This window comes from Lentilactobacillus fungorum (genome assembly GCF_016860605.1).
GTDB lineage: Bacteria > Bacillota > Bacilli > Lactobacillales > Lactobacillaceae > Lentilactobacillus > Lentilactobacillus fungorum.
Map to the genome: position 1 here is coordinate 1 of NZ_BNJR01000004.1, position 57,671 is coordinate 57,671.

Genomic DNA, 57,671 nt, shown 5'->3' on the forward strand with positions numbered 1-57,671 from the left:
AAAGCGTCTTGCCAGGGCAAAACGCTTTTTAAGTAATGAATTAACCCAATTTGTTGTAATATTCAACGATGAGTGATTCATCAATATCAGCATCAAGTTCTTCACGTTGTGGTAAGCGAACCAATGAACCTTCAAGCTTGTCAGCATCGAAGTTAACATATTGTGGACGACCCACAACGGCTTCAACGGCATCTTTAATGACTTGAAGATCTTTGGACTTTTCACGAACGGAGATTACTTGACCAGGTTTAACTTCGTATGATGGAATATCAACTCGCTTGCCATCAACAGTAATATGACCGTGATTAACTAATTGGCGTGCTTGACGACGAGTCGTAGCCAAGCCTAAACGATAAACCATGTTATCTAAACGTTCTTCAAGCAAGATCATAAAGTTAACACCATGCTTACCTTCACGAATCTTACCTGCACGAATGAATAAGTTACTGAATTGGCGTTCAGTCAATCCGTACATATAACGCAATTTTTGCTTTTCATGTAATTGTAACCCATATTCTGAAAGCTTTGAGCGACGGCCTTGACCGTGATCACCAGGGGCATATGGACGACGATCAAGTTCTTTACCAGTACCTGATAGTGAAACACCCAATCGACGTGAAATTCTCCAGCTTGGACCTGTATATCTAGACATAAGTAATCCTCCAATAATTTTTTGGAGTAAAATAAGCCATTGTAAGCTTAGTATTCGTGCATGTTGCTTTGCTCTTTCGCTCAAGCAGCCGATTGAGTTACTTGCAGAACCAATCAAATGGCAACAACATGTTGACGAGCTTACCGCTCACTGCTGCATTATTTTACACAACCGCCATTGTACAAGGAATCCTAGTCTAAGTCAATATGTTTAATGAAAATGTCGCCAAAGGTTTTAAGACTTTCTTCGTCGGCTTCGGAAAACCGATCAAAAATCGGGGAGTCAATATCTAACACCCCAATCGGAAGATGGTTTTTAAACAAGGGGATCACAATTTCTGAACGCGAATTAGCGTCACAAGCAATATGGCCAGCAAATTGATGAACGTCAGCGACGCGCAGTGGCCGTTTTTGGGTAAGGGCGGTGCCACAAACTCCTTGACCGTTTTTAATGTGCATGCACGCTACGTTGCCTTGAAAAGGACCTAAAATCAGTTCATCGTTTTCTTGATCGTAGCGGTAAAATCCGACCCAGTTAATATTTTCAAGGGATTGGTTCAATAAGGCAGCCGCGTTTGCCATGTTGGCAATGATATCTTCCTCACCGCTCAGCAGTGCGTCAAGCTGTTGATTAACTAAAGTAGTTGTTTTTGGCATAATATCTATCCTCGCTTTAAAAAAATCTGGTGAAACGACCCTACTATGATATAATTCAGTTTAGAGTACTTTCGTTAATTATTAATACATAATAAATTGTTTTGTGGTTTTTTTCCACACTAATGTTCATTTAATATCTTTATTTCTGAAGGATGGGATCAAATGCTTACTTTGCTGATTGGAATTATTGTGGTGGTTGGGGCTTGTTATCTGGGGTTTGTGTTTTACCAGCGGCGGACCATTAAGATGGCAACAAATGTGTACGAAAACAAGCGGGACCTGAACAAAATTCCTTTAGACGATGAATTTGCCCTTGCCAAAAAGCTGAACTTAACGGGTGAATCACAAAAAAAGTATGATCAATTATATAATAAGTACCAACATTATAAAAATCAGATGTTGCCAAATATTGATGAAGGCATTGCGGCTGTCAAAGAAGATGGCAAGGGAATTAACTTCATTAAAACGAAGAATGATTGGCAAAACGCTAACCAAGCAATTGAAACCGCCAACTCGGAGTTAAAGGAAATTCAAGCCGGCCTTGCCCAACTTTATGATTTGAATAAGCAACATCATTTAGCCCTTGAAGAACTCGAAAAAAAGTATAAACGGCTTCGAGAAGATATGCTCAACCAAAACGAGTCGTTTGGACCAAGTATCGATAATTTGGAAAAGATGCTGGCAGAAATCGAAGGTACCTTTGATGAATTTACGCAGCTAACTAAGAGTGGCGATCCCAACAGTGCCGAAGACGTGTTAACAGATTTGAATGCTTCGACATCTAAACTAGAAGATTATATGCAGCGAATTCCAAAGCTGTACGCAATGCTTGCCCAAGAATTTGTTGACCAATTGAGTGAAATTCAGTCTGGTTATCAACAGCTCAAAGCCAAGCACTATAATTTTCCGCATGATCAATTTGAACAAAGAATGACGAGTTTGCAGAACCAAATTAAAGCCAGTTTAAAGCAGCTTGAAAATCTGGATGTTGACGTGGTCGATAAAGCCACTGCAGATATTGCCGGATCAATTGATCACTTGTATGATGCCCTTGATTTGGAATTGAAGTCGAGGCCGCACGTTGAAAAGAATACTAAGGTAATTGGTGACTACATCGCCCATGTCAGGCGACAAAATCGCGATTTAGCTGTTCGCCTTGAAAGTTTAAACAAGAGTTATCTCTTAACCCACCAGGAAATTGAGAATCACCATCAATATGACCAACAAATTACAACGATTGAACATGCGTACAATCAACAAATCCAAGCAATCAAAGCCGGCACTGCAGTGTTTTCCAGCATTGATCAAGCCCAGACTAAGATGACAAAAGACTTAGGCCAGATTGAATCGTTACAAAAGGATTTATTTCAATCAACGGTTCAACTTCCCCAAAGAGAAAAACAGGCGCGCAATGCCCTGGCCAAATTCGATTTGGAAATGCGTAATAAGAAACGCCGGATCGATAATCGCAACCTTCCCGGATTACCAGAAGATTATCAAGATACTTTTGCGGCCGTTGTGAGAGAAATCAATCACCTGAGTCATGCCATGAACCAGCCCCAAATTGATATGGACGATATTTCCAAGCAGGTGATTATCATTCAGTCCGATATGGATACTTTAGATGATCAAACCAATAAATTAATCGATGACGCAACATTGGCTGAACAAACGATTCAGTACGCAAACCGTTACGTTGGTTCAAATAGTGAGATGGCAACTGCTAGTAAACAAGCTCAGGTCTATTTTGATCAGAAGTATGATTATCAAAAAAGCCTGGCGACAATTTCTGAAGCACTTGAGAAACAGTCAGCGGGGATGTTCACCAAAATTCGCGACGATTATTTTGCGGCTAAGAAAAGCGCACAGCCAACGGAGGATAAACAGGATCCGGATCAGAAACGTTGATCCAGTCATTAATCGCCTTTGAAATTCGTTAAGCAAGATAGGTGGTAGACAAGCAGTTGTTTTGTCTGCCACTTATTTTTTAACAGTAATTTAATTAGTGGCACACCTGGCTTGTTACTGGTTAGCTTTGGGTGTATCATCATGGGAGTTATATTTGTTGGAGTCGAACCAATAAATTTAGAGAAGAAGGTTTCAAATGATTTATTTTGACAATAGTGCAACGACACAAGCACTGCCAGAAGTACTTGACACATACAATAAAGTTAGCGAGAAGATTTGGGGTAACCCATCCAGTCTTCATAACTTTGGTGAGCAAGCTTTTCACTTACTTGAACAATCTCGAAAGCAAATCGCTGATTTATTGCATGTCCATTCAGATGAAATCTATTTCACGAGTGGTGGAACCGAAGGCGATAACTGGGTTATTAAGGGCACGGCTTTGGCTAAGCGGGAATTTGGCAAGCACATTATTACGACTTCCGTGGAGCATGCAGCTGTTCATAACTCGATGGAGCAATTACGTCAACTCGGTTATGAGATTACTTATTTACCAGTAGACAATGAAGGCCGAATCTCGGTTGCTGATTTGAAAGCGGCAATCCGTCCGGACACAATTTTGGTTTCAATTATGGCAGTTAATAATGAGATTGGCACAATTGAACCAATTAAAGAAGCTGCCGAGTTGCTGAAGGACTATCCGAAGATTCATTTTCACGTTGACGCAGTCCAAGGATTAGGCAAAGGGATTGAAGATCTCATTTTTAACGATCGGGTAGACTTTGTTGCCTTTTCCGGTCATAAATTTCATGCGCCGAGAGGGACCGGCTTTATTTATGGTCGCCGAGGGCGGCGGATTGCGCCGTTAATGAACGGTGGTGGTCAAGAGAAGAATCAACGCTCAGGAACTGAAAATTTACCAGGAATTGCTGCAATGGCTAAAGCAATTCGACTGGTTTTGGAAAAAGCACCTACAGCGATTGAGACAGAACGTAAGATTAAGCAGCTAATTATTGATCACATCAGCAAGTTTGACAAAGTAGTGATTTTTTCGAAAAATGATAAAACGTTTGCCCCACATATTCTTTGCTTTGCCATCAAGGGCGTCCGGGGTGAAACCATTGTTCATGCCTTTGAAAAATATCAAATCTTTATTTCAACAACTAGTGCCTGCTCATCTAAGAGTCATGATGAATCTGGCACTTTAAACGCAATGAAGGTGCCAGAAGATGTTGCGACCAGTGCGGTTAGAATCTCATTGGGCGATCAAAATACGGTTGAGCAAGCTGAACAATTCGTTCAGGTATTTGATAAGTTATATCAAGAGTTTGATAAACTAAGTTAGGAGCAGTTATGCACTATACAGAAATTATGGTTCGCTATGGTGAACTGTCCACAAAAGGGAAAAATCGAAAAGACTTTATTAAGCAACTTGGAAGAAACGTGCGGGCCGTGTTACATCGCTTTGAAAAAGTCGAGGTCAAAGCACAACGAGACCGGCTGCACGTGGCTTTGAACGGTGAAGATGACGATCAAGTGATTGCTGCATTGCAGGGCGTCTTTGGAATTGAGAATCTTTATCCAACAATTCGAATTGAAAAAGACTTGGAAACAATTAAGCGGGTCGTCTTACAAATGGCCCAAGCACAATTTACACCAGGCGCCACCTTTAAGATTAATACCCGCCGCCAAGATAAGCATTTCGCGTATGATACCAATCAGCTTAATAACCTCTTAGGGGCTTACGTGTTAGAAAATGTTGACGGGATCAAAGTTGACGTGAAGCATCCGGATATCGCTATTCGAGTTGAGATTCGGATGAATGGTGCGTTTATTTCGGCCGAAACCATCCATGGGGCCGGCGGCTTGCCGGTCGGGACTGGTGGCCGGGCAACGATGATGCTTTCTGGTGGGATTGATTCACCGGTTGCCACTTATCTCGCAATGAAACGCGGTGTTAAAATTGACATGATTCATTTTTATAGCCCGCCTTATACCAGTGAACAAGCCTTAAACAAGGCTAAACAGTTAACGTCTGTTTTGGCTAAATATTCAGGTAATATTCAATTTATTCAAGTACCTTTTACTGAAGTTCAAGAGACTATCAAAGAAAAGGTGCCAGAAGGGTATTTGATGACGATTCAGCGGCGAATGATGCTGCGGATTGCAGCTGAAATCACCAAGCAGCGTCATTGCAGCGGCGTTTTCACTGGTGAAGCTTTAGGGCAAGTTGCTTCGCAGACATTGGAAAGCATGCTGGCCATCAATGATGTGACCACAATGCCGGTACTGCGGCCGCTGGTTTCAATGGACAAAGAAGACATCATCAAGATCTCAAAGCAAATTAAGACTTTTGATTTGTCAATTTTACCCTTTGAGGACTGTTGCACGATCTTCACGCCGCCTTCACCAAAGACGCGGCCGGATCTGGAAAAGTCTAGAAAATTTGAAAATTATATCGACGTTGCTGGTTTGATGAAACGGGCAATTGATGGCATTAAAATTACCGATATCAAAGCTGGCGAAGAATTTTTAAATCAGGATCAAGATGTTTTCGCCGAACTGTTATAATTATTTTAGGGTCTTGCGTATTAGTCAGGATTGGGATAAATTAGTCAGTAAGCTAGGTAACCATCAAAGGAGTGTTCTTGATGCAAGTCACGATTAATGGAAAAGATGAAGAATTATTTGGCAACCCACCGGAAGTCGGCGACCAGCTGCCAAAGTTTAAGTTAGAAGATGCTAATGGCGGTAAAGTTAAAACGGCGGACATTATTGGTAGAATAACGCTGCTTTCAACGGTTCCAGACATTGATACGCCAGTTTGCTCAATTGAGACGCGTCGGTTTAATCAAGAGGCTGACAAATATCCGGATGTGAACTTTTTAACGGTTTCCAATAACACCATTGAACAGCAAAAGGATTGGTGCGCAGCTCAAGGCGTTGAAAACTTGAAGCTATTATCGGACGAAAGTTTATCATTGGGCTATGCCATGAAGCTTTATTTGCCAAACTTTGGTGCGTTGGCTCGAACTATTTTCATTATGGATGCGACTGGCAAAATTATTTATCGCCAAATTGTACCTGAAATAACGGATGAGCCCGATTATGAGGATGTATTAACGGCATTAGGAAAAGTTGCTAAACGTGTTGACGATTAGCAAATAGTTGGTTAAGATTGAAATTAAATCAAAGCATTGAGCAAGAGAGTAGCCAATCAGTCAGGTTCAGAAAGAAAATCAATGATGAGAGATTTTTACTGGCGGTTGTGTGAACGTAGCTTGCGAGCTATTCGTTCGAGTTTTTGAGAGCGAATCGGTAATCGACCGTTATACTGATCATTAAGTGGGGCATTTTGCCCAATTTAGGTGGTACCGCGAACGCTTCGTCCTAATTGTTTGGACGGAGTGTTTTTTGTTACATAAGGTGTCAATCAAGTAAGAGAAAGGGGTATTAGTATGGCAGATAAGAATAATGCCGTTTCGGATAAGCAAACCGAAATGTCGACCAAATATAATCCAACCGCCATTGAAAAGGGTCGGTATAATCAATGGCTTGATGAGGGGGTCTTTAGCCCAAGTGGTGATCAAAAAGCCAAACCGTTTTCAATTGTGTTGCCGCCGCCAAATGTCACTGGCAAGTTGCATTTAGGCCATGCATGGGATACAACGCTACAGGATATGATTATCCGTCGAAAACGAATGCAAGGGTATGACACGCTCTGGCTGCCAGGAATGGATCACGCTGGGATTGCGACCCAAGCCAAAGTGGAGGCCAAACTGCGAGAACAGGGAATTTCCCGTTATGATTTGGGCCGGGAAAAGTTCGTTCAAAAAGTTTGGGAATGGAAGGATGATTTCGCTGCTACTATTAAGGAACAGTGGGCGAAGTTAGGACTGTCACTGGACTATGAACGAGAACGGTTTACCTTGGATAAGGGACTATCAAAAGCAGTTCGTAAGGTATTTGTCGAGCTCTATAAGAAGGGGCTTATTTATCGCGGTGAATACATCATTAACTGGGATCCTCAAGCTAGAACTGCCTTGTCAGATATTGAAGTTATTCATAAGGATGATCAAGGGGCTTTTTATCACGTTAAATACCCATTTGTTGGTGACACGACCTTTAATGGGAAACCTTACATTGAAATTGCAACGACTCGACCAGAGACGATGATGGGCGATACTGCAGTTGCTGTTAACCCTAGCGATGAGCGGTACAAACAGCTTGTCGGCAAAAAAGTTATTGTGCCATTGGTTAATCGCGAAGTGCCTATTATTGCCGATCAATACGTTGATCCGGATTTTGGAACTGGGATGGTGAAAATTACCCCAGCCCATGACCCTAATGACTTTAAAGTAGGGAATCGCCATGATTTGCCTCGAATCAACACGATGAATGAAGATGCTACCATGAACGAAAATGCTGGTAAGTATCAGGGAATGGATCGTTTTGAAGCTAGAAAAGCAATGGTAGCTGACCTGAAGGCCCAAGACCTCGTGCTTTCAATTGACCCGATCGTCCATTCGGTTGGCCATTCGGAACGAACGGGAGTCCAAGTTGAAGCTCGGCTTTCAACGCAGTGGTTTGTCAAGATGAAGCCTTTAGCTGAACAGGCTATTCAAAATCAAAGTACGGATGACAAGGTCAACTTCTTCCCCGAGCGATTTGAAGGAACATTTACTAATTGGATGGAAAACGTTCATGATTGGGTGATTTCCCGTCAATTGTGGTGGGGCCATCGAATTCCAGCTTGGTATAACAAACAGACCGGTGAAACCTACGTTGGGATGCAAGCACCTAAAGATGCTGAGAACTGGCAACAAGATCCCGATGTTTTGGATACTTGGTTCTCGTCGGCTTTGTGGCCATTTTCGACGATGGGCTGGCCTGACGATACCAACGATATGAAGCGCTATTTCCCGACTGACACGTTGGTAACTGGCTATGATATTATCTTTTTCTGGGTTTCTCGGATGATCTTCCAAAGTTTGGAATTTACGCATCGCCGGCCATTTAAAGATGTCTTGCTTCACGGCTTGATTCGTGATTCTCAAGGCCGAAAGATGTCGAAGTCACTCGGTAATGGGATTGATCCAATGGATGTCATTGATAAGTATGGGGCCGATGCTTTACGCTGGTTCTTATCAAACGGTGGCACCCCCGGACAAGACTTAAAGTTCACTTACGACAAAATGGATGCTGCCTGGAACTTCATCAACAAAATTTGGAATGCCAGCCGATACGTCATTATGAACTTGGATGGTATTAGCGAACCAAAACTGCCAGCTCAATCAGAATGGCAATTGTCTGATCGTTGGATTTTAAGCCGATTAAATGCAACGGTTAACAAGGTGAACGACCAATTTGAAAAATACAACTTTGGTGAAGCCGATCGTGCGCTTTATGATTTTATTTGGTTTGATTTTTGTGACTGGTATATTGAAATGAGTAAGGAAGCATTAACCAGTGACGACACGCAATTAAAACAAAATACGCAAAATATTTTGGCGTATGTTTTGGACCAAATTTTACGGCTATTGCAACCGATTATGCCGTTTGTGACCGAGTATATTTGGCAAAAAATGCCACATACGGGTAAATCTTTGGTAACCGCCAGTTATCCAGAAGATCACCCAGCGTTTAATGACGAAAAATCAGAGCACGAAATGCAATCCTTAATTGATTTAATTAAGGCCGTTAGAAATATTCGAAGTGAAGCAAATGCACCACTATCTTCACCTATCGACATGTTGATTCAAACGGATGATCCAAATTTAAAGACGATTTTTGAAACAAATCGGGATTACATTGATCGCTTCTGTCACTGCAAGGCGCTTAAAATCGATCGTACAATTGAAGCACCTAAGCTCTCAATGTCGGCGGTCATTACTGATGCGACTGTCTTTGTTCCGTTAGCTGAATTAGTTGATCTTAATGAGGAAAAGGCCCGGGTTCAAAAGGATGTCGATAAGTTTGAGTCAGAGGTCGCACGCTCAGATAAGAAATTGGCTAATAAAAAATTTGTTGAAAACGCCCCAGAAGCGGTTGTCAACGAAGAAAAGCAAAAACAAGCGGATTATCAATCTAAGCTGAATGCAGCTAAGGACCGTTTGCAGCAAATTACGAATGAACTATAATATAGAAGGTTGTTTAATAATTAAGCAACTAAAGTAACATCGAGGCTGGAAGCAAAACAATGTGTTTTGTCCCAGCCTCGTTTTGAGGAGAAATTAATGATTAATTCGTATGAAGAGGCACTAAACTTTATCCATGGTCGAAGCCAATTTAAAAAAATTCCAACTTTGAAGCGGATGCGACGATTTTTGGATGAACTAGGAGCACCTGACAAACAAGTGAACGCGATCCACGTTGCGGGTACTAACGGCAAAGGATCAACTGTTGCGTTTTTAAGAAATATACTGCAACAAGATGGAAACACGGTTGGCACCTTCACCTCACCATTTTTAATTAAGTTCAATGAACGAATTAGTGTCAATGGCGTGCCAATCTCGGATAAGGAAGTTCTCCGTTTAACGCAAAAGCTCTATCCGGTCGTCAAAAAACTTGATCAGCTCTTGCCTGAGGGTGGGCCAACGGAATTTGAGATCGTGACGGCAATGATGTTTACCTATTTCGCGGAAGGCCATGCCGATGTCGTGATCATTGAAGTTGGGCTCGGCGGCCTGTTTGATTCAACAAACGTCATTGTCCCTAAAGTCTCTGTTATCGTCACAATTGGTTGGGATCATATGCATATCTTAGGCAATACGCTACCTAAAATTGCTTACCAAAAAGCGGGAATTATTAAGCCTGGCGTTCCCGTTGTGGTGGGGCGAATCGATTCGGAACCACTTGAAGTGATTAAACGAGTGGCTGAAGAAAAGCAAAGTCTCATTTCAATCTTAAATCGCGATTTTCGAGCGACTTCAACGGGTGAAAATAACTGGCAACAACAGTTTAACTTTGCTGTTAAAAGCCACCAAATTAATGGTTTAACGACGCACCTGCTTGGTGATTATCAAGTCGATAACGCCGCTGTCGCAATTGCAGCATACCGGATGTATTGTCAGCGATTAGGAAAGCCGGTTAATCTGCAAAGTATTCGAAATGGGGTAAAGGCAACTCAGTGGGCGGGCCGATTTGAACGTCTGTCGATTAAGCCAACAATTGTTTTGGATGGCGCTCACAACATTTCGGCTGTCGATGAATTGGTTGAGTTACTGCGGACTGACTTTTCGGATCGGCGACTGTTCATTTTGATGGGAATCTTGGCGGATAAACAAGCAGACAAAATGGTTACGAAAATGGCAACCCTCCCAAATACCGAGATTGTTCTAACGCATTTTGCCGGCCCAAATAAACGCCAGGCAGCTGATCCAGAAAAATTGGAACATCAAGTCGGTCAAACTGCCGATCCAATTTTGACAATTACCGATTGGCACCAAGCAATCAACACGCTCAAAGACAAGCTTACTGGTAACGATATGTTACTGATTACCGGCTCTCTTTATTTTATTTCTGATGCGCGCAAATATTTGCTGAGTAATTTCAAATAATATCTTAAATAAGTCTTTGATTAAATGGATTTCATTTATTTTTTGATACGGTATGATATACTTGTTTCGTTAAACAATAATAATTCAATAAATCTATAATAACTAAACTAAAAATTGTGAAAGATAGACAACGAAGGGATGGATAACGTGTTTGGATTTGGGGAAAAAAACATAGGAATTGATCTTGGAACCGCCAATACAATTGTGTATGTCGAAGGAAAGGGAATTGTTCTTCGCGAACCGTCGGTGGTTGCTAAGAGTACCAAAAACGGTGAGATTATCGCCGTGGGAGAAGAAGCCCGGGCGATGATCGGACGGACCCCTGCAAGTATACAAGCGGTCAGACCCATGAAGGATGGCGTTATTGCAGACTATGATACAACGGTTGCAATGATGAAGTATTTTATTGAAAAGGCCCTAGGACATTCATCAGGCAAGCCTTACGTGATGGTTTGTGTGCCAACGGGCATTACAGCCGTTGAAAAACGGGCGGTCATTGATGCGACCCGTGTTGCGGGTGCCCGGGATGCTTATGTGATTGAAGAGCCATTTGCTGCTGCTATTGGCGCTGGTTTGCCGGTAATGGATCCAACTGGCAGTATGGTAGTCGATATTGGTGGTGGCACCACTGACGTTGCCACTATTTCACTTGGTGGCATTGTGTCTAGTCGCTCTGTTAGAATGGCTGGCGATAAATTGAACGAAGCAATCTCTCAGTATGTTCGTCAAAAATATAATCTGTTGATTGGTGAGCGAACGGCTGAACAGCTTAAAATTGACATCGGCTCAGCATCGCCAAAAGCTGCCAAAGAAATCAAGGCGGTGCCAATTCGGGGTCGTGATTTGGTAACTGGACTACCAACAACCGTTGAGATTAGCGGCGTAGATGTCAATAACGCGATCAATGAATCAGTTGCCGCCATTATTGCAACTATCAAGGAAACTTTGGAAGAAACCTCGCCAGAAATTGCTGCCGATGTCATTGATCATGGGATCGTCTTAACTGGTGGCGGTGCCTTACTGCGAAACATTACTGACGTAATTGCCGAAGCAACACAAGTGCCTGTGTCAATTGCGTCGGATCCACTTGATTGTGTGGCAATTGGGACTGGAGAGTCACTCAAGAGCATTAACGTGATGAAGAAAAAGCAATAATCACGAAGCCTAAATATCTCTAGGCTTATTTGTTAATGAATAACGAATGGAGGCAATTATGCAAAAGTTTTTCTCCAGTCGAAAGCTTGTCATTGTCATTGTATGTTTAATCATTAGTTTTGGTCTGATGACCGTGTCGGTTGCGATTCGAAATAAGCGGAGTACGCCAACGCTCATTCAACAATTTGGCAATGACATTGTGGGATTCGCAGATCGAATCGTTGCTGTGCCAATGAATGGGGTTCAACATGGGTTTGTATCAGTTAAAAACTTGTTGAACACGTACCAAGAAAATCAACAACTCAAGTCAAAAGTTGATCAGCTCGCTCAGACCCAGGTGAAAGATCAAGCACTGCAAAGAGAAAATAAGCAATTAAAGCGGCAGTTGAATGTCGGCAACACGTTAACCGGTTATGAAAAAATTAATGCTGCTGTCATTACCAGAACCCCTTCTTCTTGGGCAAGCCAAATTGTGATTAACAAAGGGCAGGCTGCCGGTGTTAAAAAAGACATGCCAGTCGTTGCTGGACCTGGATTGATTGGAACAGTTGCTGAAGTTAACAAAACGAATAGTAAGGTTGTGTTGATTTCTAATACGGCCGAGAATTCAAACCGATTTGCCATTCAAATTGTCGGCGCAAATTCGAAGGTCGTTAATGGCATTATTACTTCATACGATTCACAAGCTAATCGAATTATTATGGGCAATATTACTTCAACTGCCAAACTAACCAAGGGCGACCGGGTAACAACCAGCGGTCTTGGTGGCGTCATTCCAAAGGGGATTTACGTTGGGACTGTTGCTAAAATTGCTGAAGACGATTACGGCTTGGCTAAGAAGGTTTATATCAAACCGGCTGCTAATCTCAATGACATCGAAATCGTGTCGGTAGCAGTTAGAGAGTGATAGGAGGAAATCAACTAAATGAAACGCAGAATTCCTATCGCGATGATTTTTGTGATTGGCCAATTGATTGCTTTCTTTTTGGATGGGTCAATTAGTCAAATACTTTCGGGAATATTATTTAAGTATCCTAATACAATGGTTCCTTACTTAACGGTTATGTGGCTGGTTTTGGCAGTTTTCTTTGGAAATGCCAAGAAGCTTCATTTAGGTATCTGGGCTGCTGTGATTGGCTTTGTGTTTGATATGTACTACACGGGAATTTTAGGCGTTTATGTCTTTATCTTTCCGTTAGTTGTTTATCTTTGCCAGGTTATCTACCAGATGTTGCCCCCGAGTTTCATGAGTGGCTTTTTGGTGTACTTTTTGGGGATTACGGTACTGGTAACGTTGGGCTTTGTTGCTAATGCCTTTATTGGCCAGGCTCAAGCCTCAGTTTCTGAATTTTTAGTAAATACGTTAGCGCCTACGTTGGCTCTCAATCTTGTCTTGTTAGCGATTTCTTATTTTCCGATTGAGGCTTTGTATAGAAGCCATAGGCGATAGGAGGGATTTTGAGGATGCAGGATGCAGCGGTGTTGAAGGGCACTAAGGATGGTTATGAAATTGTTTTAGATGAAAATGCGGGAATTGAAGCAATCTTTTCTGCATTAAAAAAATTATTGAACGGCTTGCAGGCCCAAACGCTTTCGACCAAGCCACAGATAATTTCGTTTGATATTGATACGGGCAGGCGGCTTTGGTCAGCTGAAAATCGAGCAAGAATTGAAACGATTTTTGCAGACTATGCTGATTTTTCGGTTCACAAAATCACCTCAAATGTCATTACTAAAGAAGAATCCGCCCGTCGATTAGAACAATTGAGCGTCCACGTTATTGACAAAATCATCCGCAACGGTCAAGATGAACGAATCCAAGGTGATGTATTATTTCTTGGAAAGGTTCATGAAGGAGGCAAATTATTAGTCAGTGGCAACATTTATGTCCTTGGTGAAGTTTCCGGCATCATCCAAGCTGGAACGCCGGATTTCGAAGATAAGATGATTATTGGGGACGTACATAATGCGCAACAAGTTCGAATTGGCGAACAATTTGAAATTTTGGATGATACCAGGCACCACATTGATGGCGGAACGGTCATCTACGTAAATGATCTTCATGTGCTTGATTACGGCAAAGTTGAAGATTTAAAGCAAATCAACCCTAAGTTCTTTAATCAGATAGGAGGAGTCATTAATGGGTAAAGCTTATGTGATCACTTCAGGTAAGGGGGGAGTTGGCAAAACAACTTCATCGGCAAATATCGGAACGTCCTTAGCAATGCTTGGCAAAAAGGTGTGCCTCCTAGACCTTGATATTGGATTACGGAACTTAGATGTCGTTCTTGGGTTGGACAACCGAATTATGTATGACATTGTTGACGTGGCGGTGGGCCGGGCCAAGTTGGCGCAAGCGTTAGTCAAAGATAAGCGCTTTGATGATCTGCTTTATTTGTTACCAGCCGCTCAAAACACTGATAAATCGGCCCTTAACCAAGACCAGGTTAAGGAAATTGTCGATGATTTAAAACCTGATTTCGATTATATTTTGATTGATTGTCCCGCCGGCATCGAACAAGGGTTTATGAATGCCATTGCCGGCGCGGATAGCGCAATCATCGTCACAACCCCCGAAATTTCTGCTGTGAGGGATGCTGATCGAGTTGTTGGCCTATTAGAACAACATCCCTTACAGGAGCAACCTCGGTTAATTATTAACCGGATTCGGCAACATATGATGAAGGACGGTTCTGTGATGGATGTCGATGAAATTACCCACCATCTAGGCGTTGAATTGCTGGGAATTGTGTTGGATGATGACGCCGTGATTACCACTTCTAACAAGGGCGAACCAATCGTGCTTCAAGCCGAAAATCCCGCCGGCCAAGGTTATCGAGATATTGCTCGCAGGTTAATCGGCGAATCGGTTCCGCTTATGGAATTAAAGGATGAGGTCAAGCCGACATTTTGGCAAAAGGTGGGCCATTGGTTCAAAAAAAGTTAATACGGCTTGACGATAACTCAAAAAACAGCTATCATGTAGATTAATTAATTTAAAAGTTTGAAAGACTATGATCAGAACCGTTAATCAACCGAATTAACAGAGAGCTCATGAGGGTGGAAAATGAGTAATTTGGTCATTAACGTCACATCTGGGAGTCATTTTTCTGAAAGTCTACGAGTAGGAAAAAGCGGTAAGCACGTTATTGCTGGAGTTTATTAGTTAAACTCACTGAGGTTTTTCGTTTGAGCGAAAAACAAATTTGAGGTGGGACCGCGATTTAATCGTCCTCTTAAGTCACTTTTGGGTGGCTTAAGGGGATTTTTATTTAAAATCGATGAAGTAGTAAACTTCGTGAGGCTATGAATGCGAATTTATGGCAAATTGAGGTGGCACCGCGAACCCTATCGTCCTCTTGAGATCAATTTCTCAAGGGGACTTTTTTAATTGGAGGAATGTGAAATGATTCAATACATTGAACAAATTTTACCAGCACTGTTATCTGGTACCAAAATGACGTTGTCGATCTTCTTTTGGACGCTGATTATATCGATTCCATTAGGGGCATTAGTTGGCTTGGGACTCATTCAAAAGTTTAAGCCACTGGTTTGGCTATTAAATATCTATGTTTGGTTGATGCGAGGAACCCCCCTGTTATTGCAATTAATTTTTGTCTTTTATGGCTTACCAATCTTAGGGATTATTTTTCAACGATATGACGCTGCCTTATTTGCATTTATTTTAAATTACACGGCTTATTTTGGCGAAATTTTCCGTGGTGGTTTCCAATCTGTGCCAAAAGGACAGTTTGAAAGTGCCAAGGTCTTGCGACTAAGTTATGGTCAAACGATTCGAAAAATTGTGATTCCTCAAGTGTTTAAAATTGTGTTACCCTCCATTGGGAACGAAGTGATTAATTTGGTTAAGGATTCTTCACTGGTTTACGTCATTGGCTTGGGCGACTTATTGCGGGCCGGTAACGTAGCAACTGCGCGGGACGTCACCCTGGTACCGTTAATTTTAGTTGGGATTATCTACCTTGCCCTAACGGCGATTTGTACGATTGTATTAAAGCTGATTGAAAAACGGGAAAATGTTTGGCAATGATGTTGAGGAGGGGATTGAATGTTAGAAATTAAGAATTTAACCAAAAAATTTGATAACAGAACCATCATTGATAACCTCTCAATGACGGTTAACGATAATGAAATTATGGCAATTGTTGGCCCTTCCGGCGCTGGAAAAACAACGCTTCTACGCTGCATTACCGGCTTAGAGACCGTTAACCAAGGTCAATTCTTTTGGAATGGTCAGCAGTTTGACCCAGCGAATACGGATCAAAAAGATACAATTATTGGCGTTGTGTTCCAGGATTATCAGTTATTCCCGAATCTAACGGTAATGGGGAATATTACGCTGGCACCAACAATGGTCAAAAAGTTGCCGCTCGACCAGGTTAAAGCCTCAGCCCGGCATTTATTGAGTCGCTTAGGATTAGAGGGCAAGGAAGACCTTTATCCGTTTCAACTATCCGGTGGCCAAAAGCAACGGGTGGCAATCGTCCGGGCATTGGCGATGAACCCTAAAATTTTGTGTTATGATGAACCGACTTCCGCGTTGGACCCGGCTTTAAGGGATGAAGTTGCTGAGATTATTTTGGATTTGAAAAAGCAACAAATGACCCAAATTGTGGTTACCCATGATATGGATTTCGCGCAAAACGTTGCTGATGAAATCAAGCGGGTTGCCCAGCTGAGTTAGAAAGAAGGAGTCGTCCATGAGAAAGTTTTTAAAACGAAGTCCGTTAATCATCATGCTCATGCTTGTGATGCTCGGGTTGTCGGGTTGTCGCTATGAAAATCGTCAAAAAATGAACACCAATCCAGATACATGGTCAATCGTTAATAAACAAAAAAAGATTGTCGTTGGCCTCGATGATAGTTTTGTCCCAATGGGGTTTCAAACCAAGAGTGGACGAATTGTTGGCTACGATGTTGATTTGGCCCGAGCTGTTTTTAAACTGTATGGCATCAAGGTAGATTTTCAACCAATTGATTGGTCGATGAATGTGACCGAGCTTCGAAACGGCACCATTGACTTAATTTGGAATGGGTTTTCAATTAATCCACAGCGAGCTAAAAAAATAACCTTTAGCCAACCTTATCTTAAGAATGAACAGGTGTTGGTTTCTAAAAAGCAACAACAGATCAAAAGCTTTTCAGATATGAAGGGAAAGGTCGCTGGCGTTCAAGCAGGGTCGGCAGGGGCGATGGATATTGATAACCAACCCCAATTACTTAAGAATAAGATCAAGGATCACAGTCCCATCTTGTATGATTCATTTACCGAGGCTTTCATCGACCTAAACGCCAATCGAATCCAAGGGTTGCTGATCGATAGCATTTACGCTGGCTATTACATTGGCCACCAAGCAAACCAGGCAAGTTATCGGAGTATTCCCAGTGAGTTTCCGTCTGAATATTATGGCGTCGGAATGCGAAAGGGCGATCGAAAGCTGAAACAAAAGATTGACAGTGGCTTACACAAGTTAGCCCAAAACGGACAGTTACACAAGATTGACATGAAGTGGTTTGGCACAGATCGTGATAGTACGCTAATCCATCAATAGTTATGAAAAGTCGGTTTAATGGCCGGCTTTTTTTGTGGCAGATACGATAAAACGAGAGATTGGTGGTTTGGCGGTGCCCCCTTAGTTGATACTGACTGGATAGACCTCTTGTTTTTTTATTACAATTATCAATTTAAGTTGAGATTTTAAGTCATTTATTTTACTATGAATTCTGTGATTAATTGAGGAGGAAGTTAGGTGGAATATCGCGTTGCTAATGGAGTTTTACTCCAAGTTGTCCCCACGGATAAGTTTAAGAATATGAAGATTATGATTAATTTAACGTCACCGATTGACCATCGAAATTTTGCGAAGTTGGCATTATTAGCTGAATTATTAGAAAATGCTTCAGCTAAGTATCGTAGCGAAATGGCCGTATCACGCAAATTATCGGCCATGTATGGCGCAAGTTATGGTGTTTCGGTTCTTCGCTATGGGAATCAACATACCCTACAGATTAAAATGACTTACCCAAACGATCAATATTTACCAGATGACCATGACCTAACGGCTGAGGTCTTTGCTTTTTTAAAAGAGATGATTGAAAGGCCGCTGGTAGTTGCTGGCCAATTTGAGCAAGCCTATTTTAAGATTCATCAAACTAATATGATTAATTATTTAGAGTCAATTGTAGATAACAAGGAATATGAAGGGACACTGCAGCTACAAAAGTTGTATTATCCAAATGACCGTGATCATGGCGACTTCTTGTTAGGAAGTGCTTCGGAAATTCGCAAAATTACTTCCGAGGAATTGTTGCGATATTATCGGCAGGTGTTGGCTCAAGCTGAAGTAACTGTTTTGGTGGGTGGCCATGTTGATTCTGGAAAGATCCTAGCCGAGGTTCGCCGCTTTAAAACGTTCAAAGACCGGCCAATAACTAGTTACCCCCTACTTGTTGTTCCAGATCCAGTTCAACAGGTAGCGATTAAAAGGCAAGTGATCACAGGTTCGCAGAGTGTGTTGAGCCTCGGTTATCAATTACCAATCTATTTTGGGAGTCAAGATTACTTTGCTGCGATGATTTTTAACCAATTATTTGGTGGTTCAACAAGATCGTTGCTATTTACAAATGTCCGCGAAAAGGCTAGTTTAGCTTACGACATTCACAGTAATTATAGTTCGCTTTTTGGGATGGTTACGGTTCAAGCGGGCATTGATGGTCAAAATGAAAAGCGGGTCACGCAGTTAATTCATGAACAACTTGATCACCTTGCACAAGGTGATTTTACCGACGAGCTATTAATGGGAATTAAGCGGTCGCTCATTAATCAACATCGTTCAGAAAGTGATCATCTCGGCGCGTTAATGGACAACGAGTATCTTCAACATATTACAAAGTTTTCGATTAGTGATAATGATTGGGAAAACCAGGTTCGCTTGGTTAACCGCTCGCAACTCAAAGCAGTTGCCACCCAACTTAAACTCAGGGCGATCGTTGCACTTAATAGTGGGGAGGTTTCTCATGCAAACCATTAATTATCCAATTTATGGTGAAAAGTTACTTGTGAGCCAATTAAATAATGGCCTCATGGTTTATATTCAGCCGAAGCCAGGGTTTAACAAAACAACAGCTGTTTTAGGTGTTAATTACGGTTCAATTGACCGATCTTTCCAACTGGGTAACCAAACGATTATTCAACCGGCTGGGATTGCCCATTTTCTAGAGCACAAGATGTTTGATAAGAAAGATTATGATGTTTTTGAATTGTTTAATCAAACTGGCGCGGCTTCCAATGCTTATACCAGTTTTACAAATACAAATTATCTTTTTTCAACCACCGAGGCTTTTAAAGAAAATTTAATGATTTTACTCGACTTTGTTCAAACACCTTACTTTACAGCGGCAAAGGTTGAACGAGAAAAGGGGATCATTGACCAAGAGATTAATATGTATCAAAATAATCCGGATAACCAAGCCTATTTCAAAACGGTTAACGCGTTATATCCTGCGTCGCCACTCTCAAGCGATATTGCGGGAACCATTTCAACAGTAAACCAGATTCGGCTTAAAGACATTGAATTGGCCTACCAGACCTTTTATCGGCCAGATAACATGTCACTTTTTATTACAGGAAAAGTGGATCCACAAGAAACCCTTGACTGGATCAGCGAGAACCAGCAAGCCAAGTCTTGGGGTTCCCAGCCATCGGTTAGCCGGCAATTGGATTTGTCTCAGGATCAACCTGAAAACCGTCATTTTGTTAACATGACGGTTTCTAGGCCCAAAACCATGATTGGCATTCGGGGGAATGATTCGGTACCAACTGGCCGCCTTGGTTTGAAGTATGAAATTGCCTTATCACTGATGTTTGACCTTTTTTTCAGTGAAAATGCTGATGAATATGATAAACTATATCATGATGAAATTATTGATGATTCATTTTCATGGGAATTTGAAAACGAACGTGGGTTCCATTTTGCGCTTCTTGGTGGTGATACGGATCACCCTGATGAATTTATCAATCGAATCCGAACAATTATTGAGCAAATTCCAGAGATAGTGAAGCGCAAATCAACTGATTTTGCGCTGCAAAAAAAGGAACAGTTGGGTAACTACATTCAAATGATGGATTCACAAGAAGCAATCAGCAGCCAATTCGATGGCTTTTTGGGGTCACCCTTGACCATTTACGATGAAGTTGCAATTTTAAACGAATTAACGTTTCAAGATGTCGTCCAAATTACCCAGTCGTTTTTGAACAAAGCCAGTTTTCAAGAAGTGATTATTGGAAATACAAAATCGCGCGGGTGAGCCCGCAAACGACTGTGATATACTTTAGGTAAACGAAATTAATTTAATGGAGAAGACGTATGAGTGACGAAAAAGATAATTTAACAATTGGAAAAAAATTGCATGACGCGCGGGTGGCTAAAGGTTATACCCTCGATGACCTGCAAAAAAACACCAAGATTCAAAAGCGGTATTTAATCGCCATTGAAGACAATGATTTTGATGCGCTACCAGGCGAGTTTTATGTTCGGGCTTTTGTGAAGCAATATGCCGACTCGGTAGGCTTGGATGGTGCGGAATTGTTAAGTCAGTATGAAGAAAAGTTACCAGATACCGAGGCCCCAGAATATGTTGACCGAGTAAACGATGACAATCCGGAAACAAGATCTGCTCAGCGTAAAGTTGACCAACGAAACGAAAAAATCCGCCGATATATTCCGATCGCATCAGTTTCTGTGATTGTTTTGATTATTCTGATTGTCATTTGGGTTGCGGCGGCCAGAAGTACCCGTGATACATCCAAGACACAGATTGAAACGTCCAAGGTTTCTGTTTCTGGCAATAAGGATAACAAGGCCAGTTCAAGCAGCTCAACCAAGCCCAAGGCAAAAACAACTAAAAAGAAGTCAATTGCTTTTAAAAAAGTCACCGCTTCTGGCAGTGATATTACGTACCGTGTAAGTGGGACCAAGGGAAAGGTTGCCTTGAAAATTGCAGCTGTTAGTCAAGCAACTAGCGCTTGGACGTCTGTTTCTGCTGATGGCTCGACGTTATGGCAGGCAGCTTTAACTGGCGGCAAGTCCCATATTGTAACGCTGCCAAGTGGAACAAGTACGGCCACCATCAACGCTGGTAACGCTGCTCAAACGGCTATTTATGTTGGTGGTAAAAAGCTTAAGCTGGCTGATCCAATTGATAATGGCTCAAGCCAAGTTAGGGTGATTACACTGCAATTTGGTAAATCAAGCACGGCGCAATCGTCTAGTACTAGTAGTTCGCAGGCAACCAGTTCATCAACTACCGGAACAACCGGGACGGCAGGCACCAGTTCAACAACTGGTACTTCAACAAATGGCACCGCAACGACTGGTACCACAGGTACAACCGGGACAACTGGCAATACGAATAATACAACAACCGGCAGTGGGACTACTACTGGCACAACGGGTAACGGTTACTAAATTGGAATTGGTGGAGGAAACGGATGAATTTACCAAATAAATTAACGATCTTTCGAATTATTTTAATTCCATTTTTTATCTTGGTATTAGCGGTTCCTGGATTTTCTGGCAGCTTCTTGATTGCTGGAACCCAAGTGGGAGATGCCCGCTTGATTGCAACGTTAATTTTTATCGTTGCATCGTTAACCGACTTTTTAGATGGCCAAATTGCCCGGCGGCAGCACTTAGTAACTAATTTTGGGAAGTTTGCTGACCCGCTTGCTGATAAAATGCTTGTCATGACGGCGTTTATTTTCTTAGTTCAACTTGGCGAGACCCCCGCTTGGGTAATTGCGATTATCGTGTGCCGTGAACTTGCTGTTACTGGATTACGGCTCATTATCGTTGAAAACAATGGTGAGGTGATCGCTGCGGCATGGCCCGGAAAAATTAAAACAACCACGCAGATGTTGGCCATTATTTTATTATTCTTGAATAATGTCTTTTTTGCAGCGATCAATTTACCACTTGATCAGATTATGCTGTACATTTGTTTGTTCTTCACCATTTATTCGGGAATTGATTATTTTGTCAAAAATCGATCAGTATTTGCAGATTCGTTTTAATCAAGATTAATAATGAAATTTAAAACGGGGCCAATGATTGTCACAATCTTGTCCTCGTTTGTTGTCTGGTTAAGATAAAAGCAAAATCTTGGCTTACATGACGTAATTAATCATTGAAAGGGGTAATTGGATGTCACTTGAACAAAAGTTGATTCATGAGTTGATAAAGCAACACATTACGATCACAGCAGCAGAAAGTTTGACTGCAGGTCAATTTCAAAGTACGCTTGGGAATGTTGCCGGAGTTTCAGAGGTATTTGAAGGTGGCTTTGTGACTTATTCGAATCAAATAAAAGAGAAATTATTAAATATTCCCAAGGACGTCATTGAGCAAAATGGGGTCGTTAGTGAGCCCACAGCGATTTGGATGGCTAATCAAGCCCGAGCGATTATGGATAAGGATTTAGGGGTTTCGTTTACGGGGGTGGCTGGGCCAGACTCTCTTGAAGGTAATCCAGTGGGCACCGTTTGGATTGGAATTGCTTATGGTTCCCAAAAAACGATTGCTAAGAAGTTTCAGTTTGATGGCGAACGAAACGCCATCAGAGCGGCGTCCGTCCAAGCAGGGTTACAAATGGCTTTGGAGATGATTAACCATTAATCGAACTTTTGTTCGCATTTTGATTGCTTTTTCCGAAAATCATTAGTATAGTTAGTTGGTAGACTTTTCCACTAGGAAAATCGGGAGGAATTCAATGGCTGACCAAAGAAAAGTAGCTTTAGATAAAGCCTTAAAAAATATTGAAAAAGAATTTGGCAAGGGTTCCATTATGCGGATGGGAGATAAGGCTGATACCCAAATCTCTACTGTCCCGACAGGATCGCTTGCTTTGGACGAAGCACTTGGTGTGGGGGGCTACCCACGAGGAAGAATTGTTGAAGTATATGGTCCAGAAAGTTCTGGTAAAACAACCGTTGCATTGCATGCGGTTGCCGAGGTTCAAAAGCGCGGTGGTACAGCAGCTTATATTGATGCTGAAAATGCCTTGGATCCAGTTTATGCAACGCATTTAGGGGTCAATATCGACGATTTATTGCTTTCCCAGCCTGATACTGGCGAGCAAGGCTTACAGATTGCCGATGCCTTAGTAACGAGTGGCGCAATCGACATGGTTGTTATCGACTCGGTAGCTGCCTTGGTACCACGAGCAGAAATTGAAGGTGAAATGGGCGACCAGCACGTGGGATTACAAGCCCGTTTGATGTCGCAAGCGCTTCGGAAGTTATCTGGGACAATTAATAAGACTAAGACGATTGCGATCTTTATTAATCAGATTCGTGAAAAGGTCGGGGTGATGTTTGGTAATCCAGAAACGACCCCAGGTGGCCGAGCATTAAAGTTTTACGCAACCATTCGACTAGAGGTACGACGAGCCGAGCAGATTAAAGATGGCACGAATATCATTGGTAATCGAGTTCGGATTAAAGTTGTGAAGAACAAGGTTGCCCCGCCGTTTAAGCGAGCAGAAGTTGATATTATGTATGGCAAGGGTATTTCTCAATCAGGTGAACTGGTTGATATGGCCGTTGATAAGGATATCATTGACAAGTCGGGTTCATGGTATTCATATGGCGAAGAGCGAATTGGCCAAGGTCGTGAAAATGTCAAATCGTACCTTGAGGATCATCCAGATATGTTTAAAGAAGTTAATAAGAAGGTTCGCGCCGCTTATGGCATTCCTGATGATACGGAGCCTGAAACAGAAAAAGCACAAGACTCGGCAAAATCAGATAGCAAAAAGACGGCTAAAGCACCTAAAAAAGCTGCCGCTGATAATAAGCCAGCAGAAAACATTGATTTAAATATTGGTAAATAAAAACGACGTTAGCGTTGGATAAATATTACAAGAAGCAAAAGTTGCTATGACTGTTATGGCAACTTTTGTTTTTTTGATATGGTTGCTCTAAATTGAACATGCAGTCGTGATAATGAGAATAATCTAATTATTCTTTGGGCTGAATTTCAGGCGTACCAATGAATATATATTTTGTGGTCGATGCATAAGAAATCACAAATGCATTTATTTGAACTAACTAACTTGATGTGGTAATTTTAGGGTGTTGATAGATGTAAGCGGATTCATGAAGGGATGATTATGATGAAGATTGGAATTCCAAAGGAAATTAAGGAACAAGAAAATCGAGTTGGCATGACGCCGAGCGGGGTTGCTAATTTAATTCATGCCGGCCATGATGTCGTTGTTGAACAAGGCGCAGGAACTGGTTCTGGTTTTCCAGACGATCAATACACTGCAGTTGGGGCAAGCATTGGAAGTGTCGATGACGCTTGGGACGTTGATTTAGTTATTAAGGTTAAGGAGCCGCTTCAATCTGAGTATAAGTACTTCCACGAGGGCTTAATTGTTTACACTTACTTCCACTTAGCCGCGGATCCAGATTTAACCAAAGCATTGCTGGACAGTAAAGTAACGGCGGTTGCTTATGAAACAATGGTCGGCCGAAACGGCGGCTTGCCATTACTCTTCCCAATGAGTGAAATTGCTGGTCGAATGTCTATTCAAGTCGGTGCCCACTTCCTAGAAGAACCGCATCAGGGTAAAGGCATTTTGTTACCAGGAGTTACTGGTGTTCATCGGGGGAATATTACCATTATCGGTGCCGGAACGGTTGGCTTCAACGCTGCGAAAATTGCCGTCGGATTAGGTGCTAATGTCACAATTTTGGACATCAATGCACAGCGTTTAGCTCAAGTTGATGATATTTTCAACGGTAAAATTCAAACATTGATTTCAAATCCTCATAATATTGCCGAATCAGTTCAGAAATCTGATTTGGTTGTTGGGGCAGTTTTGATTCCAGGGCATACCGCCCCTAAATTGGTAACAACGGAGATGGTTGACAGCATGGAAGATGGGTCGGTTATTGTTGATGTGCCAATCGATCAAGGCGGTATTTTTGAAACCAGTGTTAAGGCAACAACTCATGATGATCCGATCTATATTTCCCACGGAGTTGTTCATTACACGGTTGCCAATATTCCTGGTGCGGTGCCGAAGACTGCTACTGATGCTTTGTCCAGTGCAACCTTGCCATACGCAATTGAAATTGCCAATAAGGGATTAGTCGAGGCTGCCAAAGATAATACGGTATTAACCGGGATTAACACCTTCGAAGGTAAATTGACAAACCAAGCAGTTGCAGAGAGTCTGAATTTACCTTACGAGCAATTTAATTAGACAGTGACAACGATTTAACAGGGGATTTATTATGAAAAATAGTCGAATCAACATTGATTTGGTGTTAAAAAATGCCAAAGATAGTAAACGTGAGCGAACACTCGGGCTATTTGACCTTTCAATCATGGGGATCGGCGCCATTATTGGAACTGGAATTTTGGTCCTGACTGGAATCGTTGCCGCAACAGCTGCCGGTCCGGCTGTTATCATTTCATTTCTGATCGCTGGGTTTGCCAGTGCGGTGGTTGGATTGTGTTATTCAGAATTGACAACTAGTATTCCAAACTCCGGTAGTGCATATGTATATGCTTGGGTGGCAATTGGCCAGCGAATGGCGTTTTTAGCTGGTTGGACCTTGCTGGGTGTATATATTACGACAACCGCAACGGTTGCCAATGGCTGGACGGGCTATGTTAAGGCATCGCTTTCAGAAATTGGAGTTAATTTGCCAGCATCGTTGATGGCTTCCCCTTCTAATGGTGGCATCATTAACTTACCAGCGGTGTTAATGATTTTGCTGATTACCCTGATTTTGACCCGAGGAACGAGCGAAAGTAAAATTTTTAATAATATTTTGGTAATGATCAAGTTGGCGGTTATTCTGCTGTTTATCTTTGTGGCTGTTCAAAACGTTGATTCAAGTAATTGGACGCCCTTTATGCCATTTGGTGTTCAGGGAATCTTCTCTGGGGCTTCGTTAGTATTTTTCACCTTTCTTGGCTTCGATGCATTGGCAACTTCCGCTGAGGAAACCAAAAACGTGCAAAAAACGTTACCCAAAGCCATTATTATTTCACTGCTAGTTGTCACAACGCTTTATATTGTTGTGAGCGTCATTATGACTGGTGTTGTGAGTTATCGACAGCTGAATGTGCCTGAATCAATGGCCTACGTGTTAATGGCTAAAGGGCATAATGTCGCTGCTCAGATTGTTTCCGTAGGGGCGATTATCGGTATTTTGGCGGTTGTCTACGCGTTTGTTTACGCTGCTTCAAATATCGTGATGTCAATGAGTAGAGGTGGCTTTTTACCACGAGGCTTAGCAAAATTAAATCAATCAAGTAAGAGTCCTAATCGGGCCCTTTGGTTGATTGGTTCAATTGGTGCCATTTTAGCGGGGATATCGAACGTTAAACAACTAGCGACGATTTCAAACGTTGGCTCGCTTTGCGTGTTCTTCTTGATTTCGTTGATTGTGATTCTTTTGCGCAGGGAACAACCGGACTTGCAACGACCGTTTAAGTTGCCGTTGGGGTATACGATTCCAATTTTAGCAATGCTGTTTTGTGTTATTTTGCTTATTAGTACAACCCTTGATGCTTGGATAACCTATCTGATCTGGCTCATAATTGGGGGGTTAATCTTCATGTTATATTCTCGTCATCACGTTGATTTTGAACAGGCTTCTACGCAAGATGAGAATCTAGGCGAGCAGGATGGTGAAGCAGCACCAGAGCAGTCCGTTGGATCTCACAGTTAAGTCAACCAGCCCTAAATGGTTGTTAGGATTATGAATGGTCAGCTATTACAATTGCGTTTAGTGAGGGTAATGGCTGGCTTTTTGTGATCAGTTTTGGTCGAAGCAAGTTGCCAATCTTGAGATGATTGATAAGAAGAATATGGTTGCTATATACAATTAATTAACAACTCCTTAATAAGATGATTGACACTGATGCCAACAAACATTAAAATGAGGGTTGTGTCAATAATCAAATAACATCTTATAATTGGTTTAGAAATAATCATTTTATGATGATTTGGAGGTGAAGCCATGAGTATGGCTGGAATAATCCTCGCAATCATCGCTATTATTGTTGTTGGTTTTGTTGGTATTGCCAGTTTTCTTGTCGGTAAATCTGTACAAAAAAAGATCCAGGAAAAAGATCTTGACGCGGCAAATGGTTCTGCAAAGAACATTCTGATTGAAGCTAAGAAAAAGGCGGAGACGGTTGTTAAGGAAGCTACTTTGTCGGCTCAAGAAAAGAACCACCGCTATCGATCTTCAGTCGAGAAGGAATTGAAGAATCGACGAGCAGAGATTCAAAAGCAAGAGGATCGGCTTCTCCAGCGTGAAGAAGCACTTGATCGAAAGGACAGTGCTTTTGAACGACGGGAAAGTAGCTTAAACCGTAAGGAACAAAAGATTAATCGGGAACAGCAAAATTTAACTACACAACAAGAAGAAGCAAACTCACTTATTCAAAAGCGTCAGGCTGAAGTTGAACGGGTATCCGCCCTTACTCAAACAGAAGCGCGGAACTTGATTATCAAGGAAACTAGTGAACAGCTAGCAGATGAAAAAGCCCGGATGGTAAAAGAAAGTTATTACCAAGCTCAAACCGAAGCCGATGAAAACGCCAAGAATTTGATCATTGAAGCAATTCAACAAAGTTCAGCGGACGTGGTTTCCGAAACTACAGTTTCCGTTGTCAGTTTACCAAATGAAGATATGAAGGGGCGGATTATTGGCCGAGAAGGTCGAAACATTCGCACATTTGAGACGCTGACGGGTATCGATTTAATCATTGATGATACTCCCCAAGCGGTCGTTTTGAGCGGCTTTGATCCAATTAGGCGCGAAGTTGCTAAAATGACGTTGGAGAAGCTTATTAAAGACGGCCGAATTCATCCGGCCAGGATTGAAGAAATGGTTGATAAGAGCCGAAAAGAACTTGATGAACGAATCCAAGATATTGGCGAAGAAACCTTGTTTGATCTCGGAATTCATTCAATGAGTCCTGAAATGATTAAGCTCGTTGGTCAAATGAACTTCAAGATTTTTCATGGTCAGAATTTACTTGGTCATTCAGTTGAGGTTGCTAAATTGGCTGGTGCTTTTGCATCGGAATTAGGTGAGGATGTTACTTTAGCTAAACGCGCAGGATTATTACACGATATCGGAAAAGCTGCCAGCAATGGCGTCGAGGGCTCACACGTTCAAGTAGGGGTTGACTTAGCTAAGAAGTATCACGAAAGCCCGGTCGTAATTGATGCAATTAAAGGGTATGAAGAAAATCATCAGCCCGAATCGATTATTGCTGAACTGGTTGCCGTGGCCGGAAAGATTGCTATTTCAAGGCCAGGTGCCCATAGTGATTCGCTCGAGAGTTTTGTTCATCGACTTGATAGTCTCGAAAAAATTACTGACAGTTTTGATGAAGTTCAAAAAAGCTATGCAATTCAAGCTGGTCGAGAGATTAGAGTAATTGCCAAGCCAGAAGAAATTACGGATACGCAAGCGATTGTACTTGCCCGTAAGATTAAACAAAAGATCGAAACTGAAATGAAGTATCCGGGTCACATTAAGGTTACCGTGATTCGGGAAGTTCGTTCAGTCGAATATGCAAGATGAAAGATCAGTTATTCTGGTCTTTTTTCTTTTATGAATGTTAAAATTATTTTAAATTAATTTAGAAAGTCTCGAGGAATGATTAATGCGAATTCTTTTTATCGGTGATGTGGTTGGCAATATGGGTGTCCAAATGATTGAAAACAACTTACCCAAACTTAAACAAGAAATAAAGCCCCAAGTAACAATTGTAAATGGTGAAAACGCGACTCCAATGGGCAGGGGCATTACTCAAAGTATTTATAAGCGCTTAATGGGAGCTGGGGTCGATGTTGTGACGTTGGGAAATCACGCTTGGAGTAATAATGAAATTTTAGACTTTATTGACGATGCTAAGCGCTTGATCCGCCCATACAATTTCCCAAAACAGACGACGCCAGGAAAAGGGTATACAATGGTTAACGTTAATGGTAGCCAACTGGCTGTTCTTAATTTTCAAGGACGGGTATTTATGGATAATTTAGATGACCCGTTTACGTTAGCCGATGATTTGATCGCTCAAATTCGCCAGACCACGCCCTGCATTTTTATGGATTTCCATGCGGAAGCGACTAGTGAAAAATTAGCAATTGCCCGCTATTTGGATGGCAAGGTTTCAGCGGTTGTTGGGACGCATACTCACGTTCAGACTAATGACGCTAGGATTTTGCCTAAAAAAACTGGTTTCTTAACCGACGCCGGCATGACCGGACCGGCCGATGGGATGCTGGGCATGCAACCTAAGAGCGTTATTAATCGCTTCCTTAACCAACGACCAGCTCGCTTTGAAGTTTTAGAAACGGGACGTGGCGTGATTGCTGGTTGCTATTTGGACATTGATGATCAAACGGGTCATACAACGAGCATTAAAACAGTTAAATTCTTAGATGGCCAGATAAGTTAAGCTAGTATGTGATAATTAAAATTACTGGAAAATGAATTTGATTTAAGGGGACTTATAGTTGGCAAAGCAAGCACAAACACCAATGATGGTACAATATCAAAAAATCAAGGATCAGTACCCGGATGCGTTCTTGTTTTATCGTCTTGGCGATTTTTATGAAATGTTCAATGACGATGCAATCAAGGGTTCACAGCTCCTAGAATTGACCTTAACGAATCGAAGTCGAAACGCTGAGCATCCAATTCCGATGTGTGGGGTGCCTCATAAGGCAGTTCAGAACTATATTGATATCTTGGTCGACCAAGGTTATAAAGTGGCCATTTGTGAGCAAATGCAAGATCCTCGCTTAACCAAGGGCATGGTCAAACGTGAAGTGATTCAGCTGGTGACTCCTGGAACCCAAGTGGATGTTGGTAGTGAAAATGCCAAGACTAATAATTATCTAACGGCTGTGGTTGCCAATAAGACTGGTGAACAATTTGCGTTTGCCTATGTTGATTTGTCCACGGGTGAGTTAAAGGTTGCCAAACTTGCCACCAAAGCAGAATTAGTCAATGAATTGGTATCGCTGGCGACTAAGGAAACGGTGATTGAGTCGGATTTGCCGGCATCGATTCAAGAAACAATCAAGAAATTGGGGATTCTTCGATCAACTCAATCCCAATTACCAGTTAATTCATCGGTAAGTTACTTAAGTCAAGGGGTCAACGATCCGTTGATGAAGCGGGTTTTAAAGATGCTGTTAGATTATATTCAAACGACCCAAAAACGTAGCCTTAGTCATTTAAAACGGGCGGTTGTGTATGAGCCATCCGACTTTTTGGAAATGGATCATAATTCTCAATATAACTTGGAATTAATTAAAAACATTCGAACCGGCAAAAAGGCTGGTACCCTACTGTGGTTGTTGGATCAAACCAAAACCGCAATGGGTGGCCGAAAGTTAAAGCAGTGGATTGAACGGCCGCTTGTCAATGCCAATAGAATTAACGAGCGCCATGACGCGGTTGCCGTTTTACTCGATCACTATTACGAACGCAATCAGTTACAAGATGAACTGATTAAAGTTTATGACTTGGAACGATTGGCGGGGCGAATTGCGTTTGGCAGTGTCAATGGCCGCGATTTGATTCAATTAAAGACATCGTTAAAACAGGTTCCCAAAATTAAATATATTTTGGAACAAGTTGCCGACAAAAGCTTTCAAGAAATGTTAACCAAATTAGTGCCGTTAGATGATATTGTCAACGAGATTGAAGCGGCGATCGTCGAGGAGCCACCAATTTCCGTAACGGACGGCGGGGTGATCAAAGATGGCTACAACGAACAATTAGACAAATATCGCGATGCAACAAATAACGGTCAAAAGTGGTTGGCTGAACTTGAGGCCAAGGAACGCAAAATTACTGGGATTAATAATCTAAAAGTCGGCTTTAACCACGTCTTTGGTTATTATATTGAAGTCACAAAGGTTAATTTGAATAAGATCCCGGAAAATCGTTATCAGCGTAAACAAACGTTGGCCAACGCTGAGCGATTTTCGACACCGGAATTAAAGGAAAAAGAAGCTTTGATTCTAGAAGCTCAAGAACAAAGCAAAACTCTGGAATATAAGCTGTTTGTGACGATCCGGGATCGGATTAAGCAGTCAATTAAACGAATTCAGGATTTGGCTGATGCAATTGCGTCAGTTGATGTGCTGCAAAGTTTTGCCGCGGTCAGTGAGGAATATCGATTTGTTCGCCCAACCCTAACGGCAAAGCATGAAGTTGCGATTAAAGATGGCCGCCACCCGGTTGTTGAAAAGGTGTTAGGCCACCAACAATACGTGCCTAATGATGTTGACATGGGCAGCAATACCAATGTTTTACTAATTACAGGCCCTAACATGTCTGGTAAGAGTACCTATATGCGTCAGCTGGCTTTATCGGTTATAATGAATCAAATTGGCTGCTTTGTCCCGGCAAAAAAGGCTGAGATGCCGGTCTTTGACAAAATATTTACCCGAATTGGGGCGGCCGATGACCTGATTTCCGGTCAAAGCACGTTTATGGTGGAGATGAAAGAAGCCAATGATGCCATCGAAAACGCAACGCCTAATAGTTTAATTTTATTCGATGAAATTGGGCGAGGAACTGCCACCTATGATGGCATGGCACTGGCTGAAGCCATTATTGAGTATGTTCATAATCATATTGGTGCCAAAACGCTTTTTTCCACTCATTACCACGAATTGACAGCCTTAGACGAAAGCCTCAAGCAGCTTCAAAACGTTCATGTTGGCGCAACTGAATCAAATGGTGAGCTGGTCTTTTTACACAAGATCCAGCCCGGGCCTGCCGATAAGTCCTACGGGATTCACGTTGCTAAATTAGCTGGTTTGCCAAATAATTTATTAAAACGGGCCAATGACATTTTGACACGATTAGAAAAGCAAGCCGACGAAAAACAAGCTGAGCCAAAGGCGCCAAGGGTCAGCCAGTCTCAGCCCAGTCATCAGACCGAAGCGACTCAAGAAGAACAAATTTCATTATTTCCCCTTGAAACAGTTAATGATAATCAAGTGGAAGTCGTTTCAGAAATCAAAAAACTTGATTTAATGTCAAAAACGCCCATGCAGGTCATGAACCAAGTCTATAAATGGCAGCAGAAGATAAACAGGGAATAAGGTGATTGGTTTGAATAAAATTCATGAATTACCCCCGATCTTAGCCGATCAAATTGCAGCTGGTGAAGTTGTTGAACGACCGGCATCGGTGGTCAAAGAATTAGTCGAAAACGCAATCGATGCTGACAGTACGGAAATAGACGTCACCATAGAAGACGCTGGTCTAAAATTAATTCGGGTCGTTGATGACGGAAATGGCATTGACCCGTCGCAAGTTCAAACGGCTTTTTTGCGTCATGCAACAAGTAAAATTGCTGAGCAAAGGGACCTCTTTCGAGTTCGGACGCTTGGCTTTCGGGGCGAGGCGCTTCCTAGTATTAGTTCGGTTTCAAATGTTGTCATGAAGACTTCAACGGGAAAGACTGGCGTTGAGGTCAGCTATAAGGGCGGCAAGCTCGTCGATCAAAAGGCGGCTGAGGCTCGTAAGGGAACGACCGTTGAGGTTCGGTCACTGTTTTACAATACCCCGGCCCGATTAAAATATTTAAGTTCACCAAATACTGAACTATCAAAGATTTCAGATATGGTGAACCGATTAGCTTTGAGCCATCCAGAAATCGCTTTTTCACTGGTTAGCAATGGCCGTGAATTGTTACGCACTTCTGGGCGGGGAGACTTGCTTCAAGTATTGGGCGCAATCTATGGGGTCAAGACCGTTTCAAAACTAGCTTTGGTTAAAGCCAGCGAATTGGACCTTAAAATCAAGGGTTATGTTAGTCTACCCGAATTAACCAGATCCAGTCGTAACTATATCTCACTCATTCTAAATGGTCGCTTTATTCGCAACTATCCACTCACAAGGGCTGTGATTGAAGGGTATGGCTCTAAGTTGATGATCGGTCGGTTTCCAATTGCCGTCATTCAAATTGATGTTGACCCGGCGTTAATTGACGTCAACGTCCACCCAACCAAACAAGAAGTTCGAATTAGTGATGAGCCGGCGATTGGTAAATTGATTGCCGAGGCCATTCGGGAGATGTTAGCGCAAAAGCAACTGATTCCAGATGCTACTCGGGATTTTAAAAAGCCGTTTGAAGCGACCACTAGGCAATTTGACGCTGCCAAAGAAAGTCCGAAGCATTCGATGCCGCCTTTATTTGCCGCTGACAGCCAGCTTAGTGACTCAAGTAGTGACAGCGAGGTGGTTCCGGTAGTCGTTAAAACTAAGGATGATCTAAACAGCCCGCAAGTGGCTCAATTTGATCAGCTGCTTAAAAATGAACCCAGTTCAGTGCCAATATTTGATGATGAACAAAAACGGACCATGCCACCCGTTAGCCTGTTGAGTCGACAATCTCAACCAAAGCAAGCTGAATTAGTTGATAATGCCGGTTTCCCGGATTTGAGGTATATTGGTCAAATTCACGGCACCTACTTAGTTGCCGAAACGCCAGAAAACATGTATCTTGTTGACCAACACGCTGCCCAAGAACGAATCAATTATGAACATTACCGAAAGGCCATTGGGGAAGTTTCTGACGATCAGCAAAAACTCTTAGTCCCAATTGTGCTGGACTATTCAACAGCTGACTTTTTGCTGATTACGGAACACAAGGCACTTTTAGAAAAACTGGGGATTCACTTAGAGGCGTTTGGCCAGAACAGTTTCATCGTTCGCGAACACCCCATGTGGTTTAAAGCTGGCCAAGAAGAGGACACAATCAAAGAAATGATTGACTGGATTTTGTCCGATCATAAAATTTCAGTTGCTGCGTTTCGGGAAAAAACGGCAATCATGATGAGTTGTAAACGCGCGATTAAGGCAAATCATCATTTGGATGAAAGACAGGCCACTGCATTATTAAAGCGATTGCCAACTTGTGAAAATCCATATAATTGTCCCCATGGCCGGCCAACGCTGGTTAAATTTACGAACGAAGATATCGAAAAAATGTTTAAACGTATTCAAGATCCTCACCGCACGGATCAAGAAATCATGTAATTTGTTGTCGTGGCCGCTTAAAAGATGTGATACAATTTAACAAGCAAACATACGTTTTACTTAGAGAGGCGTTTTTTAATGTTCGAATTTTTAGAAGGTTTCGTAGTTGATATCCAGCCGACCCATATCGTTTTGCTTGTTGGCGGCGTGGGTTACCTCATTTATGCGGCTGATCCGTACAAATTTACAGTAGACGGCCAAGCGACTGTTCGGGTTTACGTTTATCAGTCTGTAAGTGACTCAGCTATTTTACTTTATGGCTTTAAAGATAGTGAAGACAAACAAATTTTTCAAAAATTAATTGCGGTGTCTGGTATTGGCCCTAAAAGTGCTTTGGCGATCTTAGCCGGCAACGACCGCGATGGATTAATTACAGCAGTTCAAAACAAAGACGCTAAATTTTTGACGAAGTTTCCGGGTGTTGGGAAGAAGACCGCTCAACAAATTATCTTGGATCTTCAAGGTAAATTGGGAGACATTGCGCCAAGTGCGGTCAAAGCTCAGCAAAGTTCATTATCAACAACCGAAACTAAGGAACTCCAAGATGCGTTGTCGGCGCTGTTGGCGCTTGGATATAGCCAAAAACAAATTGATCGCATTCAAGCAGAGCTTGCAGAAAAGCAGGGGTTATCGACTGATGAATATCTCAGCCTGGGCCTTAAGTTACTAGTGCGTTAAAGGAGGCTGATTAATTGACCAATCAAAAAGATGATCGACTTATTTCGCCAGCAACCGCTAATGCGGAAGAAACGACAATTGAAAAATCAATTCGGCCGCAGACACTTAATGAGTATATTGGTCAAGATGACGTCAAAAACAAACTGGCGGTTTATATTAAGGCCGCTAAACAACGTGAGGAATCCTTGGATCACGTGTTGTTATATGGACCACCCGGATTGGGGAAAACCACCTTGGCGATGGTGATTGCCAACGAAATGGGGGTTAATATTCGAACCACCAGCGGGCCGGCGATTGATAAGCCTGGGGATTTGTTGTCGTTGCTAAATGAACTGCAGCCGGGCGATATCTTGTTTATTGATGAAATTCACCGGCTGCCAAAAGTTGTCGAAGAAATGCTTTATTCAGCAATGGAGGATTTCTATGTTGACATCATTGTTGGTCAAGGATCGTCTGCTCACCCAATTCATTTTCCACTACCGCCGTTTACTTTAATTGGCGCAACGACGCAGGCTGGAACCCTAGTGGCGCCGCTGCGGGATCGTTTTGGCATTGTCGAACATATGAATTACTATCGACCCGCTGACCTTGAAGCAATTGTTAAGCGAACGGCATCGATTTTCCAAATTCCAATTTTGGAGGCTGGCGCTCACGAAATTGCGCTGAGATCGCGGGGAACCCCGCGAGTCGCAAATCGGCTGCTCAAACGAGTTCGTGACTTTGCTCAAGTTTCTGATAAGGAGCAAATTGACTTAGAAATTGTGCGTTATGCGTTAACCAAACTAAAAGTTGACGCGTTAGGGTTGGACGATACCGACATTAAACTACTTAAAACAATGATCAATTATTATGATGGTGGCCCAGTTGGGTTAAACACCTTGGCGGCCAATATCGGCGAAGAAACGGAGACAATTGCCGAAATGTATGAACCGTATCTTCTCCAAATTGGGTTATTAAAGCGGACGGCCCGAGGAAGAATGGTTACCAGAAAAGGCTATGAGCATTTGCACTGTCCGCTGCCAACTAAGCATGAAGGGAATTAGAATTTTGAAAACACACTATACGCTTGAAGATTTTGATTATGACTTACCACATGAACTAATTGCTCAAACCCCCATTAAGGATCGGGATGAATCACGGTTATTAGTTTTAAATAAGGACACCGGTGAGATGCAGGACCGGCATTTTTATAATATTATCGATTATTTAAATCCTGGGGATGCGCTCGTTATGAATGACTCAAAGGTCATGCCCGCTCGAATTTATGGTATTAAGCAAGAGACGGGCGGCCATATGGAAGTCCTTTTGCTGCACAATATCGAAGGTGATCGCTGGGAAACCCTCATGAAGCCCGCTAAACGAGCCAAGGTTGGGACAGTGATCGATTTTGGTGATGGGCAGCTAAAAGCCGTGGTCACCAAAGAATTGGATCATGGTGGCCGAGAAATTGAATTTAAGTATGACGGTATTTTCATCGAGATTTTGGAGAGGCTGGGAGAAACCCCCTTGCCGCCATACATTAAAGAAAAGCTAGACGATCCCAATCGTTATCAAACGGTTTATGCCAAGGAAATGGGATCCGCTGCTGCGCCAACGGCTGGGCTGCATTGGACGAAAGCATTGCTGCAAAAGGTTGCCGATAAGGGCGTTCATCTGGTATATTTAACACTTCACGTTGGCTTAGGGACATTCAGGCCGGTTGATGAAGAAAACATCGACGAACATAAGATGCACAGTGAATTTTATCGGCTATCTCAAGAATCTGCCGATACATTAAATGCTGTTCGAAAAAACGGCGGTAAGATTGTGGCAACCGGAACGACGTCAATTCGGACGTTGGAAACGGTCGGAACTAAATTTAATGGTGACATTCGCCCGGATTCTGGCTGGACAGACATTTTTATTAAGCCCGGTTATGAGTGGAAGGTCGTTGATTCATTTATTACGAATTTCCATTTGCCCAAATCAACGCTTGTGATGCTGGTTGCGTCATTTACTGGTCGAGAAAATATTTTGAATGCTTATCAGCACGCCATTCAAGAAAAATACCGTTTCTTCAGTTTTGGCGATGCCATGTACATTCATTAAATAGCTTTTTAGACAGCTTCTAATTGCTTTATTTTGCTTACTTTACAAGGAGGATTATTCATGCAGCCAGCGATCACCTATCGCTTGATCAAAAAAGAAAAACACACGGGCGCTCGATTAGGCGAGATTACCACGCCCCACGGAACTTTTCGCACCCCAATTTTCATGCCGGTTGGGACTCAAGCAACCGTTAAGACGCTTGCCCCCGAAGAACTAGACAAAATGGGGGCAACGATTGTTTTAGCCAATACTTATCACTTGTGGCTAAGGCCTGGTGAAGACATTGTCAAAGAAGCTGGCGGCCTTCATCAATTTATGAACTGGCATAAGGGTATTTTAACCGACTCGGGCGGCTTTCAGGTTTTTTCACTGGCTAAGAATCGAGACATTACCGAAGAAGGGGTCACCTTCAAAAATGAAATTAACGGTGCCAAAATGTTTTTATCCCCAGAAAAGGCGATTCAAATTGAAAATGACCTTGGCCCCGATATCATGATGAGCTTAGATGAGTGTCCACCATTTTTCGAATCTTATGATTATGTTAAAAAATCAGTTGAGCGAACGTCTCGGTGGGCTGAGCGGGGCTTAAAAGCCCATCGAAATCCCGACTGGCAAGGATTGTTCGGAATTGTTCAGGGAGCTGGTTTTGAGGATTTGAGAAAACAATCTGCTCAAGATTTAACCAGTCTGGACTTTCCGGGCTATTCAATTGGCGGGTTATCCGTTGGAGAATCTAAGTCAGAAATGAATCGCATTCTCGAATCAACAACGCCACTGTTACCTGAGAACAAGCCGCGTTATTTGATGGGGGTTGGCGTTACCGATTCTTTGATCGACGGGGTGATTCGCGGGATTGATATGTTTGATTGTGTCTTACCAACTCGGATCGCCAGAAATGGGACAGTAATGACGTCTCATGGCCGCCTGGTTGTTAAAAACGCCCGTTACGCCAGAGATTTCACGCCACTAGACGATCAATGCGACTGTTATACCTGCCGAAACTACACCCGCGCCTATATCCGTCATTTGCTAAAGACAGATGAAACTTTTGGACTTAGGCTCTGCAGTTATCATAATTTGTATTATCTGATTCACTTAATGAAACGCGTCCAACAAGCGATTATTGACGATAATTTATTAGATTTACGTCAAGAAGTTTTTGAACAGTATGGGTATAACAAAGCGAATGCTAAAAACTTTTAGCTATGGACGGTGGCACAGTTATTTGGTAAAGTAGTCTTATGGAAAGTGTGGGTGAATAATATTGAATGGTTCTAGTTCTTATCTGTCAATTTTAATGATTGTTGCATTGTTTGCTTTGATGTACTTTATGATGATCAGACCGCAAAGAAAGCAACAACAAAAGCGTCGTGAACAGTTATCAAAGATTAAGCCTGGTGACCAAGTAGTGACAATTGGTCGTTTACACGGTGTGGTTGATGAGATTAACGATGCTGAAAAAACGGTTACTTTAGATTGTGATGGGATTTACTTGGTCTTTGATTTAAGTGCCATTGCCCAAGTTAAACAACCAGCAATTGCGCCAAGCACGACAACTGCTAATCAAACCAGCAATCCAGCAACGAGTGAGTCAGCTGGTTCTACAGCTCCTGCCGAAAAGCAACCAGCATCAGATCAAGCAACTCAAGCCAGTGAATCGGCTTCTGATCAAAGTGATCACAGTAAGTAATTGATAGTAGATAAGGTTGGTAACAGAACATTGAGTTTTGTCCCAACCATTTTTTTAGTCAAATAAGAACATACGTTTGATTGTTGGTGGGGAGGTAATCTCAGTGGCGAGCGTCTCTAGAAAAGTGATTCACGTTGATATGGATGCCTTTTACGCCTCGATTGAGGAGCGAAAAGAACCGGCGTTAAAAACTAAACCGTTAATTGTTGCCCGGGACCCCAGAACAACTGGTGGCCGCGGTGTGGTTTCGACCGCCAACTATCAAGCCCGTAAATTTGGCGTTCATTCAGCTATGAGTGCGCAAAAAGCACTGGAGCTCTGTCCTCAAGCCGTTTTTCGCTTTTCCGGTTTTGACCTCTACCGATCGGTTTCTAATCAAATTCACCAAATCTTCTATGAATTTACGGATGCGGTTGAGTCAGTTGCGTTAGATGAAGCATATCTCGACGTTACGCACAATAAGCGTCATTTGACGGACCCTATTCAAATTGCTAGGATGATTCAGACCAAGATTTGGCAAACAACCCATCTAACTTGTTCGGTTGGCGTTTCTTATAATAAGTTTTTGGCTAAAGAGGCTTCTGATTATGCCAAGCCGGTTGGCATTACCATTATTGATCAGCGAGATGCTGTTGAATTTTTAAAAAAGCTGCCAATTCAAAAATTCCGTGGGGTTGGAAAAAAGACGGCCCCCAAACTGGAGGCTTTGAATATTGAAACAGGCGAGGATTTGCTAAAATGGTCACAGATGGATTTAATGAAGCATTTTGGTAAGTTCGGCTATATTTTGTATGAACGGGCTCGTGGCATCGACCACCGCCCCGTTGAATACCAGCGAATCCGCAAGTCAATTGGCAAGGAGCGGACGTTTGGTCCTGAAATCGACACAGCTGCCGAAGTAGATACTCAGCTACGACGAATTGCCCAGATGGTCGTTAAGACAATGGCGGCAAAAAAGAAGCACGGCAAAACACTGGTGCTCAAAATTAGGTATAAGGATTTTTCAACCTTTACAAAGCGAATAACTTTTGCCGATTACATTAAAAATGACGCGACAGAATATGTGACGTTGGCAAGTGATTTACTCGCGGAGATGCCGGACATTTCTACCGGCGTGAGATTGCTAGGCATCACAATTACTAATTTAGCTGACTTATCTTACGAAAATATTTCGCTTAATTTGTTTAACGGGGAGGCTCGTTCAAACTCCCGGTTTAATTAATTGGGCTTTTAAGGTATACTGAAGTGTTCGACAATAAAGTAATGGAGTTAAAACATGTCAATTAATGAACAAATATTAACGGCAATTAAACAGTATCAAACAATTATTATTCATCGTCACAAACGACCAGATCCAGATGCAATCGGCTCACAACTGGGCCTTGCGCAGATTCTCAAAGCGTCCTTTCCTAAAAAAACGGTGTTGGCCGCTGGCAAGCAGTACGATGGGTTCAATTGGATGGGCAAGACGGATGAAATCGCCGATGATCAGTATGCCCATGCGCTGGTGATCGTTGTTGACACAGCTAATCAGCCACGAGTTGATGACGATCGTTACAACAAAGGCCAAATGATGATCAAAATTGACCATCATCCAAACGATGATGCCTTTGGTGACGTGATGTGGGTAGAACCAGAAGCTTCTAGTACATCTGAATTGATTTATGACTTCTTCGCGGCAAACACGGCTGACTTGGTCATGCCTTCAGAAGCTGCCCGGTTATTATATGCGGGGATTGTTGGCGATACGGGGCGATTCATGTACCCATCAACTTCATCACATACTTTTGAAGTTGCCGCCCGATTGACAACCTATGACTTTTCTGCAAGTGAAGTTAACAAAATCGAAGATGAGATTGATATCCCGCTGGCTCGATTGTCAGCTTATGTCTATGAAAATTTGACGATTCTCGATAGCGGGGCCGCCTACCTAGTCCTCTCAGATAAAGTATTGGCGCCATTTAAGCTTGGCGATGATAGTACGTCTGCGGTTGTACCGCTGCCCGGGAAAATTAAGGACGTCACTTCTTGGGCAATCTTTGTACAGCAAAAAGATAGCAGCTTTCGGATTCGGTTACGTTCTAAAGGACCAGCAATCAATGAACTCGCTAAGAAATATGGCGGCGGCGGCCATCCACTTGCTAGTGGGGCGGTTGTCGAAGATGAAGCCCACATCAAAGCCTTTGTGGCCGACCTCAATCAGGTTGTCACTGATTACAAGAAGTAGGAGATTTTATGAGCAAATTTTCAGAATTCAATTTAAAGCCATTTTTAATGGCCGCATTAAAGGAAATTGGTTTTTCGACGCCAACACCTGTTCAGGAAAAACTGATTCCAAAGATTATGGCAAAACGAGATGTGGTTGGTCAGTCTGCTACAGGTAGTGGTAAGACCCATGCTTTTTTACTGCCAATTTTTAATCAACTTGATCCTAATAAGCATGAAGTTCAAGCTGTTATCACAACCCCAAGCCGTGAGCTGGCTTATCAAATTATCGATGCAGCCAAGCAACTTGCTAAACACAGTGAGCAGCCAATCTCAACTGGCGCATACGTTGGGGGGACTGACAAACTTCGACAAGAAACTAAATTAAAGCATGAGCAGCCTCAACTAGTAATTGGCACCCCAGGCCGAATTTGGGATTTAATCCAAAACGGTGGTTTGGACGTTCATACTGCTTCTCAATTAGTGATTGATGAGGCTGATATGACCCTTGATCTGGGATTCTTAGACGTGGTTGATCATATTGCTGCCAGCTTTGGTAAACATGTTCAAATGATGGTCTTTTCGGCAACGATTCCGCAAAAAATCAATGTTTTTTTGCGGAAGTACATGGATAATCCGGTGATTGAAGAAATCCCGGTGGCGTCAATTATCAGTCCAACGATTGACAATTGGTTAATTTCTACTAAGGGCCACGATAAGAACCAACTCATTTACCAATTATTGACGATTGGGGAACCCTATTTGGTGTTAATTTTTGCCAATACCAGAAAACGGGTAGAGGAACTAACCGACTACCTCAAGGGTCAAGGCTTGAAAGTTGCAATGATTCATGGCGGTGTTAAACCTCGGGAACGAAAACAGATTATGCGTCGAGTCAAGAACCTCGAATTTCAATACGTTGTTGCAACTGATTTAGCAGCTCGGGGAATTGATATTCAGGGTGTTTCAGAAGTCATCAACGATGATATTCCAGTCGAAGATCTTGAATTCTTTATTCATCGAGTAGGCCGAACTGGGCGAAACGGGATGTCCGGGACATCGATTACCCTTTACTCACCAGATGAAGAAAAGGATGTTGAAGAACTCGAAAATATGGGGATTCACTTTAAACCCAAAACTTTGAAAAACCATGAAATCGTCGACTCTTATGATCGCCATCGTCGTAAGACACATCGTAAGAAACATGACAAGCTTGATCCAACGATGATTGGCATGATTAAGAAGAAAAAGAAAAAAGTTAAACCAGGTTATAAGCGACAAATTAAGATGTCGCTTGCTAGAAAAGATGAACTGGATCGACGGGTCAAAAAGCGTCAAGAAGCTCGGGCTCAACGAAAACAGCGCAAGAACAGTTCGTCTCGATATAAGTAAAATAATTGACAGTTATTTGACAAAAAAGTATAATTTCTAGTGTCTTAAGAATATGCTGATTGGATTTAATTTTAAGAAACGTTTTGGTTGATGCAAAAAACGATTTAAACCAATCCAGTGCTCTCTTAACTTTTAAATAGCTATACGCAACTCTACGTTATAGAGATTAAGTGGTTACGATAAACATCGTTGCAATCAGAGTGGTACCGCGTCAATGGGCGTCTCTGTTAGCAACGGTGTTTTATTTTTTTCAAAAGGAGAATTAATCATGAAAGACTTAAGCAGTGGCCAAATTCGGCAAATGTTTTTAGATTTTTTCCAAGAAAAAGGACATACGATTGAACCAAGTGCATCACTTATCCCAGTAGACGATCCTACGTTATTATGGATCAATTCTGGGGTTGCAACGATGAAGAAGTACTTTGACGGCTCGGTGGTCCCTAAAAATCCCCGGATGACCAGTTCTCAAAAGAGTATTCGGACTAACGACATTGAAAATGTTGGTAAGACGCCCCGACATCACACGTTATTTGAAATGCTGGGGAACTTCTCGGTAGGGGATTATTTCAAAAAAGAGGCCATTACCTGGGCCTTTGAGCTGTTAACTTCCCCGAAGTGGTTTGGTTGGGATAAAGAAAAACTCTATATGACCGTTTACCCGAAAGATAAAGATGCTAAGAAGTATTGGGAACAAGTCGGGGTTTCGCCGGACCATATTATTGAAATCGAGGATAATTTTTGGGATATTGGTCAGGGACCTTCTGGACCGGATTCAGAAATCTTTTATGATCGGGGCGAAGATTTTGATAATTTAGCTCCGGATGATCCTGAAAACTATCCAGGTGGTGAAAATGATCGCTGGCTTGAAGTTTGGAACATCGTTTTCTCACAGTTTAACCACACACCACAAGATACGTATGAGCCGTTACCTCGGAAAAACATTGATACTGGTATGGGACTTGAACGGGTCGTGTCGATCTTTCAGCACGCTCGAACGAACTTTGAAACGGACTTATTTTTACCCATGATCCGGGAAACTGAAAAGTTAAGTGACCATAAGACCTATGGAACAAGTAAACAAGATGATGTTGCTTTTCGAATTATTGCTGACCATGCCCGGGCAATCACCGTTGCAATTGGTGATGGCGCCTTACCTTCAAACGTTGGCCGTGGTTACGTTATCCGCCGTTTAATCAGGCGGGCCATTGTTAACGGCCAGCGCCTAGGAATCAACGAGGCCTTCTTATATAAGCTGGCACCGGTCGTTGGGCGAACCCTTGAGTCGTATTATCCGGATGTCTTAAAGCAACAAGCTTACATTGCCAAGGTCATTCGTTCAGAAGAAGATCGGTTCAATGAAACGTTAGCTGACGGGTTAAAGTTACTTCATGAAGTGATTGCAGATGCGCAAAAAAATCAGCAAAAGCAAATCGACGGCCCAATTGCTTTTAAACTTTATGATACGTATGGTTTTCCAGTTGAACTTACTGAAGAAGAAGCTGCCGATGCCGGCTTAGAAGTTGACCAAGCAGGTTTTGAAGTCGAAATGCAAAAGCAAAAGGATCGTGCTCGGAATGCAAGAAGCGGTGCCAAATCAATGGGTGTTCAGCGAGACTTGTTGCTTGAAATTAAAGATAAAAGTGACTATGTTGGCTACGATACGCTGGATGTTGATCATGCTAAGGCTTTAGAAATTATTGAGGATGAAAAGTGTGTGGACCAGTCAAAGGAAGACACAATCGAAGTCATCTTTGACAAAACGCCATTTTATGCCGAAATGGGCGGGCAAGTTGCAGACCGTGGAGTTGTCCTTGACGAAGAAGGCGATAAGGTCGCTGATGTCGTTGACGTTCAGCATGCGCCAAATGGGCAAAATTTACACACCTTAAAAACTCAAGAACCTTTAATTAAGGGCAACGAGTATCATTTGGTTGTTGACCGTCTATTCCATAGCCGCGTTGAAAAGAACCATACGGCTACTCACTTACTGGACCAATCACTAAGAAACGTTTTAGGTGGCCATACCCAGCAAGCCGGCTCTTTAGTTGAACCCAATTATCTTCGATTTGATTTCAATCATTTTGGCCAAGTCACCGATGAAGATTTGGAAAAAGTTGAAAATATGGTCAACCGGCAGATTTTTAATGAAATCAATGTGAATACGGTAGTGACCGATCCAAAGACTGGTAAAAAAATGGGTGCAATTGCGTTGTTTAGTGAAAAATACGGCGATAAGGTACGTGTTGTCAGCATCGGCGATTTTTCAGTTGAATTTTGTGGGGGGACTCATGTAAAGAATACCCGCGAGATTGGTTTGTTTAAGATTGTGTCTGAATCTGGAGTCGGGGCTGGTATTCGTCGGATTGAAGCCGTTACTTCTCGCGATGCTTTCAAGTTCTTAAACGACCAAACAAAGGAACTTCGACAAGTTGCTGGCGCCTTAAAAGTGACTCAATTAAAGGATGTGCCTAATCGCGTTAATCAATTACAAGACGAAATTAAGGGGTTGCATCAGAAGCAAGAATCTTTGGAAGCCAAGTTAGCTGGTGAACAAGCTCAAGATGTCTTTAAAGATAAGCAAGAAGTTTCAGGCGGTTCCATTATTACAGGAATCATCAAAGACGCTGGCATGGATCAACTTCGTCAATTAGCAGATACTTGGCGGGCCAAGAACCTTTCGGATGTGTTGGTCCTTGGAACCGGTAGCGGCCAAAAGGCAAACTTGATTGTTGCTGTTCGCGATGACAAGGTTAATGATGGGATCAAAGCTGGCGATCTTATTAAGTCGATTGCTGGAAACATTAAAGGTGGCGGTGGTGGTCGGCCGAATATGGCCCAAGCTGGCGGCAAGGACCCAGCCGGTCTTGACAAAGCGATGCATGCGGCTGCCGAATGGCTAGCTAACCGATAATTATTACACTGCGATTACATGTCGATTACATTGCCTCTCTTGATTGTAGTTTTAACGATAATCAGTTAAAATTAGTACAAATGACCGTATGTCATAGAGGTGAATCGTATGAGTTCGTTAGATAAAACCATGTTTTTCAATTTCAATGAAGATCAACCAAAGGATGTTCGGGATACACTATTGACAGTGTATGCTGCGCTGGAAGAAAAGGGGTACAACCCCTACAATCAAATTGTTGGGTATTTGATTTCTGGTGATCCTGCTTACATTCCTCGTAACTTGGACGCTCGTAATTTGATTCGCAGACATGAACGCGATGAAATCATCGAAGAATTAGTTCGTTTCTACTTGGATAATCACCCAACCGAAACGAAAAAGGGTGAAAAATGAGATTAATGGGATTAGACGTTGGTTCAAAAACAGTCGGTGTTGCGGTTAGCGACTCGCTTGGTTGGACATCACAAGGAGTGGAAATCATTCCAATTGATGAAGATAACGAACAGTTTGGTTTGGATCGGGTTGCAGAATTGGTGTCACAGTATCAAGTTGATGGCTTTGTCGTTGGGTTACCCAAGAACATGAACAATTCGCTGGGTCCGCGGGCGGAAGCTTCTGAACAGTATGGTAAACGCTTGGAAAAACAGTTTGGCCTTCCCGTAGATTTTGAAGATGAGCGTTTAACCACTGTTGAAGCCCAACGGATGTTGACCGAAGAAGCAGATATTTCCAGGAAAAAGCGTAAAAAAGTCATTGATAAGTTGGCTGCAGGATTAATTTTGCAAAACTATCTAGATCGAAAAGGCAGATTAACAAAAATTTAGCGAGGGTGACAATGATGGCAGATGAACCAGTACAACAACAAATTACACTTGTTGATGATAATGGCGAAGAAACTTTATACGATGTGTTATTTACTTTCAAATCAGAAGATTTTGATCGGTCCTATATTTTGATTTATCCGGCTGGCAAAAGTGATGATGAAGAAGTTGAGATTCAAGCATTTGCATTACCTAAGGGTGATGATCCAAGCGATCCGCAAGGCGGCGAGCTTCAGGCGATTGAAACGGACAAGGAATGGGACATGATTGAATCGGTTTTGAATACGTTCTTAGGTAAAGATGGCGACGACCAAGACAGCACTGATGATAACAAGTAGTGACGATATTCGCCATTTGATCGTAGGATTGAGAACAAAGCGTCAGTTTTGTCTCAGTCCTTTTTAATTGATTTTTTTAGGATGTGAGTTAATGTTAAATTCTGATAAGAGGCGCTTTAAAGCAACGATTGGCGGTAAAGAATATGTACTAGTTGGTAAGGGCTCGGTTGAACATATGCAGGCCGTGACAAACCTATTGAATGAACAGTTAAACCAACTACAAGCGGCAATGCCAAGTGCGACTGATGAGCAACGAGCCATTTTGATTGCCTTTAATGCGATTTCCAAACAATTCGAGATAGCGGCACAACTTGATAAGGAAAAGATAGACGACCATGATGTCAGGCAATAGAAAGGTTGAGGCGCGTGATTTTTAATATTGGGATCTGCTTAATTTTAGTGATTGGTTTTTTACGCGGATTTCATCGTGGTTTAGTAGTGGCACTTTTTAACTTGGTCGGTTGGCTGGCAGCAACGGTTAGCGCGATTTTATTCACCGCTCCGCTGGTGGACTTTGTTTTACAAATTGATCCGAATTGGTCGCCCAATGCAACCATTCGCTTAATAATCAAATGGCTGGCTTTTCTACTCATTTTTATCACTATTTCCAGCTTGGTTAGAATTGTGAGGGATTTAATCCGGCCAGTGACTAAGTTACCACTCATTAGTCAAGCAAACGCTATTTTAGGGGCTTTGATGAATCTCATTTCACATTACTTGCTCATTTTTATTTTACTTAACTTTTTATTATTATTGCCCAGTCAAACCATTCAACAACAGTATGATCAATCCACTCTTAGCCAATGGATTGTTAAACAAACGCCAGGATTATCCAACAAGATGATCCAAATTTGGACTGAGCATGCTAGTGAGGTGAACGCATGAACGAAAAAGTATTAGAAACTTTAGAGTATGGCAAAATTAAGCAACAATTATCCGCTTTTTTAACGACTGATCGCGGTCGAGAGATTGTCAAACAATTGCAGCCGAGCGCAGATCCGGTGGTCGTCAAAAGACGATTAGCAGCTACGGCTGATGGGGCTGACATCGTTCGCCTGAAGGGTGAAATCCCGATCCCTAAGTTAACGGAAATTTCTCCGTATATGAAACGGCTAAAAATCCAAGCGGCTTCATTAAGCGGAACGGAGCTTGCCCACATTACAAAATTATTGCGGGCAGTCCAAGTGGTTGTCAATTTCTTCGCGGACTTAAAAGAAGACATTGAACTACGAACAGTTGCTGTGATTGTTGATCAACTGACGTTAATGCCGGAAGTAACCAAGCGAATGGTGGCGTCAGTTGACGATGATGGTCGCATCCTTGATTCGGCGTCTTCACAACTTCGAGCCATCCGACGGGCAATCAGCAATACGCAAACAGATATTCGAACTAAAATGGGCAAGTTTATTAAAGGCAGCGATGCCAAGTATTTAAGTGAGCCAATTATTACGGTCAGAGATGATCGGTTCGTACTGCCAATTCGGGCGGATTACAAGCAACATTTTGGCGGCATTGTCCATGATCAAAGCGCTTCGGGCCAGACACTTTACGTGGAACCCAGTAATGTGGTTGAGATGAACAACCAACTCAGAAGAGATCAGCTGGCAGAAAGAGAAGAAGTTCGCCGGATTCTCGCTGAATTGAGTGATTTGTTGCGACCGTATCGTAATGATTTAACGCATAATATGGATTTGATTGGCCAGCTGGACTTTATAAACGCCAAAGCTAAGTATGCCCACCAAACGGGCAGTGTGTTGCCACTAATCTCTGATGATCACGTGATTAATTTAAGAAAAGCAAGGCATCCATTGATTGCTAGGGATCGAGTAGTTGCCAATGATATTGAAATCGGTGATAACTATCGCACAATTATTGTAACTGGACCGAATACTGGTGGCAAAACAATTACGATTAAAACGGTCGGCCTGTTACAATTAATGGGGCAATCCGGTCTATTTATTACCGCTAATGAAGATAGCCAAATTGGCGTTTTTGATGAGGTCTTTGCTGATATTGGGGATGATCAATCGATTGAAGCCAATTTGAGTACTTTTTCATCTCACATGGATAATATCGTATCGATTTTAAACCAACTTTCAGAAAATAGCCTTGTTTTGCTTGACGAATTAGGTGCCGGGACTGATCCAAAAGAAGGAGCAGCCTTAGCGATGGCGATTATTGACGCCATTCATGCCCGCGGCTGTGAATTGATTGCAACTACTCATTATCCGGAATTAAAAGCATTTGCCTACAACCGACCAGGGATCATCAATGCCTCGATGGAATTTGACGTGGATACCTTACAACCAACTTATCGGCTGTTAATGGGGGTTCCCGGGCAAAGTAATGCGTTAAATATTGCCAGCAAACTTGGGCTTTCTAGTCAAATTATCGACAAGGCCCGCTCATTTACTGATTCGCAAAACCAAGATATTAATCATATGATCGAGGAATTAACGGAACAGACCAAACGCGCCCATGATGAGGCTGAACAATTGCGGGGGCAACTCGAACAAGCTGAAACGCTGCATAGCCAACTTACTGAGCAGTTTAATAAGTATCAAGCACAAAAAGATCGGTTAGCAGAACACGCCAAGCAACAGGCCAACGAAGTGGTTGAACAAGCTAAGCAAAAAGCCGATCAAATTATTGCCGACTTACATCAAAAACAGGCTCAAGTGGGCAAAGTGGCGGTTAAAGAAAATGAATTAATTGATGCAAAAGGGGCGTTGAATCGTCTGGAAACGGCACCAAGCTTAAAACGTAACAAAGTTCTTACCAAAGAAAAAGCCAAACATGATTTTCATCCGGGCGATGATGTTTTGGTAAAATCATATGGTCAACAAGGATCGCTAATTCGTAAGGATAAAAACGGCACTTGGGAAGTTCAACTGGGAATTTTGAAAATGAAAATTGCCGAGGCCGATTTAGAGAAGGTCGCCGCTGATAAAAAAGCAACTGGTCGCGTGCAAACCCGGGTTTCGCGAACGCGTTCCAGTGGGATATCCCCAACGCTGGATTTGCGTGGCCATCGTTATGAAGAAGCGATGTACGAGCTTGATCGCTACATCGATTCCGCATTGTTAGCTGGTTACCCGTCCGTTACAATTATCCATGGTAAAGGGACCGGAGCGCTGCGAAAAGGCGTCACCGACTATCTCAAGCGCAATAAACGGGTCAAGAGCTTTGGCTACTCTGCGCCTAACGCTGGCGGCGATGGGTCAACGGTTGTTAAATTTTAATTAACTAATTGTGTACAATTTGTTTGCTTTTTTTTGAGGAATTGTTAGACTAAATATATTAGAAGATGGGAGTGTGAAAAATGGTAAAAGAAACGACCGATCAAACTTTTGAACAAGATACTGCTAAGGGCGTCACTTTGACTGACTTTTGGGCAACTTGGTGTGGCCCTTGTCGGATGCAGTCACCCGTTGTTGAAGAATTAGCGGATGAGATGGATGATGTGACGTTTAACAAAATGGACGTTGACAAGAATCCTAATACCCCTTCAAAATTTGGGATTATGAGTATTCCAACGCTATTAGTTAAGAAAGATGGCAAGGTTGTTGACACGATTGTCGGCTACCACCCAAAGGAACAATTAAAGAAAGTTTTAGCTCAATATACTGAGTAGTTGTGAGGTAAAACAAAAAGCGTTGCGTTTTTTTGCGCAGCGCTTTTTGTTTAGCTTAATTAATGAGCTGAGTCGTCGCTTGTCGTTGAATTGGGATCGGCAGCCAACTTAAAAATTTCGGCAGCTTCTTGGCCATCTGAAGGTTTGTCTTTACTTAAATACGTTGTAATGAGGACCAGGCCTTTTGCTGGATTAATTTTTTCAACCTCTGATTCGGCTTGTTGATCAAGGATATATTGGCAGCTTTGGGCAATAAACCCTGCCTCTAAAAAGAAATCCGGATCAGAAAACAGATGAAGCCGTTCAGAAACGATTTCTCCGTCAAGCTGCCAACTGATTTGGCTGGCTGTTTGTTTCAATAGGGTTAAATCGCCAAGCTTAAATTGACGAAAGAAGGTTTCGATATCTTCATAAGTGGCTAACCGATGAGTCCTGGAAAGCCGCTTGCCGGCCCAATATGAAATCTCGTGTGAATCGTTGCCTAAAATACTGGGTAAGAGGTCATCTCTGATTAACGCTTGTCCTAATAGGTCAGCTAAGTGGTCACGATGAATCATTGTGTTGTATGCTTGATTATCCATTTTTTAATCTCCATCAATACAAAATGTCATAATAGTATTATACAATATATTTATTAAGTCTGTTTTGCTTAGCTAATATTTTAATCATTTATAAGTTTCAGTTAGGTAATTCAAGGAAGAAGGAATTTAGGTGGATAATCGCCCAATTGGCGTCATGGATTCGGGGGTCGGCGGCTTAACCGTCCTCAAACAACTCGTCAAGGTACTTCCAAATGAATCGTACCTTTTTGTTGGCGACCAAGCTAATTTACCATATGGCCAAAAATCGTCAAACCAAGTCAAAAGGTTAACAAAGCGAATAGCTGACTATATGCTCGAGCAACACGTCAAGATGTTTGTAATTGCTTGTAATACATCGACGGCTGCATCATTGACGTATCTTCAACAGGTTTTGCCAATTCCGGTTATTGGCGTCATCGCGCCCGGCAGTGAATCGGCCGTTAAAGTTTCTGCAACTGGTCAAATTGGCGTGATTGCGACAAATGGCACGGTGAGGTCAAAAGATTATCAGCGACTCATTAATGAACTTAATCCAGACAGTCAAGTTTATGCACTCGGTTGCCCTGAATTTGTCACAATGGTTGAACAAGGCCTCGCTGGGACCCAAGCAGCTCAAGTCGCTGTTAATAATCGACTGGCCTATTTTAGTGACTTACCAATTGATACATTGGTGATGGGGTGTACTCATTTTCCCGTTTTAAGTCAGGAAATTAGAAATGTTGTTGGTGAAGGGGTAAATTTGGTAGACCCAGGCATTGCAACCGCTCAAAAAGTTGCTGATTACTTAGCGAAGCACCACCAATTTCGTGACCCCAATCATTCAAAGCCAACAAACCAGTTTTATACAACTGGCAAACCAGCAAGCTTTGCGGTGATTGCGGACAAATTATTGGGGACGCGGGTGTCAGCTGACCATTTAGATATTTGAAAGGACTGATTAAGGTTGAAACGACCAGATCAAATTGTGATCGCGTCAAAGAATGATCATAAAATCATTGAATTTGAAGAGGCATTTAAAAATGCTGATGTACAAATCAAGTCGCTCAAGCATTTTCCCGATGCCCCAGATGTGAATGAGACCGGCAAAACGTTCGCAGAAAATGCATTATTAAAGGCTCAGGCAATCATGGCGTTTACTGGTCAAGCGGTCATTGCAGACGATTCCGGCTTGGTTGTGGCAGCTTTAAATGGTCAACCAGGCGTTCATTCTGCCAGGTATGCCGGCGATCACGACGATGCAGCCAATAACGCCAAACTTCTTAAAGAAATGCAAAATAAGTTAAATCGGGATGCCTATTTTGAGTCGGTTCTGATATATTTAACACCAAGAGGAGATAAAGTTGAAGCAGCTGGCCGGGTTAATGGCCAGATTTTATCCGCTCCTCGGGGAACAAATAACTTTGGTTATGATCCATTATTTTATGTGCCAGAAAAACAGATGACGTTGGCAGAGATGACCACTCATGATAAAAATCTGATTAGTCATCGCGGGCGGGCCATCAGGAATTTAATGAATAAACTAACAGGGTTGTGGGAAGCATGAGAATTGTTGTTGTCAGTGATAATCATGGTGATCGCCAAATCATCGATAAACTGGTGAATAAGTATGAAGGAAAAGTTGATGGCATCTTTCATTGCGGCGATTCTGAATTCGTGGCAGATGACCCGTTAATTTCAAAGCTTTACATCGTGGCTGGCAATATGGACTCGGCTACATTTGCCGATGATCTGGTCAAACAAATTGGCACGCAAACAATTTTATTGACGCACGGTCACTTACAAAATGTAAACAGCGGGTTATTGACACTGCAGCTGTTTGCGCGCAGTAAGCAGGCCAACGTTGTCTTATTTGGTCATACACATCAGTTGGGGGTTGTTCAAACTAACGGCATCCTCTTCCTAAACCCTGGCAGTATTACCTATCCACGGGGGCAATACGCGGCTATCGGTGGGACGTATGCAGTTTTAACCTCGGATGACCAGATGAATCACGTTCAATACTATGATCGCGAACTCCAGCCAATTGATAAGTTGCAATTTACGTTTACTAAATAAAAAGGAGCCTTATTCTGAAATGATTGATAAGCCAATCGAAACGGTAATGAGGGAAAGCAAACGGGATATTTTAATCCCAGCAGATTTAGTCGCAACGGTTAACGAAGATAATAATCTTCAACACGTTTTCCTCGTGCTGACCAAAATTAAATATGCCAAGATTCCTGTATTAGATAACCAAAATCACTTTAAAGGGTTGGTATCATTATCAATGATTGCCGAACAAATGCTCCAAGACACTGGCATTACGACGCGGCCATTGGAGACAATGAAGGTAAAACAAGTGATGCAAAAGAAAGTACCAACCATTTATGAACGGGATAATTTAGAAGTTATTTTACGCTACTTAGAGGATGAAAACTTTTTGCCTTATGTTGATGGGAATAACGAATTTAAAGGCATTATCACCCGCCGAGAAATCTTCAAGGAGTTAAACTACTTGGCGCATAATTTTTCTAAGCACTATATTGCGTTACCGGTTTATATGGAGTCAAAGCAGAAGCTAACCAATCAAACCGGCGTGAGTAGTTCGGAAATCGCAAATTGAATCAAATCCAGCATCAAGAAAATAGATTGGCAAAGGGCCATTTGCTTAGCTGGGCTAATCATTTTTTGACAGTTTTGAAATTGTCGACTGAGGTATACGGTGTTTTAAGCCCTGTCATTTAACAGAAAGCGCCAATCATTCCGACTAGGAGTGGTTAGCGCTTTTGCTAAATTCTGGGTTGGGTGTTTACCGCAGCTTTAATCCAGATATGGAGGATCCAAGCGGCAATTACAGGTAGAAAGTTTTTGTCTCAGATTATATATAAGGATAACTAATTTCGAAGATGAGCATCACGATTTAGGCGGCTCGTTCTTCGGGATAATCAATGGGCTACTTGGCAGTGAAATGCCCTGTTCGTTCAGTTTTGATAAATACTTAGCCAAGAAGTCATGCGAAACTTGGTATTGAGCACCGTTTTTAGTCGTGATGTTGACTTGAACAACCAGTTTGCCATCAGGAAGACTAACGGTCCCGATAATTTTCGGTTGGCCGATAATATCTGAATAATGGGGAACTTCTTTTTCGTTCACGTCAGAAATGATTTGAATCACGCGGTCAATTGGCGTTTCTGGCAAAATACCAACTTGGATCATTGCCGTCATATTATTTCGCGACATATTGGCAATGGTCGTAATTGTTCGATTGGGGACGAAGTTGAGGGTGCCATCATCAGCGACAATCTGGGTAGTTCGTAGGCCAACTGAACTAACCGTGCCGCGAATGCCGTTAATTTGGACATACTCGCCAACTTCAATTTGCTTTTCTAATAAAATAAAAAAACCACTGACAATGTCGGTGACGAATCCCTGGGCGCCTAACCCAATTGCCAAGCTAAAGATGCCGGCGCTTGCGATGAGGGTGCCAACTGGGACGCCAATTGCAGATAGGATCGAGTATATCCAAAAAAACCACAGACAATAGGTCAAGATATTCATGGTGAGGGTATGAAAAGTCTGAATGCGTTTTTCGGTAACCGTGTTTTGGTATTTTTCACGGTAACGTTTGAAAAAGTGATTGATGAAAGCTTTACCGACTCGCCGGCAAATTAACAATAATAAGGTTAACAGTAAAATAATCCCAATTTTTTCGGTTGCCGTTGCAAGTAACTGCTGCCAATTCAAAAAATGAAAGTAGTGTTGCCAGTTAGTGGCTAATTCAGGTAATTTAATTGTTGATAACATTTTGGTTCCTCAATTCTTTTAGATAAGTCCATCTTATCAAATCAATATTCGAATTGAAACCAGCTGAATGAAAAACAATTTCATTGTCAAACGCTGGTGGGAATGCTATTCTTAAGTAAATTGTTGCACAAGGAGGAATATTAATGACAGTTGGGCAAATCGCTGGTCTCATTGCTGCAATCGCATTTTTACTGCTGGTCTTATTTATTGGCTTGTTCCTAATGAAAGTTGGGCGAACAATGTCCGAAGTGAATTCATCGATTCGCTCGATTACAACCAATGTTGATGTGATCACCAAGCAAACTGATAAGATCATGGCAACCTCTAATAGTTTAGTCAAGGATGTAGATGACAAATTAAACATTGTCACGCCAGTCTTTCAGGCCGCCGCTGATCTTGGCGAAAGTGTTTCGAGTTTAAATAAAGCAACGCAAAACTTAACTGGCAAAGTTAAAGAATCGAGTAAGAAGGGTGTGACTGCAGGAATTGCCGGTAAATTTGGTAAATCTGCATGGAACCTCTATCGAAATCGTCACCATTCAAAAAAATAATCCAATAAATATTAGGAGGTCTTATTGATGGGTAAAAAACTTGTAGGTGGACTTTTCGCTGGTTTGTTGGGAGCTGGTCTTTACGCAGCTTACCAAAAATTGGATGAAGATAAAAAGAACCGAATGAAGAAAAATCTTCGGGAAAAGTCTGATGAACTTCGAGATCGGGCAGTTGATTATGCGTTTTATGCCAATGACGCAATGAATGACTTTAAAGACGTTATCAAAGATGAAATGAATAACGCTAAGGATAATGTTAAGGATGCGTCTTCTAAGTTTTCAGAGAAAGCTAAATCTTTTGATGACACGGATACACCGCAAAGCGATCAACCAACTAAACAACAGGATGATATTGTCGTTGATGCCACGGAGGCGTTTAAAAATTCTGGGATTCCCGACGCTGCTGATGATTTAAATAACGGAGTTGACGAGCAGCCTAAATCGGATCGTCCAAAAGCTTCTGACGCTGCTAATCCGGACGAGGATGGCTCACAAAAATAGGTTAAGGAAGTTCGAAACCGACAACCCTGAATTAAATGAACGAGAACTTTGATGTCAAAATTAAAAAATGTGGTTCGACAGGTTTGTCGACCACATTTTTTAATATCCATGCAACTGCTTAATTAATTTTCAACATACCGCAGTTCTTTAGTTGTATGGGTGAATGATTCACAGCCGGTTTCAGTGACATAAACACAATCCTCGATTCGAACACCGGCAACGTCTGGAATATAAATGCCCGGTTCAATTGAAAAACACATTCCGGGTTGAAGTTCCATCTGGTTTCCTTGCATGATAGATGGGAACTCGTGCTCGCTCATCCCCATCCCATGGCCCAGTCGATGAATGAAGTAATCGCCGTAGCCAGCTTTTTCGATGACGTCACGAGCCTTTTTGTCTAATTCTTCAGCGGTAATTCCTGGTTTTACGGCAGCTTGAGCAGTTAATTGCGCTTCGAGGCAGACTTGGTAGATATCCATTGACTTGTCATCAGGTTTGCCGACCGCAATTGTTCTTGATGCGTCGCTAATGTATCCTTGCCAAACAGTCCCCAGATCAAATAGGACCAGCTGATTAGTTTGGATTTTTCGCTCACTAGTTGCGCCATGGGGTTCGGCAGCGTGTTTACCTGCTTGGACGAGGGAAGGAAAACTGAGTTCCATGATGCCATTTTGCATTAAAGCATATTGCAGCTCGGCAGCAACTTGATCCTCTGTTTTTCCGGCTTGAACAGCCTCGAATCCCTTTTGGAGGGCAAAATCGTCCCATTTGCCAGCAATCTTAAGCTTTTCAATTTCATCAGCCGATTTAATGAGGCGCATTTGTTCAATTAACGGCGTTAAGTTAGTATCAAAGTTACTTTCTGGCAGCTGTTGTTGGAGATTCTCGAGGCGTTCAACCGATAACTGAGATTTTTCAATTGCAAAGCGATCAATTGCGGTCTTTCGGGCCTTAATTTGATCAGCAATCATTGCCCATGGGTTTTCGTGATCCAAGTAACCATATACCGGATTTGCCCAGCCAGTGTCTTTAATCGCCTCTACTTCGAGTGCTGGTCCAAACAAAAACGGTTCCTCATCTTTAAACACCACCAGCATTAAAACCCGTTCGGCTGGATCACTATAAAAAGTTGTTAAGTATTGAATCGTTTTGGGGTCACTGATTAAGGCGCCATCGCAATGCTGGCGGATTAACCAATTTTGAATTTCTTCGATTTTAGTCATTTGGTTCCACTCCTTCGTAATTTATGTGTAGTATATCATATCTATTCGGCGTAAAAGACCGTTTTCACTTGAATTTTCACAAATGATAGTTTATGATTTAATTGAAAACGTTTTCAATTTGCCGTTAGCAATTTTATTTGGTATATTGAATGGTGTTTTGAAAATCGATGAAAACAAATTATGACATGAAAGAAAGGGCTATCTTTATGGATAAACAAACAATTACAATTTACGATGTTGCCAGAGAAGCCAGTGTTTCGATGGCAACTGTCTCTCGAGTCGTTAATGGCAATGCCAACGTTAAGCCGGCAACCAGGAAAAAAGTACTAGATGTTATCGAAAAGTTGGATTATCGACCAAACGCTGTCGCTCGGGGCCTGGCCAGCAAAAAGACCACAACGGTTGGGGTAATTGTTCCCGATGTGACTAATATGTACTTTGCATCATTAGCCCGGGGCATTGATGATGTTGCGACGATGTATAAGTACAACATTATTTTAACGAATTCGGACTCAAATAGCGAAAAGGAGATCAAGGTTCTCAACACCTTGTTGTCTAAGCAAGTGGATGGCATTGTATTTATGGGCAATGAGATTACCGACAAGCTTAGAGAAGAATTTAAACGCACAAAGACACCGATTGTGTTGGCGGGTTCAGTTGACGATGAAGGGACTAACCCAAGCGTTAATATTGATTATGTCGCTGCCGTTCAAGAAGAAGTAAAGAACTTAATTGATCGTGGAAACAAGCGAGTGGCATTTGTATGTGGGCCGCTTGACCAAGCTATTAATGGCAAGTATCGACTTAAGGGCTATAAGCAGGCACTCAAGAGCGCTGGCATTCCTTATGATGACAAGTTAGTGTTTGAAACGGATGATACTTATAAAACAGGCACGCTTTTGCAACCGGCTTTAATGGCGGTCAACGCAACAGCAGCAATGGTTACCGATGATGAATTAGCGGCTGGTATCATGAACGGGATGTCCGATGCAGACGTGGCGGTTCCAGATAAGTTTGAAGTGATTACCAGCAATGATACAAAACTTACTGAAATGGTTCGACCGAAGATGTCATCGATTACCCAACCGTTGTACGATATTGGTGCCGTTGCTATGCGTTTATTAACCAAGTTAATGAATAATGAGCCAGTTGACGAAAAGAACGTCTTACTGCCTTATGGATTGATGAAGCGTGAATCAACTAAGTAGTGTGATGTGAG

General features: G+C 42.2%; 54 protein-coding genes and 2 other annotated features. Of the genes, 49 read left to right on the plus strand and 5 right to left on the minus strand.

Going from position 1 to position 57,671, the window contains the following annotated elements:
* Positions 1–40: 40 nt before the first annotated feature.
* Entirely contained in the window at positions 41–652 is a 612-nt protein-coding gene (gene rpsD, locus YK48G_RS00115; protein WP_203628677.1) for a 30S ribosomal protein S4, read from the minus strand.
* A gap of 191 nt (positions 653–843) precedes the next feature.
* The gene (gene msrC, locus YK48G_RS00120; protein WP_203628678.1) at positions 844–1,308 is read right to left on the minus strand and encodes a free L-methionine (R)-S-oxide reductase MsrC; all 465 of its coding nucleotides are present in this window, start codon (positions 1,306–1,308) and stop codon (positions 844–846) included.
* Between the two features lie 162 nt (positions 1,309–1,470).
* Between msrC and ezrA the strand changes: the two genes are divergently transcribed.
* From ezrA to trxA, 42 genes are all read left to right on the plus strand, one after another.
* Complete coding sequence (ezrA, locus tag YK48G_RS00125; RefSeq protein ID WP_203628679.1) at positions 1,471–3,216, plus strand: septation ring formation regulator EzrA; 1,746 nt, start codon at positions 1,471–1,473, stop codon at positions 3,214–3,216.
* Positions 3,217–3,412: 196 nt separating this feature from the next.
* Positions 3,413–4,558, plus strand: a complete 1,146-nt coding sequence (locus tag YK48G_RS00130) for a cysteine desulfurase family protein (RefSeq protein ID WP_203628680.1) — start codon at positions 3,413–3,415, stop codon at positions 4,556–4,558.
* An 8-nt stretch (positions 4,559–4,566) separates the two neighbouring features.
* Positions 4,567–5,784: a tRNA uracil 4-sulfurtransferase ThiI gene (thiI, locus tag YK48G_RS00135; RefSeq protein ID WP_203628681.1), complete on the plus strand. Its 1,218-nt coding sequence runs from the start codon at positions 4,567–4,569 to the stop codon at positions 5,782–5,784.
* Between the two features lie 80 nt (positions 5,785–5,864).
* Positions 5,865–6,374: a thiol peroxidase gene (gene tpx, locus YK48G_RS00140; protein WP_203628682.1), complete on the plus strand. Its 510-nt coding sequence runs from the start codon at positions 5,865–5,867 to the stop codon at positions 6,372–6,374.
* Positions 6,375–6,401: 27 nt separating this feature from the next.
* Positions 6,402–6,609, plus strand: a binding site (T-box leader).
* A gap of 62 nt (positions 6,610–6,671) precedes the next feature.
* Positions 6,672–9,353: a valine--tRNA ligase gene (locus YK48G_RS00145; RefSeq protein ID WP_203628683.1), complete on the plus strand. Its 2,682-nt coding sequence runs from the start codon at positions 6,672–6,674 to the stop codon at positions 9,351–9,353.
* A 96-nt stretch (positions 9,354–9,449) separates the two neighbouring features.
* On the plus strand, positions 9,450–10,772 hold the full coding sequence (locus YK48G_RS00150; RefSeq protein WP_203628684.1) for a bifunctional folylpolyglutamate synthase/dihydrofolate synthase: 1,323 nt from the start codon (positions 9,450–9,452) through the stop codon (positions 10,770–10,772).
* Between the two features lie 138 nt (positions 10,773–10,910).
* Positions 10,911–11,927 carry a rod shape-determining protein gene (locus YK48G_RS00155; protein ID WP_203628685.1) on the plus strand — a complete coding sequence of 339 codons (1,017 nt, stop codon included), beginning with the start codon at positions 10,911–10,913 and terminating at the stop codon, positions 11,925–11,927.
* 58 nt (positions 11,928–11,985) lie between these two features.
* Positions 11,986–12,834: a rod shape-determining protein MreC gene (gene mreC / locus YK48G_RS00160; protein ID WP_203628686.1), complete on the plus strand. Its 849-nt coding sequence runs from the start codon at positions 11,986–11,988 to the stop codon at positions 12,832–12,834.
* A gap of 18 nt (positions 12,835–12,852) precedes the next feature.
* The gene (mreD, locus tag YK48G_RS00165; protein WP_203628687.1) at positions 12,853–13,377 is read left to right on the plus strand and encodes a rod shape-determining protein MreD; all 525 of its coding nucleotides are present in this window, start codon (positions 12,853–12,855) and stop codon (positions 13,375–13,377) included.
* A gap of 14 nt (positions 13,378–13,391) precedes the next feature.
* Positions 13,392–14,075: a septum site-determining protein MinC gene (locus YK48G_RS00170; RefSeq protein ID WP_203628688.1), complete on the plus strand. Its 684-nt coding sequence runs from the start codon at positions 13,392–13,394 to the stop codon at positions 14,073–14,075.
* Positions 14,068–14,874: a septum site-determining protein MinD gene (gene minD, locus YK48G_RS00175; RefSeq protein WP_203628689.1), complete on the plus strand. Its 807-nt coding sequence runs from the start codon at positions 14,068–14,070 to the stop codon at positions 14,872–14,874. Before YK48G_RS00170 ends, minD begins: the two co-directional genes overlap by 8 nt.
* A gap of 58 nt (positions 14,875–14,932) precedes the next feature.
* Positions 14,933–15,166: a binding site (T-box leader), on the plus strand.
* A gap of 167 nt (positions 15,167–15,333) precedes the next feature.
* Complete coding sequence (locus YK48G_RS00180) at positions 15,334–15,978, plus strand: amino acid ABC transporter permease (RefSeq protein ID WP_203628690.1); 645 nt, start codon at positions 15,334–15,336, stop codon at positions 15,976–15,978.
* Positions 15,979–15,996: 18 nt separating this feature from the next.
* Positions 15,997–16,632 carry an amino acid ABC transporter ATP-binding protein gene (locus YK48G_RS00185; RefSeq protein WP_203628691.1) on the plus strand — a complete coding sequence of 212 codons (636 nt, stop codon included), beginning with the start codon at positions 15,997–15,999 and terminating at the stop codon, positions 16,630–16,632.
* 16 nt (positions 16,633–16,648) lie between these two features.
* Positions 16,649–17,500, plus strand: coding sequence for an amino acid ABC transporter substrate-binding protein (locus YK48G_RS00190; protein WP_203628692.1), 852 nt, complete (start codon positions 16,649–16,651; stop codon positions 17,498–17,500).
* A 198-nt stretch (positions 17,501–17,698) separates the two neighbouring features.
* Positions 17,699–18,979 carry an EF-P 5-aminopentanol modification-associated protein YfmF gene (yfmF, locus tag YK48G_RS00195; RefSeq protein WP_203628693.1) on the plus strand — a complete coding sequence of 427 codons (1,281 nt, stop codon included), beginning with the start codon at positions 17,699–17,701 and terminating at the stop codon, positions 18,977–18,979.
* Positions 18,966–20,255: an EF-P 5-aminopentanol modification-associated protein YfmH gene (gene yfmH / locus YK48G_RS00200; RefSeq protein ID WP_203628694.1), complete on the plus strand. Its 1,290-nt coding sequence runs from the start codon at positions 18,966–18,968 to the stop codon at positions 20,253–20,255. The genes yfmF and yfmH overlap by 14 nt, the downstream gene beginning before the upstream one ends.
* Before the next feature lie 59 nt (positions 20,256–20,314).
* Entirely contained in the window at positions 20,315–21,415 is a 1,101-nt protein-coding gene (locus YK48G_RS00205; RefSeq protein ID WP_203628695.1) for a RodZ domain-containing protein, read from the plus strand.
* 23 nt (positions 21,416–21,438) lie between these two features.
* Positions 21,439–22,020 carry a CDP-diacylglycerol--glycerol-3-phosphate 3-phosphatidyltransferase gene (pgsA, locus tag YK48G_RS00210; RefSeq protein ID WP_203628696.1) on the plus strand — a complete coding sequence of 194 codons (582 nt, stop codon included), beginning with the start codon at positions 21,439–21,441 and terminating at the stop codon, positions 22,018–22,020.
* Between the two features lie 130 nt (positions 22,021–22,150).
* On the plus strand, positions 22,151–22,621 hold the full coding sequence (locus YK48G_RS00215; RefSeq protein ID WP_203628697.1) for a CinA family protein: 471 nt from the start codon (positions 22,151–22,153) through the stop codon (positions 22,619–22,621).
* 94 nt (positions 22,622–22,715) lie between these two features.
* Positions 22,716–23,837 carry a recombinase RecA gene (recA, locus tag YK48G_RS00220; RefSeq protein ID WP_203628698.1) on the plus strand — a complete coding sequence of 374 codons (1,122 nt, stop codon included), beginning with the start codon at positions 22,716–22,718 and terminating at the stop codon, positions 23,835–23,837.
* Between the two features lie 282 nt (positions 23,838–24,119).
* Positions 24,120–25,217: an alanine dehydrogenase gene (gene ald / locus YK48G_RS00225; RefSeq protein ID WP_203629091.1), complete on the plus strand. Its 1,098-nt coding sequence runs from the start codon at positions 24,120–24,122 to the stop codon at positions 25,215–25,217.
* A gap of 31 nt (positions 25,218–25,248) precedes the next feature.
* Complete coding sequence (locus tag YK48G_RS00230; protein WP_203628699.1) at positions 25,249–26,697, plus strand: amino acid permease; 1,449 nt, start codon at positions 25,249–25,251, stop codon at positions 26,695–26,697.
* Positions 26,698–26,988: 291 nt separating this feature from the next.
* A complete protein-coding gene (rny, locus tag YK48G_RS00235; protein WP_203628700.1) occupies positions 26,989–28,569 on the plus strand; it encodes a ribonuclease Y in 1,581 nt (526 codons plus the stop codon).
* 82 nt (positions 28,570–28,651) lie between these two features.
* Positions 28,652–29,449: a TIGR00282 family metallophosphoesterase gene (locus tag YK48G_RS00240; protein WP_203628701.1), complete on the plus strand. Its 798-nt coding sequence runs from the start codon at positions 28,652–28,654 to the stop codon at positions 29,447–29,449.
* 58 nt (positions 29,450–29,507) lie between these two features.
* The gene (gene mutS / locus YK48G_RS00245; protein ID WP_203628702.1) at positions 29,508–32,117 is read left to right on the plus strand and encodes a DNA mismatch repair protein MutS; all 2,610 of its coding nucleotides are present in this window, start codon (positions 29,508–29,510) and stop codon (positions 32,115–32,117) included.
* Between the two features lies 1 nt (position 32,118).
* On the plus strand, positions 32,119–34,059 hold the full coding sequence (gene mutL, locus YK48G_RS00250) for a DNA mismatch repair endonuclease MutL (RefSeq protein ID WP_203628703.1): 1,941 nt from the start codon (positions 32,119–32,121) through the stop codon (positions 34,057–34,059).
* A 78-nt stretch (positions 34,060–34,137) separates the two neighbouring features.
* Positions 34,138–34,737, plus strand: a complete 600-nt coding sequence (gene ruvA, locus YK48G_RS00255; RefSeq protein ID WP_203628704.1) for a Holliday junction branch migration protein RuvA — start codon at positions 34,138–34,140, stop codon at positions 34,735–34,737.
* Between the two features lie 14 nt (positions 34,738–34,751).
* Positions 34,752–35,780 (plus strand): Holliday junction branch migration DNA helicase RuvB, encoded by a 1,029-nt coding sequence (gene ruvB / locus YK48G_RS00260; RefSeq protein ID WP_203628705.1) that lies wholly within the window; start codon positions 34,752–34,754, stop codon positions 35,778–35,780.
* Positions 35,767–36,825, plus strand: coding sequence for a tRNA preQ1(34) S-adenosylmethionine ribosyltransferase-isomerase QueA (queA, locus tag YK48G_RS00265; RefSeq protein ID WP_203628706.1), 1,059 nt, complete (start codon positions 35,767–35,769; stop codon positions 36,823–36,825). Before ruvB ends, queA begins: the two co-directional genes overlap by 14 nt.
* Positions 36,826–36,885: 60 nt before the next feature.
* Complete coding sequence (gene tgt / locus YK48G_RS00270; RefSeq protein WP_203628707.1) at positions 36,886–38,028, plus strand: tRNA guanosine(34) transglycosylase Tgt; 1,143 nt, start codon at positions 36,886–36,888, stop codon at positions 38,026–38,028.
* 94 nt (positions 38,029–38,122) lie between these two features.
* Positions 38,123–38,515 (plus strand): preprotein translocase subunit YajC, encoded by a 393-nt coding sequence (gene yajC / locus YK48G_RS00275; protein ID WP_203629092.1) that lies wholly within the window; start codon positions 38,123–38,125, stop codon positions 38,513–38,515.
* Between the two features lie 103 nt (positions 38,516–38,618).
* Positions 38,619–39,737 carry a DNA polymerase IV gene (dinB, locus tag YK48G_RS00280; RefSeq protein ID WP_203628708.1) on the plus strand — a complete coding sequence of 373 codons (1,119 nt, stop codon included), beginning with the start codon at positions 38,619–38,621 and terminating at the stop codon, positions 39,735–39,737.
* Positions 39,738–39,791: 54 nt separating this feature from the next.
* Positions 39,792–40,742 (plus strand): DHH family phosphoesterase, encoded by a 951-nt coding sequence (locus YK48G_RS00285; RefSeq protein WP_203628709.1) that lies wholly within the window; start codon positions 39,792–39,794, stop codon positions 40,740–40,742.
* A gap of 8 nt (positions 40,743–40,750) precedes the next feature.
* The gene (locus tag YK48G_RS00290; RefSeq protein ID WP_203628710.1) at positions 40,751–42,112 is read left to right on the plus strand and encodes a DEAD/DEAH box helicase; all 1,362 of its coding nucleotides are present in this window, start codon (positions 40,751–40,753) and stop codon (positions 42,110–42,112) included.
* Positions 42,113–42,380: 268 nt separating this feature from the next.
* Positions 42,381–45,023 (plus strand): alanine--tRNA ligase, encoded by a 2,643-nt coding sequence (gene alaS / locus YK48G_RS00295; protein WP_203628711.1) that lies wholly within the window; start codon positions 42,381–42,383, stop codon positions 45,021–45,023.
* 108 nt (positions 45,024–45,131) lie between these two features.
* Positions 45,132–45,413, plus strand: a complete 282-nt coding sequence (locus tag YK48G_RS00300; RefSeq protein ID WP_203628712.1) for an IreB family regulatory phosphoprotein — start codon at positions 45,132–45,134, stop codon at positions 45,411–45,413.
* Positions 45,410–45,844, plus strand: coding sequence for a Holliday junction resolvase RuvX (gene ruvX, locus YK48G_RS00305; protein ID WP_203628713.1), 435 nt, complete (start codon positions 45,410–45,412; stop codon positions 45,842–45,844). The genes YK48G_RS00300 and ruvX overlap by 4 nt, the downstream gene beginning before the upstream one ends.
* A gap of 14 nt (positions 45,845–45,858) precedes the next feature.
* Positions 45,859–46,179: a DUF1292 domain-containing protein gene (locus YK48G_RS00310; RefSeq protein ID WP_203629093.1), complete on the plus strand. Its 321-nt coding sequence runs from the start codon at positions 45,859–45,861 to the stop codon at positions 46,177–46,179.
* A gap of 91 nt (positions 46,180–46,270) precedes the next feature.
* The gene (locus YK48G_RS00315; RefSeq protein WP_203628714.1) at positions 46,271–46,531 is read left to right on the plus strand and encodes a cell division protein ZapA; all 261 of its coding nucleotides are present in this window, start codon (positions 46,271–46,273) and stop codon (positions 46,529–46,531) included.
* A gap of 14 nt (positions 46,532–46,545) precedes the next feature.
* On the plus strand, positions 46,546–47,064 hold the full coding sequence (locus tag YK48G_RS00320; protein ID WP_203628715.1) for a CvpA family protein: 519 nt from the start codon (positions 46,546–46,548) through the stop codon (positions 47,062–47,064).
* Positions 47,061–49,421 carry an endonuclease MutS2 gene (locus tag YK48G_RS00325; protein WP_203628716.1) on the plus strand — a complete coding sequence of 787 codons (2,361 nt, stop codon included), beginning with the start codon at positions 47,061–47,063 and terminating at the stop codon, positions 49,419–49,421. Before YK48G_RS00320 ends, YK48G_RS00325 begins: the two co-directional genes overlap by 4 nt.
* A gap of 80 nt (positions 49,422–49,501) precedes the next feature.
* On the plus strand, positions 49,502–49,813 hold the full coding sequence (gene trxA, locus YK48G_RS00330; protein WP_203628717.1) for a thioredoxin: 312 nt from the start codon (positions 49,502–49,504) through the stop codon (positions 49,811–49,813).
* 59 nt (positions 49,814–49,872) lie between these two features.
* Here the strand turns inward: trxA and YK48G_RS00335 are convergent, their stop codons facing one another.
* Positions 49,873–50,394: a DUF2507 domain-containing protein gene (locus tag YK48G_RS00335; RefSeq protein WP_203628718.1), complete on the minus strand. Its 522-nt coding sequence runs from the start codon at positions 50,392–50,394 to the stop codon at positions 49,873–49,875.
* A gap of 154 nt (positions 50,395–50,548) precedes the next feature.
* On the opposite strand from YK48G_RS00335, the gene murI reads away from it, so the two are divergent.
* The 4 genes from murI to cbpB are packed head-to-tail and all read left to right on the plus strand — an operon-like array spanning position 50,549 to position 52,996.
* Positions 50,549–51,322, plus strand: a complete 774-nt coding sequence (murI, locus tag YK48G_RS00340; RefSeq protein WP_232365248.1) for a glutamate racemase — start codon at positions 50,549–50,551, stop codon at positions 51,320–51,322.
* 15 nt (positions 51,323–51,337) lie between these two features.
* Positions 51,338–51,937 (plus strand): XTP/dITP diphosphatase, encoded by a 600-nt coding sequence (locus tag YK48G_RS00345; RefSeq protein ID WP_203628720.1) that lies wholly within the window; start codon positions 51,338–51,340, stop codon positions 51,935–51,937.
* On the plus strand, positions 51,934–52,449 hold the full coding sequence (locus tag YK48G_RS00350; RefSeq protein ID WP_203628721.1) for a metallophosphoesterase: 516 nt from the start codon (positions 51,934–51,936) through the stop codon (positions 52,447–52,449). Before YK48G_RS00345 ends, YK48G_RS00350 begins: the two co-directional genes overlap by 4 nt.
* Before the next feature lie 19 nt (positions 52,450–52,468).
* Positions 52,469–52,996 (plus strand): cyclic-di-AMP-binding protein CbpB, encoded by a 528-nt coding sequence (gene cbpB / locus YK48G_RS00355; protein WP_203628722.1) that lies wholly within the window; start codon positions 52,469–52,471, stop codon positions 52,994–52,996.
* Positions 52,997–53,286: 290 nt separating this feature from the next.
* Here the strand turns inward: cbpB and YK48G_RS00360 are convergent, their stop codons facing one another.
* Positions 53,287–54,177, minus strand: a complete 891-nt coding sequence (locus YK48G_RS00360; RefSeq protein ID WP_203628723.1) for a mechanosensitive ion channel family protein — start codon at positions 54,175–54,177, stop codon at positions 53,287–53,289.
* A 143-nt stretch (positions 54,178–54,320) separates the two neighbouring features.
* On the opposite strand from YK48G_RS00360, the gene YK48G_RS00365 reads away from it, so the two are divergent.
* Positions 54,321–54,728, plus strand: a complete 408-nt coding sequence (locus tag YK48G_RS00365; protein WP_203628724.1) for a DUF948 domain-containing protein — start codon at positions 54,321–54,323, stop codon at positions 54,726–54,728.
* A gap of 27 nt (positions 54,729–54,755) precedes the next feature.
* The gene (locus YK48G_RS00370) at positions 54,756–55,229 is read left to right on the plus strand and encodes a YtxH domain-containing protein (protein WP_203628725.1); all 474 of its coding nucleotides are present in this window, start codon (positions 54,756–54,758) and stop codon (positions 55,227–55,229) included.
* Between the two features lie 122 nt (positions 55,230–55,351).
* On the opposite strand, the gene YK48G_RS00375 is transcribed toward YK48G_RS00370, so the two are convergent.
* On the minus strand, positions 55,352–56,452 hold the full coding sequence (locus tag YK48G_RS00375) for a M24 family metallopeptidase (RefSeq protein ID WP_203628726.1): 1,101 nt from the start codon (positions 56,450–56,452) through the stop codon (positions 55,352–55,354).
* Between the two features lie 206 nt (positions 56,453–56,658).
* Here YK48G_RS00375 and ccpA point away from each other — a divergent pair, with 206 nt between their 5' ends.
* A complete protein-coding gene (gene ccpA / locus YK48G_RS00380) occupies positions 56,659–57,660 on the plus strand; it encodes a catabolite control protein A (protein WP_203628727.1) in 1,002 nt (333 codons plus the stop codon).
* The last annotated feature ends 11 nt before the right edge of the window (positions 57,661–57,671 follow it).

Excerpts from the sequence above, each read along its gene's own strand:
- rpsD (WP_203628677.1), bottom strand. The coding sequence starts at position 652 with ATGTCTAGATATACAGGTCCAAGCTGGAGAATTTCACGTCGATTGGGT.
- msrC (WP_203628678.1), bottom strand. The coding sequence starts at position 1,308 with ATGCCAAAAACAACTACTTTAGTTAATCAACAGCTTGACGCACTGCTG.
- ezrA (WP_203628679.1), top strand. The coding sequence starts at position 1,471 with ATGCTTACTTTGCTGATTGGAATTATTGTGGTGGTTGGGGCTTGTTAT.
- YK48G_RS00130 (WP_203628680.1), top strand. The coding sequence starts at position 3,413 with ATGATTTATTTTGACAATAGTGCAACGACACAAGCACTGCCAGAAGTA.
- thiI (WP_203628681.1), top strand. The coding sequence starts at position 4,567 with ATGCACTATACAGAAATTATGGTTCGCTATGGTGAACTGTCCACAAAA.
- tpx (WP_203628682.1), top strand. The coding sequence starts at position 5,865 with ATGCAAGTCACGATTAATGGAAAAGATGAAGAATTATTTGGCAACCCA.
- YK48G_RS00145 (WP_203628683.1), top strand. The coding sequence starts at position 6,672 with ATGGCAGATAAGAATAATGCCGTTTCGGATAAGCAAACCGAAATGTCG.
- YK48G_RS00150 (WP_203628684.1), top strand. The coding sequence starts at position 9,450 with ATGATTAATTCGTATGAAGAGGCACTAAACTTTATCCATGGTCGAAGC.
- YK48G_RS00155 (WP_203628685.1), top strand. The coding sequence starts at position 10,911 with ATGGATAACGTGTTTGGATTTGGGGAAAAAAACATAGGAATTGATCTT.
- mreC (WP_203628686.1), top strand. The coding sequence starts at position 11,986 with ATGCAAAAGTTTTTCTCCAGTCGAAAGCTTGTCATTGTCATTGTATGT.
- mreD (WP_203628687.1), top strand. The coding sequence starts at position 12,853 with ATGAAACGCAGAATTCCTATCGCGATGATTTTTGTGATTGGCCAATTG.
- YK48G_RS00170 (WP_203628688.1), top strand. The coding sequence starts at position 13,392 with ATGCAGGATGCAGCGGTGTTGAAGGGCACTAAGGATGGTTATGAAATT.
- minD (WP_203628689.1), top strand. The coding sequence starts at position 14,068 with ATGGGTAAAGCTTATGTGATCACTTCAGGTAAGGGGGGAGTTGGCAAA.
- YK48G_RS00180 (WP_203628690.1), top strand. The coding sequence starts at position 15,334 with ATGATTCAATACATTGAACAAATTTTACCAGCACTGTTATCTGGTACC.
- YK48G_RS00185 (WP_203628691.1), top strand. The coding sequence starts at position 15,997 with ATGTTAGAAATTAAGAATTTAACCAAAAAATTTGATAACAGAACCATC.
- YK48G_RS00190 (WP_203628692.1), top strand. The coding sequence starts at position 16,649 with ATGAGAAAGTTTTTAAAACGAAGTCCGTTAATCATCATGCTCATGCTT.
- yfmH (WP_203628694.1), top strand. The coding sequence starts at position 18,966 with ATGCAAACCATTAATTATCCAATTTATGGTGAAAAGTTACTTGTGAGC.
- YK48G_RS00205 (WP_203628695.1), top strand. The coding sequence starts at position 20,315 with ATGAGTGACGAAAAAGATAATTTAACAATTGGAAAAAAATTGCATGAC.
- pgsA (WP_203628696.1), top strand. The coding sequence starts at position 21,439 with ATGAATTTACCAAATAAATTAACGATCTTTCGAATTATTTTAATTCCA.
- YK48G_RS00215 (WP_203628697.1), top strand. The coding sequence starts at position 22,151 with ATGTCACTTGAACAAAAGTTGATTCATGAGTTGATAAAGCAACACATT.
- recA (WP_203628698.1), top strand. The coding sequence starts at position 22,716 with ATGGCTGACCAAAGAAAAGTAGCTTTAGATAAAGCCTTAAAAAATATT.
- ald (WP_203629091.1), top strand. The coding sequence starts at position 24,120 with ATGAAGATTGGAATTCCAAAGGAAATTAAGGAACAAGAAAATCGAGTT.
- YK48G_RS00230 (WP_203628699.1), top strand. The coding sequence starts at position 25,249 with ATGAAAAATAGTCGAATCAACATTGATTTGGTGTTAAAAAATGCCAAA.
- rny (WP_203628700.1), top strand. The coding sequence starts at position 26,989 with ATGAGTATGGCTGGAATAATCCTCGCAATCATCGCTATTATTGTTGTT.
- YK48G_RS00240 (WP_203628701.1), top strand. The coding sequence starts at position 28,652 with ATGCGAATTCTTTTTATCGGTGATGTGGTTGGCAATATGGGTGTCCAA.
- ruvA (WP_203628704.1), top strand. The coding sequence starts at position 34,138 with ATGTTCGAATTTTTAGAAGGTTTCGTAGTTGATATCCAGCCGACCCAT.
- queA (WP_203628706.1), top strand. The coding sequence starts at position 35,767 with ATGAAGGGAATTAGAATTTTGAAAACACACTATACGCTTGAAGATTTT.
- tgt (WP_203628707.1), top strand. The coding sequence starts at position 36,886 with ATGCAGCCAGCGATCACCTATCGCTTGATCAAAAAAGAAAAACACACG.
- yajC (WP_203629092.1), top strand. The coding sequence starts at position 38,123 with ATGATTGTTGCATTGTTTGCTTTGATGTACTTTATGATGATCAGACCG.
- YK48G_RS00285 (WP_203628709.1), top strand. The coding sequence starts at position 39,792 with ATGTCAATTAATGAACAAATATTAACGGCAATTAAACAGTATCAAACA.
- YK48G_RS00290 (WP_203628710.1), top strand. The coding sequence starts at position 40,751 with ATGAGCAAATTTTCAGAATTCAATTTAAAGCCATTTTTAATGGCCGCA.
- alaS (WP_203628711.1), top strand. The coding sequence starts at position 42,381 with ATGAAAGACTTAAGCAGTGGCCAAATTCGGCAAATGTTTTTAGATTTT.
- YK48G_RS00300 (WP_203628712.1), top strand. The coding sequence starts at position 45,132 with ATGAGTTCGTTAGATAAAACCATGTTTTTCAATTTCAATGAAGATCAA.
- ruvX (WP_203628713.1), top strand. The coding sequence starts at position 45,410 with ATGAGATTAATGGGATTAGACGTTGGTTCAAAAACAGTCGGTGTTGCG.
- YK48G_RS00310 (WP_203629093.1), top strand. The coding sequence starts at position 45,859 with ATGGCAGATGAACCAGTACAACAACAAATTACACTTGTTGATGATAAT.
- YK48G_RS00315 (WP_203628714.1), top strand. The coding sequence starts at position 46,271 with ATGTTAAATTCTGATAAGAGGCGCTTTAAAGCAACGATTGGCGGTAAA.
- YK48G_RS00325 (WP_203628716.1), top strand. The coding sequence starts at position 47,061 with ATGAACGAAAAAGTATTAGAAACTTTAGAGTATGGCAAAATTAAGCAA.
- trxA (WP_203628717.1), top strand. The coding sequence starts at position 49,502 with ATGGTAAAAGAAACGACCGATCAAACTTTTGAACAAGATACTGCTAAG.
- YK48G_RS00335 (WP_203628718.1), bottom strand. The coding sequence starts at position 50,394 with ATGGATAATCAAGCATACAACACAATGATTCATCGTGACCACTTAGCT.
- murI (WP_232365248.1), top strand. The coding sequence starts at position 50,549 with ATGGATTCGGGGGTCGGCGGCTTAACCGTCCTCAAACAACTCGTCAAG.
- YK48G_RS00350 (WP_203628721.1), top strand. The coding sequence starts at position 51,934 with ATGAGAATTGTTGTTGTCAGTGATAATCATGGTGATCGCCAAATCATC.
- cbpB (WP_203628722.1), top strand. The coding sequence starts at position 52,469 with ATGATTGATAAGCCAATCGAAACGGTAATGAGGGAAAGCAAACGGGAT.
- YK48G_RS00360 (WP_203628723.1), bottom strand. The coding sequence starts at position 54,177 with ATGTTATCAACAATTAAATTACCTGAATTAGCCACTAACTGGCAACAC.
- YK48G_RS00365 (WP_203628724.1), top strand. The coding sequence starts at position 54,321 with ATGACAGTTGGGCAAATCGCTGGTCTCATTGCTGCAATCGCATTTTTA.
- YK48G_RS00370 (WP_203628725.1), top strand. The coding sequence starts at position 54,756 with ATGGGTAAAAAACTTGTAGGTGGACTTTTCGCTGGTTTGTTGGGAGCT.
- YK48G_RS00375 (WP_203628726.1), bottom strand. The coding sequence starts at position 56,452 with ATGACTAAAATCGAAGAAATTCAAAATTGGTTAATCCGCCAGCATTGC.
- ccpA (WP_203628727.1), top strand. The coding sequence starts at position 56,659 with ATGGATAAACAAACAATTACAATTTACGATGTTGCCAGAGAAGCCAGT.